This window comes from Kitasatospora fiedleri (genome assembly GCF_948472415.1).
In the GTDB taxonomy this organism is placed as follows: Bacteria; Actinomycetota; Actinomycetes; order Streptomycetales; family Streptomycetaceae; genus Kitasatospora; species Kitasatospora fiedleri.
Genome location: NZ_OX419519.1, coordinates 3,363,450 through 3,419,030 on the forward strand (window position 1 = coordinate 3,363,450; position 55,581 = coordinate 3,419,030).

The following is a 55,581-nucleotide window of genomic DNA, read 5'->3' on the forward strand; positions in this document are numbered from 1 at the left end:
GGGCACTTCGACGGGATGCTGACCGTGGTCGCCAAGCTGCTGCACATCACCGACCCGGACTTCGCGGTGTTCGGCGAGAAGGACGCCCAGCAGCTGGCGCTCGTCCGCCGGATGGTCGCCGACCTGGACTTCGACGTGGAGGTGGTCGGCGTCCCGACCGTCCGCGAGGAGGACGGCCTGGCGCTGTCCTCCCGCAACCGCTTCCTCTCTGCGGCCGAGCGCACGCAGGCGCTCGCCCTCTCCCGCGCCCTGTTCGCCGGCCGGGACGCCGGCGCGCAGGGCCCCAAGGCCGTCCGCGAGGCGGCCGCCGCCGTGCTGGAGGGCGCGGACGGCCTCTCCCCCGACTACCTCGCCCTGGTCGATCCGCTCTCCTTCACCGAGGCGCCGGACGACTTCCGGGGCGAGGCGGTGCTCGCCGTCGCGGCCCGGGTCGGCTCGACCCGGCTGATCGACAACGTGAGCGTCATCGTCCGCTAGCCCGGACGCCCGGGGCGGCCGGCCTCCCGAGGTCCCGGCCGCTCCGTCCACCACCGGTAGGCACCACCAGGCATGCACTCACAGGAGGCGTGACCCATGTTCCGCACCATGCTCAAGTCCAAGATCCACCGTGCCACCGTCACCCAGGCCGACCTGCACTACGTCGGTTCGGTGACGGTCGACGAGGACCTGCTCGACGCCGCGGACCTGCTCCCCGGCGAGCTGGTCCACATCGTCGACATCAACAACGGCGCCCGGCTGGAGACCTACACCATCGCCGGCCCGCGCGGCTCGGGCGTCATAGGCATCAACGGCGCCGCCGCGCGCCTGGTCCACCCCGGCGACCTGGTGATCCTGATCGCCTACGGGCAGATGGACACCGCCGAGGCCAAGGCGTACCTGCCGAAGGTGGTGTTCGTCGACGAGCGCAACCGGATCACCGGCCTCGGCGGCGACCCCGCGGACGCCCCCGAGGGCAGCGGACTGGTGCGCGGGGACGGCGCGTACGGTGGTGCGAACGGCGCGGCCGACGCCGCCGCGCGCTGAAGGAGCAGCTGAACCCATGTCGCACCGCCTGACCGCCCCCGCCCCCGGCTGGACCACGAGCACCGACGTGGTCGTGATCGGCTCCGGCGTGGCCGGGCTCACCGTCGCGCTCAACGCCCGCAAGGCCGGCCTGCGGGCCATGGTGGTCACCAAGGCGGTGCTGGACGAGGGCTCCACCCGCTGGGCCCAGGGCGGCATCGCCGCCGCCCTGGGCGAGGGCGACACCCCGGAGCAGCACCTCCAGGACACCCTGGTCGCGGGCGCCGGCCTGTGCGACGAGGAGGCGGTGCGCACCCTGGTCACCGAGGGCCCGGACGCGGTGCGCCGGCTCATCGAGGCGGGCGCCGAGTTCGACCTCGACGAGGACGGCGAGATCGTGCTGACCCGCGAGGGCGGCCACCACCGCCGCCGGATCGCGCACGCCGGCGGCGACGCCACCGGCGCCGAGATCGAGCGCGCCCTGGTCGCCGCGATCGAGGCCGACCCGGGCCTGGAGCTGATCGAGCACGCCCTGGTCCTGGACCTGCTCACCGACGCCGACGGGCACGCCTCCGGCGTCACCCTGCACGTGATGGGCGAGGGCCAGCGCGACGGCGTCGGCGCGATCCTGGCCCGGGCCGTGGTGCTGGCCACCGGCGGCATGGGCCAGGTCTTCTCGGCCACCACCAACCCGGCGGTCTCCACCGGCGACGGCGTCGCGCTCGCCCTGCGGGCCGGCGCCGAGGTCACCGACCTGGAGTTCGTCCAGTTCCACCCGACCGTGCTGTTCCTCGGCCCGGACGCCCAGGGCCAGCAGCCGCTGGTCTCCGAGGCGGTCCGCGGCGAGGGCGCGCACCTGGTCGACGCGGACGGGGTCCGCTTCATGGTCGGCCAGCACGAACTGGCCGAACTCGCCCCGCGCGACATCGTCGCCAAGGCGATCATCCGCCGGATGCACGAGCAGGGCGCCCGGCACATGTACCTGGACGGGCGGCACTTCGGCGCCGAGATGTGGGAGCACCGCTTCCCCACCATCCTGGCCGCCTGCCGGGCGCACGGCATCGACCCGGTCACCGAGCCGATCCCGGTCTCCCCGGCCGCCCACCACGCCTCCGGCGGCGTCCGCACCGACCTGCACGGCCGCACCACCGTCCCGGGCCTGTACGCCTGCGGCGAGGTCGCCTGCACCGGCGTGCACGGCGCCAACCGGCTGGCCTCCAACTCGCTGCTGGAGGGCCTGGTCTTCGCCGAGCGGATCGCCGCCGACCTGGCCGCGCTGAACGCCGCCGGCCGGCTCCCGGCCCGCACCGTCACCACCGACGCGGCGCACGCGGCCGAGCCCGTCCCGCTGCTGCCCGCCGGGGCCCGCGGCGAGCTCCAGCAGCTGATGTCCGCCGGCGCGGGCGTGATCCGCTCCGCGGACTCGCTGGCCGCCACCGCCAAGGGCCTGGCCGGCCTGGCCGACCCGGACCACCCCGGCTCCCCGTCCGTGGAGACCTGGGAGGCCACCAACCTGCACCAGGTCGCCACCGCCCTCACCGCCTCCGCCGCCCTGCGCCAGGAGACCCGCGGCTGCCACTGGCGCGAGGACTTCCCCGACCGCGACGACGCCCACTGGCACCGCCACGTCGTCCACCCGCTCGCCGGCTGACGTCCGCGAGCGCACCCCCGCCAGCCGATCCCCGTACCGCCGAAACCTGGAGCCCTGCCACCATGTCCCACTCCGAACTGCCCCTCCTGTCCACCGAGTCCGGCGGCTGCGGCGACGGCTGCGCGTGCGGCGAGGGCGAGGAGTACGAGACCGGTCTCGACCCGGCGCTCGCCGCCCTGCTGGAGGACGCCGGGCTGGACCCGGTCGAGGTGGAGGACGTGGCGATGACGGCCCTGTCCGAGGACCTGGCCGGCGGCGAGGACGTCACCTCGGTGGCGACCGTCCCGGCCGAGGCCGTCGCCACCGCGGACTTCACCGCCCGCCAGGCGGGCGTGGTGGCCGGTCTGCGGGTGGCGGAGGCCGTCGTCTCGCTGGTCTGCGAGGAGGAGTTCGAGGTCGAGCGGCACGTCGAGGACGGCGAGCGGGTCGCCCCCGGCCAGGTGCTGCTCTCGGTGCGCAGCCGCACCCGGGACCTGCTCACCGCCGAGCGCTCGGCGCTGAACCTGCTCTGCCACCTGTCCGGCATCGCCACCGCGACCCGGGCCTGGGCGGACGCGCTGGAGGGCACCGGCGCGGTGGTCCGCGACACCCGCAAGACCACCCCGGGCCTGCGCGCGCTGGAGAAGTTCGCGGTGCGGGCCGGCGGCGGCGCCAACCACCGGATGGCGCTCTCGGACGCCGCGCTGGTCAAGGACAACCACGTGGTCGCCGCGGGCGGCGTGGTGGAGGCGTTCACCGCCGTGCGCGAGGCGTTCCCGGAGCTGCCGATCGAGGTCGAGGTGGACACGGTCGAGCAGATCGCGCCCGTCCTGGAGGCCGGCGCCGACCTGATCCTGCTGGACAACTTCACCCCCGCGCAGCTGCGCGAGGCGGTCGCGCTGGTCGCGGGCCGGGCGAAGCTGGAGGCTTCCGGCGGCCTGACCCTGGCCACCGCGCGCGAGGTCGCCGAGACCGGGGTCGACTACCTGGCCGTCGGCGCCCTGACGCACTCCGCCCCGATCCTCGACATCGGCCTGGACCTCCGCAGCTCCTGACCCTTCGAACCCCGACCCTTCGAAGCAGAAAGCGCCCCCATGCTCCTCACCATCGACGTCGGCAACACCCAGACCACGCTCGGCCTGTTCGACGGCGAGGAGATCGTCGAGCACTGGCGGATCTCCACCGACCCGCGCCGCACCGCGGACGAACTCGCGGTGCTGATGCAGGGCCTGATGGGCGCCCACCCGATCGTCTCGGCGGACGACCGGGTGGCCGGCCTGGCGATCTGCTCCTCGGTGCCGGCCGTCCTGCACGAACTGCGCGAGGTGACCCGCCGCTACTACGGGGACGTCCCGGCGGTGATCGTCGAGCCGGGCGTGAAGACCGGCGTGCACGTGCTGATGGACAACCCGAAGGAGGTCGGCGCGGACCGGATCGTCAACGCGCTGGCCGCCAACCACCTGTACGGCGGCCCGTGCATCGTGGTCGACTTCGGCACCGCGACCACCTTCGACGCGATCAACGCGCGCGGCGACTACGTGGGCGGCGCGATCGCCCCGGGCATCGAGATCTCGGTGGACGCCCTGGGCGGCCGGACCGCGATGCTCCGCAAGATCGAGCTGGCCCGCCCGCGGAACGTGATCGGCAAGAACACCGTCGAGGGCATGCAGTCGGGCATCCTGTACGGCTTCGCCGGCCAGGTCGACGGCCTGGTCAACCGGATGGCCAAGGAACTCTCCAAGGACCCGAACGACGTCCAGGTGATCGCCACCGGCGGCCTGGCCCCGCTGGTGCTCGGCGAGGCCGACTCGATCGACGTGCACGAGCCCTGGCTGACCCTGATCGGCCTGCGCCTGATCTTCGAACGCAACCGCCCGGCCACCGCCGCCTGACGCCCCCGGCCACCGCCGCCCGACGCCCCCGGCCACCGCCGCCCGACACCCCGACCGCCCCGCCCGGGCCCCGGTCCGCCCCGGCGGGCGCCGGGGCCCGCCGCGTTCCCGGGGCGCGGTCGGCCCACGGGCCATCTCATAGGCCAATCGGGACAAACACGTCATCAATCGCCATAAGTCGGACGCACGACACGTACTGTCGACCCATGCCAACGCCACACGGATCGCGCGGCGGCATGGCCTTCAGCGCCGATGAAGTCCGGGTGCTGCGCCGTGTCCTCGCCCAAGCCCTCTACCCGGCCGCGCCCGACCGGCTCCCGCTGCCCGCCGCGGCCGGCGAACTGTGGACCGAGGACGTGCAGGACGCGCTACGGCTGACCGAGGCCATCGACGAGGCGGTCCAGGAGGGCGGGCGGCTGCGGGCCTTCATGCTCACCGACCTGGCCCGCTACCGGGCCGCCCTGCCCGGGAGCGTCGCGGGCTACCTGGACCGCCTGGAGGAGGCCGTCGCCGACGGCTACCTGCCCACCGCCGAGGACCTCTCGGCCCTGCGCTCGCTGTCCCGCCAGCCCTGCGGCCCGCCCGAACAGGCCCGCCGCTCCCGGCTCGCCGGCCGCTGCCACGCGCTCGCCGAGGCCGAGGTCCGCGAGCGGCTCTCGCTGGGCTCCGGCCAGCGGCACCTCGCGGCGGTGCCCAGCCCGGCGTCCGAACCCCAGCCCGCCACCCCAGTCGGAGGACGGTCCCCGATGAACGACCAGCAGCCCCCGCACCCGGCCGAGCGCCCCCGTCCCCGCCGGATGCCCACCCCGCCGAGCTGTTCGGCCGCCGCGCCCGGTCGGCCCCGCACCAGGAGCCGCCGGCCGACGAGGAGCGGCCGGAACTCGCCACCGGCACCGACGGCTGACCGGCCGCCGCAGCGCACCGCGAGCCCCCTCCGTCCGGAGGGGGCTCCGCCGTTCCGGGCGCCCCCGCCGACATCCCGTGACGGAGCGGGCCGTGAGCCTGGCTACCCTGGTGGGGTGAGTGATCAGAGCACCGTCCCCGCGACCGACGACCTTCCCGAGCAGATGCGCGTCCGGCGCGAGAAGCTGGACCGGCTCCGGGCGGCCGGCGTCGACCCGTACCCGGTCGGCTTCCCCCGCACCACCACCATCGCCGAGCTGCGCGACAAGCACCCCGACCTGGCCGCGGACACCGCCACCGGCGAGCGGGTCGGCGTCACCGGCCGGGTGGTCCTGGCCCGCACCGGCGGCAAGCTCTGCTTCGCCACCCTGCGGGACGGCTCCGGCGACCTCCAGGTGATGCTCTCCCTGGACCGGCTGGGCGCCGAGCGGCTGGCCGCCTGGAAGGGCGACATCGACCTCGGCGACCAGGTCGGCGTCGAGGGCGAGGTGATCACCTCCAAGCGCGGCGAGCTCAGCGTGATGGTCGACCGCTGGGAGCTGACCGCCAAGTGCCTGCGCCCGCTGCCGGACAAGCACAAGGGCCTGAACGACCCGGAGGCCCGGGTCCGCCAGCGCTACGTGGACCTGATCGTCAACCCCGAGGCGCGCGAGATGCTCCAGCTGCGCACCCGGGTGATCCGCTCGATCCGCCGCACCTACGAGGACCGCGGCTACCTCGAGGTCGAGACCCCGATGCTGCAGCCGATCCACGGCGGCGCCAACGCCCGCCCGTTCACGACGCACATCAACGCGTACGGCATCGACCTGTACCTGCGCATCGCCACCGAGCTGTACCTCAAGCGCCTGGTGGTCGGCGGCGCCGAGAAGGTCTTCGAGATCAACCGGAACTTCCGCAACGAGGGCGCGGACGCCACCCACAACCCGGAGTTCACCGCCCTGGAGTCGTACGAGGCGTACGGCGACTACGACACCCAGGCCGAGCTGATCCGGGCGGTCATCGTCAACGCCGCCCGGGACGCGCTGGGCACCACCGTGGTCAGGGGCCTGGGCCCGGACGGCGTCGAGCACGAGATCGACCTGGCCGAGCCCTGGGAGGAGGTCTCGGTCTACCCGGGCATCTCCGCCCACCTGGGCACCGAGGTCACCCCGGCCACCTCCGCCGAGGAGCTGCGGAAGCTGGCCGCCGAGCACGGCCTGGGCGAGTACCTGGACCCGGCCTGGGACCACGGCCAGATCGTGCTGGAGCTGATCGAGCGCCTGCTGGAGCACCACGCGATCCGGCCGACCTTCATCAAGGACTACCCGACCTCGGTCTCCCCGCTGACCCGGCAGCACCGCTCGGTCGAGGGCGTCGCGGAGAAGTGGGACCTGGTGATCTTCGGCACCGAGATCGGCACCGCCTACTCCGAGCTGGTCGACCCGGTCGAGCAGCGCGCCCGGCTCACCGCGCAGTCGCTGCTGGCGGCCGGCGGCGACGTCGAGGCGATGCAGCTGGACGAGGACTTCCTGCGCGCCCTGGAGTACGCGATGCCGCCCACCGGCGGCCTCGGCCTGGGCGTGGACCGCCTGATCATGCTGCTCACCGGCAAGAACATCCGCGAGACGGTGCTCTTCCCGCTGGTGAAGCCGGAGAAGGCGGCGAAGAACGAGCGGACCGCCGCCGAGAGCGCGTCCGAACCGACCGAGGAGTAACCGATGGAGTACGTCAGCGCGATCGTCCCGCCGCTGGTCATGGCGGTCGGTTTCGCCTTCCTGGTGCGGGCCATCATCCGCAGCCAGGGCGGCGCCCAGAAGGCCAAGGAGGACGCCGCCGCCGAGGCCATGGCGGCGCGTCCCGCCGCCGAATAGCGGTCCCCGGGCCGGTGCGCCGTTCCCCCCTCCGGGGAGCGGCGCGCCGGTCCGTTTGCCGTTTGCCGCCTTTTGTCCGCATCGGTCCTATCCTTGGCGGCACTATGGTGCGGCAACTCGGAGAACTCGAGAACGACATCATGACCCGGGTGTGGCAGTGGAACCGCCCGGTCACGGTTCGGGAGGTTCTGCAGGATCTGCGGTCGGAACGCGAAATCGCGTACACCACCGTGATGACGGTGCTCGACAAGCTCTATCGAAAGGGCTGGGTGCGCCGGGAGCGCGCCGGGCGCGCATACCGATATGAGCCGGTCTCCTCCCGGGAGGCGTACACCGCCGCGCTGATGAACGACGCCTGGGCGACGAGCGACAATCCGGCCGCCGCCCTGGTGCACTTCTTCGGGATGATGTCCCCGGAACAGCGCGAGTGGTTGCGCGACGCGCTGCGGGTGGCGGGTGCCGATACCGAGGAGACCGGGCCGCCCGCGGCACGATAACGTTCCCCGGCATGGAGGTCACCATCCGCCGTGCGCGGACCACCGACGTGCGCGCCGTCCGCCGGCTCATCGACGCCTACTCCCGGGACGGCATTCTGCTCGACAAGCCGACCGTCACGCTGTTCGAATCCGTCCAGGAGTTCTGGGTCGCCGAACGCGACCAGGACGGCCGGGTGGTGGCCTGCGGCGCGCTCCACGTGATGTGGGAGGACCTCGCCGAGGTGCGCACCCTCGCGGTGGACCCGGTCTGCAAGGGCCTCGGTATCGGGCACCTGCTGCTGGACAAGCTGCTGGAGACCGCGCGCTGGCTCGGCGTCCGTCGGATTTTCTGCCTGACGTTCGAGGTTCCGTTCTTCTCGAAACACGGCTTCGTGGAGATCGGCGAAAACGACGATCGTACGGCAGACCCGGCGGCCGTGGCCACAGAAGTCTATGAAGAACTCCTGCGCTCGTACGACGAAGGCGTCGCCGAGTTCCTCGACCTGGAGCGGGTGAAGCCGAACACGCTGGGCAACTCGCGGATGCTGCTGCACCTGTGAGTCGTGCCCTGCGGCACGACCGGCGACACAGGGGTTTGTGTTTTCCGGGAAAAGACGCTTTCCTTTCTCCAGGCAATGGATCGTTATCGCGGAAAGGGAAGCCCGTGGCACAGAGGGTTCAGGTCATTCTGGAAGACGATCTCGACGGTGGCTCCGCGGACGAGACGGTGACGTTCGCCCTGGACGGCGTGGCCTACGAGATCGACCTGAAGAGCGACAACGCGGAGAAGCTCCGCGACCTGCTCGCCCCGTACGTCGAGAAGGGCCGCAAGCAGAGCGGCCGGCTGACCGCCCCGCGGCGCGGTGGCAGCGGCGGCGGGCGCAGCGGCGGCGGCCGGTCCGCCGCGGCCGGCCAGGCCGACACCGCCAAGATCCGCACCTGGGCGAAGGAGAACGGCCTCCCGGTCAACGACCGCGGCCGCGTCCCGAGCAACGTGCGCGAGGCGTACGAGAAGGCCAACGCCTCCTGACGGCGGCTCCCGAGGGAGCCGCCCGAGCCCCGGCGGGGCTCTCAGCGGGCGGGCGGCAGGCCCAGCCGTTCCCGCGCGCAGGCGTCCGCGAGGGCGTCCAGCAGGTGCAGCAGGGCGGGCGAGCGCAGGTCCAGGGCGGGCCGCGGCGCTCCGGCCCGCAGCCAGTCGGCGGTCCGCGGTTCGGGCACCCGGGGGTCTCCCGGGTGCGCCGCCCGGGCCTCGATCGGCAGCCCCAGCTCCGGGCCCCAGCCCAGCCAGCGGAGCAGGTCGGGCACCGGCTCGGCGGCCCCCGGGGCGAGCAGGAAGACGGCCCGGCCGGACTGCCGCAGCACCGGCCCGGTGGGGCGGCCCAGCCGCTCCAGCCGGCCCAGCGCGGCCCGCGCGGGCCCCAGCGGCGCGGTCACCCGGTCCGAGCCGCGCCAGCCGACCGCCGCACGGGGTGCGGCCGGGGCGGGCGGGGCGGGCGGCGGCGGACGGGTCACGACCTGTGCAACGCTGGAGGGGCCGGGCGGTCACGCGACCGCCACCGGAACGGCGGTGAGCCGCCCTCGGCCGACCTGACGGCCCGTCATCGAGGTCCCCGGTCGGCAGACTTCTCGCCAGGCGAACACAGACCCCCGGGAAACCACGCGAAACCCGCCGGATTACCGGGTATGAATGCTGGTGGACGGGCTCCGCGGAGTCCGCCCGCGGCACACCGCGGGGCCGGTCCGCCGGTTCCGCCGGACCGTGTTCGCCGTTGGCGTAGCGGTATCCGGTGCATCGGGCCCGTCGCTGGGAACACCGTCTCCCAGCATCAGGTTGGGAAAGGTGTCGGCTGGTCGCGCAGCATGTTGCTCCCGCTCCGTGGGAGTTCCGTAGCCGCGCTGCTGAGCGGGACTAGCATGCGGAAGGACAGGGCGGGGACGGCCCCCGAACTGACCGACCGCTCTGAGGAGCGATTAACGATGTTCGAGAGGTTCACCGACCGCGCGCGGCGGGTTGTCGTCCTGGCACAGGAAGAAGCCCGGATGCTCAACCACAACTACATCGGCACCGAGCACATCCTCCTGGGCCTGATCCACGAGGGCGAGGGTGTCGCCGCAAAGGCGCTGGAGAGCCTCGGCATCTCGCTCGAGGCGGTCCGCCAGCAGGTGGAGGAGATCATCGGCCAGGGCCAGCAGGCCCCGTCCGGGCACATCCCCTTCACCCCCCGGGCGAAGAAGGTCCTGGAGCTGTCGCTCCGCGAGGCGCTTCAGCTCGGCCACAACTACATCGGCACCGAGCACATCCTGCTCGGCCTGATCCGCGAGGGCGAGGGCGTCGCCGCCCAGGTCCTGGTGAAGCTCGGCGCCGACCTGAACCGGGTGCGCCAGCAGGTCATCCAGCTGCTGTCCGGCTACCAGACCGGCAGCGGCAAGGAGTCGGCCACGGCCGGCGGTCCCGCCGAGGGCACCCCCTCCACCTCCCTGGTGCTCGACCAGTTCGGGCGCAACCTGACGCAGGCCGCCCGCGAGGCCAAGCTCGACCCGGTGATCGGGCGCGAGAAGGAGATCGAGCGGGTCATGCAGGTGCTGTCCCGCCGCACCAAGAACAACCCGGTGCTGATCGGCGAGCCCGGCGTCGGCAAGACCGCCGTCGTCGAGGGCCTGGCCCAGGCGATCGTCAAGGGCGAGGTCCCGGAGACGCTGAAGGACAAGCAGCTCTACACGCTGGACCTCGGCGCCCTGGTGGCCGGCTCGCGCTACCGCGGTGACTTCGAGGAGCGCCTGAAGAAGGTGCTCAAGGAGATCCGCACCCGCGGCGACATCATCCTGTTCATCGACGAGCTCCACACCCTGGTGGGTGCGGGCGCCGCCGAGGGCGCGATCGACGCCGCCTCCATCCTGAAGCCGATGCTGGCCCGCGGTGAGCTGCAGACCATCGGCGCCACCACGCTGGACGAGTACCGCAAGCACCTGGAGAAGGACGCCGCGCTGGAGCGCCGCTTCCAGCCGATCCAGGTCGCCGAGCCCTCGCTCCCGCACACCATCGAGATCCTCAAGGGCCTGCGCGACCGGTACGAGGCGCACCACCGGGTCTCGATCACCGACGCCGCCCTGGTCGCCGCCGCCACCCTGGCCGACCGGTACATCTCGGACCGCTTCCTGCCGGACAAGGCGATCGACCTGATCGACGAGGCCGGTTCCCGGATGCGCATCCGCCGGATGACCGCGCCGCCGGACCTGCGCGAGTTCGACGAGAAGATCGCCGACGTGCGCCGGGAGAAGGAGTCCGCGATCGACGCGCAGGACTTCGAGAAGGCCGCGTCGCTGCGCGACAACGAGAAGCAGCTGCTCCAGGCGAAGGCCAAGCGGGAGAAGGAGTGGAAGGCCGGCGACATGGACGTCGTGGCCGAGGTGGACGAGGAGCTCATCGCCGAGGTCCTGGCCACCGCCACCGGCATCCCGGTCTTCAAGCTGACCGAGGAGGAGTCCTCGCGCCTGCTGCGCATGGAGGACGAGCTGCACAAGCGGGTCATCGGCCAGGAGGACGCGATCAAGGCGCTCTCCCAGGCGATCCGCCGTACCCGGGCGGGTCTGAAGGACCCGAAGCGCCCCGGTGGCTCGTTCATCTTCGCCGGCCCGTCCGGCGTCGGTAAGACCGAGCTGTCCAAGACCCTGGCGGAGTTCCTGTTCGGGGACGAGGACGCGCTGATCGCGCTGGACATGTCCGAGTTCTCGGAGAAGCACACCGTCTCCCGGCTGTTCGGCTCCCCGCCCGGCTACGTGGGCTACGAGGAGGGCGGCCAGCTCACCGAGAAGGTGCGTCGCAAGCCGTTCTCGGTGGTCCTGTTCGACGAGGTCGAGAAGGCCCACCCGGACATCTTCAACTCGCTGCTGCAGATCCTGGAGGACGGTCGCCTGACCGACTCCCAGGGCCGGGTCGTGGACTTCAAGAACACGGTCATCATCATGACCACCAACCTCGGCACCCGGGACATCTCCAAGGGCTTCAACCTGGGCTTCGCCGCCACGGGTGACGTCCAGGCCGGCTACGAGCGGATGAAGGCGAAGGTCGGCGAGGAGCTCAAGCAGCACTTCCGCCCCGAGTTCCTGAACCGCGTCGACGACATCGTGGTCTTCCACCAGCTGTCCGAGGCGAACATCATCGAGATCGTCGACCTGATGATCGCCCGGGTCGACCAGCGGATGAAGGACCGCGACATGGGCATCGAGCTCAGCGTCGAGGCCAAGCAGCTGCTGGCCAAGCGCGGCTACGACCCGATCCTGGGCGCGCGTCCGCTGCGCCGCACGATCCAGCGGGAGATCGAGGACCACCTGTCCGAGAAGATCCTGTTCGGCGAGCTGCGGGCCGGCCACATCGTGGTGGTCGGTGTGGAGGGCGAGGGCAAGGAAGCCAAGTTCACCTTCCGCGGTGAGGAGAAGTCCCCGGTGGCGGACACTCCCGCGGCGGTCTCGGCGGCCGGTCCGGACCTGACCAAGTAATAGCCCCGCAAAGCGTTCGGCAAGCCGCCGCCCCCGACCCGATCAGGTCGGGGGCGGCGGCTTTTTGCCGTCCCGCTCTTCAGTTGAAAAACTGTTTAGGTTTCCGTGTGCTGTGAATGCGGCCGGGCGGCCCGCCGAACGGGTGGACCGCGGCGCGGTGCGGACACGACCGACCCTTGACCGGCGGGAACGGTCGGTAGGTTGACGGACCGTCAGCGAAACCGGGATGCGGGAGCATAGCGGCGTGGCCATGCCAGGGTCAAGGTCTTTCTTTTTTACCGGACCTTGGGTCAAATGTCGTCCACCTGTCTTGCATTGGTTCACCGGTTCGGCCAACCAGCCCGACCGGTAAGGGGAGGACGTCACCACGTTGAAGATAACCAAGAGGGCTGTCGCGGCTTCCGCCGCCATCGCGGTGACCGCCGCGCTGGGCGCCGGAATGCTCCCGGGGACCGCCACCGCCGCCCCCGCGACCAAGACGGTCACCGACCCGGCCGAGGCGCTCCAGAACGACAGCGTCCCGCGCGAACTGCAGAGCCCGCTGGCCGACAAGCAGCAGGCCGAGCAGACCGCCGCGGTGGAGCAGTTGGTCAACGGCACCGCGAAGGTCGAGCAGCACGGCAGCGGTTCCTCGATCAAGCTGGGCCGCGACAAGTACGTCGAGCTGTCCCGCGAGCGCACCGACAAGATCTTCACGATCCTGGTCGACTTCGGCACCCAGGTGGACACCACCACCACGACCGCGGACGGCAAGGTCAAGTACGGCGGCACCCCCGGCCCGGCGCACAACCAGATCGCCGCCCCGGACCGCAAGAACGACAACTCGACGGCCTGGCAGGCGGACTACAACCAGGCGCACTACCAGGACATCTACTTCGCGAAGAACAAGCCCTCGCTGAAGACGTACTACGAGCGCCAGTCCTCCGGCCGGTACTCGGTCGACGGCCTGGTCACCGACTGGGTGCGGGTGCCGTGGAACGAGGCCCGCTACGGCTCGGACTACTGCGGCCAGCACGTCTGCGCCAACGCGCAGGACCTGATCCGCGACGGCATCGACGCCTGGGTCGCCGACCAGAAGGCCAAGGGCCGCACCGACGCCCAGATCAAGGCCGACCTGGCGCAGTACGACCAGTGGGACCGCTACGACTACGACGGCGACGGCAACTTCAACGAGCCGGACGGCTACCTGGACCACTTCCAGATCGTCCACGCCGGTGAGGACCAGTCGGCCGGCGGCGGCGTCCAGGGCACCGACGCGCTGTGGGCGCACCGCTCCTACGCGTACGCCAACCAGGCCGGCAAGACCGGCCCGGACAACAACAAGCTCGGCGGCACCCAGATCGGCGCCACCGGCCTGTGGGTCGGCGACTACACCATGCAGCCGGAGAACGGCGGCCTGGGCGTGTTCGCCCACGAGTACGGCCACGACCTGGGCCTGCCGGACCTGTACGACACCTCCGGCCAGGGCATCGACAACTCGGTCGGCTTCTGGTCGCTGATGTCCTCCGGCTCCTGGCTGGGCGAGGGCAAGAACGAGATCGGCGACATGCCGAACGACCTCGACGTCTGGTCGAAGCTCAAGCTGGGCTGGCTGAACTACGACACCGCCAAGGCCGGCAAGGAGTCGCTCTCGCTGCTCGGCCCGGTCGAGTACAACAGCAAGCGCAAGCAGGGCCTGATCGTCAACCTGCCGGCGAAGACCGTCACCACCGAGGTCAACACCCCGTTCGAGGGCGCCAACGAGTGGTGGAGCGGCAGCGCCGACGACCTGAACGTCGCGCTGACCCGTGACCTGGACCTGACCGGGAAGACCTCGGCCACGCTGACCGCGAAGGCCTGGTTCGACCTGGAGACGGACTACGACTACGCGTACGCCGAGGTCTCCACCGACGGCGGCAAGAACTGGACCCCGCTGGCCGGCACCTTCAACGGCACCGCGCTGCCGGACAACGCCATCAACGGCTCCAGCAACGGCGCCTGGGGCGACCTGTCCTTCCCGCTGGACGCCTACGCCGGCAAGGCCGTCAAGGTCCGCTTCCACAACACCACCGACGGCGGCGTCCACTACAAGGGCCTGGCCCTGGACAACATCGCGGTGACCGCGGACGGCGCGACCCTGTTCACCGACGGCGCCGAGAACGGCGACAACGGCTGGACCGCCACCGGGTTCTCCCGGATCACCGGCAAGTTCGCCAAGGACTACGACCAGCACTACCTGGTCGAGAACCGCCAGTACGTCTCGTACGACACCACGCTGAAGACCGGCCCGTACAACTTCGGCTCGGCCGCCCGTCCGGACTGGGTGGAGCACTACGCCAACCAGAACGGCATCCTGATCTGGCTGTGGGACTCCTCGCAGTCGGACAACAACGTGGCCAACCACCCGGGCCAGGGCCTGATCCTCCCGATCGACGCCCACCCGGCCCCGCTGAAGTGGAGCGACGGCACGCTGCTGCGCCCGCGCTTCCAGGGCTACGACTCGACCTTCGGCTTCGAGCGCACCGACGGCCTGAACATCCACAAGGCCGACGTGCTCACCAAGATCCCGAGCTCGCGCGGGGTGACGGTCTTCAACGACCACACCACCAAGTACTGGTCGGCCGACAACCCGTACAGCAGCGTCCAGGTCCCGGACACCGGCACCCAGATCGAGGTGCTGTGGCAGTCCTACAACGACCTGGAGGCCCTGATCCACGTCAAGCCGGTCCGGAAGAAGTGACCCGGCGGCGGTAGCGACAGCGAGGGCCCCGGCGGTTTCCGAACCGCCGGGGCCCTTCGCGTGCCCGGGCGCACCCGGCGGGCCGGTCAGAGCAGGGCGAGGAAGCCCTCCAGCGCCTCGGTGACCTCCTTGGCGCTCCACTCGGCGGCGTCGGCGGCCACCGTCACCTCGGTCATCGACAGGCCGGGCTGCGGGCCCGGCTCGCGCCAGGCGCCGAACAGCGCGACGCCCTGCTCCTCGGCCTGCCGCAGGCCGGCCTCGTTCAGGCGGTCGGCGGGGTGCGGCAGCCAGAACTGGAACTGGTGGGTGTGCGGCGGCTCGGGGTGCACCCGGGCGCCCGGGGCGCCGGCGAGCGCGGCGGCGACCACCTTGGCGTGCGCCACGTACCCGGGCAGCCGGGGCAGCTCGCGCTCCAGGCCGGCCAGTGCGGAGAGCACCGCCGGCCACTGCTGCCAGAGGTTGCCGCCGTAGCGGTGCCGCCAGACCCGCAGCCGGCGCACGTACTCCTCCTCGCCGGCCACCAGGGCGCCGCTGTGGCCGCCGAGCGACTTGTAGCAGGAGACGTACACCGAGCCGGCCCGGGCGCAGACCTCCGGCAGGGTGCGGCCCAGGTGCGGGGCGGACTCCCAGAGCCGGGCCCCGTCCAGGTGGACCGGGCGGCCCTGGCGCTCGGCCAGTTCGTACAGCGCCTCCAGCTCGGCCCAGGCGGGCAGCAGGAAGCCGGCGTCGCGCAGCGGCAGCTCCAGCATCAGCACGTCGTACGGCTCGTCCAGGGCGGCCAGCTCGGCGGCGGCGGGGTGCCGGGGGGCGGTGGTCTGCGGGACGCTGCGCAGGCCGGAGAGCACCTGGTGGGCGCGGCGCTCGTGCACCTCGGGGTGGGCGAGCGGGTGCATGGCGACCACCGGGCCGTGGGTGTCGGCCCAGGTCTTGAGGGCGGCCTGCTGGGCCATCGTCCCGGTCGGGAAGTAGGCGGCGTCGGGCTTGCCGAGCAGGTCGGCGGTGCGCCGCTCCAGGGTGCGGACGACGCCGCTGCCGTACACGTCGACGGGCTCGTCCAGCGGGAGGGGGCCGTCGTCCAGGGCGGCCAGGGCGGCGAGCGCCTCGCGGACGGTCTGCGGGCGGCCGCCGGAGAGCAGGCGGTCGGCCTGGCGGCGGGCCCGGAAGCGGCGGTCCTGAACAGGGGTGTCGTTCATCAGCTGATCATCTCCGACGGGGGGTTCCCCGGCCGGGGCCGGGGGCGGGTGGATCGGATGGCGCAGCTGGTTCGAAAGCCGGTTCTACCCGGGCCGGTTCGGGCCCAAACCGGGCGCTCGCCGGTGGCGCTGCTCACAGCACATTTCCGACATACGACCCACGGTAGGAGGTTCGGGGCGCGGAAAGCCGTTCCGCCCGAGGCTCCGCGGGGGTATTCCCCGCCCCTCACGCACTACCGGCCGTCGTAGGTCACACTCTTGGGCCTGCGCATCCGGTTCGTTTACACCGGAGTCGTTCCACCAGTTCGGCGAGTCGCACCGGCTCGGCCCCGCACTGGCCCCGTCCGTGAGGTACCGACTCCGATGCGTTCTCTCCCCGCCACCGGCCGCCGGGTTCTCCAGGCGATCAGCACCGGCCACGTCCGTTCCGTGCTCTCCTCCGCGCCGCTGACCACCGCCCGACTGGCCCCCGCCAAGGCGATCGCCTCCGGCGCCGCGGTGGTCGCCGCCGGCGCCCTGCTGATCCCCACCGGGCAGGCCATCGCGCAGAGCGGGCACCCGGCCGACCACGCCGCCGCGGCCACCGCCGCCACCGGCACCGCCGCCACCACCACCACCGCCGTGCAGGACTTCCGCCTGCCGGTCCAGGCCGAGCAGCCGAGCGAGCAGGCCACGGCGGTCAAGGCCGCGGTCGTCGCCTCGCTGGGCGGCGGCTCCGGGGCGGACGCCCCGGCCCAGACCCAGACCCGGACCCAGGACGAGTCGGCCTCCCGCGGCGAGGAGCGCACCGAGCTGCTGGCCGCCGGGCAGAGCGACGAGCAGCAGGCCGCGGCCCAGGCCGCCGCCGCCCAGGCCACCGCCGAGCAGCAGGCCGCCGCCGAGCAGCAGGCGGCGCAGGCGGCGCAGGCGGCGGCCGAGCAGGCCGCCCAGCAGCAGGCCGCCGAGCAGCAGGCGGCCCAGGCCGCCGCCCAGCAGGCCGCCGCCGCCGCGAAGCCGGCCTGGTCCTCGCCGGCGCCGGGCGCGACGATCAGCAACCCGTACCACAAGACCAACGCGGCGTACGCGGCCGGCTACCACACCGGCACCGACTTCGCGGTCTCGGTCGGCACCCCGGTGCTGGCGGTCGGCGACGCCACCGTGGTGTCCTCCGGCTACGCGGGCGCCTACGGCAACCAGATCGTGCTGAAGCTCTCCGACGGCCGCTTCGCCCAGTACGCGCACCTGTCGCAGCTGGGCGTGAAGGCCGGGCAGCACGTGGGCGCGGGCGACCAGGTCGGCAAGTCCGGCAACACCGGCAACTCGCACGGCCCGCACCTGCACTTCGAGATCCGCACCGCCAACCAGTACGCGAAGGTGATCGACCCGGTCGGCTACCTGAAGCAGCACGGCGCGACCAACTTCTGATCCGCCGCCCGCCGCACCCCGCCGAGCCGTCCGCGCCTACCGCGCGGGCGGCTCGATGCGTGCCGCGACCTCCAGCGCGACCTCCAGGGCCGCGTCCATCGCCTCCTCGACCGAGGGGCCCGGCCGGTCGGGCTCGCACAGGTCCGCCTTGAGCAGGAACATCGCCGAGTGCATGGAGGTCAGCGCCACGGTGGCGCGCAGCCGGTCGCGGAAGGTCGGCTCCGGCCCGTGCAGCAGGCCGATCATCCGGATCATCCGGTCCTTGAACGCCAGCCCGGCCGCGGACTCGCGCAGCGCGGGCTGGTTCTCGTGGAAGAAGCGCAGCAGCGGGGCCCGCTCGCCCATCCCGGCCGCGAAGCGGCGCAGCAGCTCGTCGCGGAGTCCGGGCGACCAGGGCCTGCCCTCGCCGTAGGCGATGGCGTCGTCGAGCGGGGCGGACATCTTCTCCACGATGCCGCGGACGATGTCGTCCTTGGTCTTGAAGTGGTAGTAGAGGGCGGCCTTGGTGACGCCGAGGCGGTCGGCGATCTCCCGCAGCGAGGTCTTCTCGTAGCCGTGCTCGGCGAACAGCTCCAGGGCCACGTCGATGATCCGCGCTCTGGTGTCGCTGCGGGGGCTCTGGGTGGTGGTCATCGCTGGCGGCCTGCCTCTTAAGCGGGGAGCGGACGGGTGTCAAGGTCCGGTTCTCTCGGCATTCTCCCTGCCCAGAGGGTCTGATTCGAAACTGGCTTGACGACCGGCTAGGGAACAACCTACCGTGCCGGACGACGATTAACTAGCCGGTCGTCAAGTAAGTACCGCCGCGGCACCCCGCGGCTCCTGCGCCCCGGGAGAGACGCACCATGACAACCCAGCAGTCCGAGGCGGTTCCGGAGGAGCCGTCGGTCGAACTCGGGAAGCCCGACGAGTTCGAGCAGCGCCCGCACCGCGAAGTCCGCCTGGTGATGGTCGGCCTGGTGATCACCATGCTGCTCGCCATGCTCGACAACCTGATCGTCGGCACCGCGATGCCGACCATCGTCGGCGAACTGAACGGCGCCGAGCACATGTCCTGGGTGGTGACGGCCTACACCCTGGCCACCGCCGCCTCCACCCCGATCTGGGGCAAGGTCGGCGACCTGTACGGCCGCAAGGGCTCGTTCCTGGTCTCGATCGCCATCTTCCTGCTCGGCTCGGCGCTGTCCGGCCTGTCGCAGACCATGGACCAGCTGATCGCCTTCCGGGCCGTCCAGGGCCTGGGCGCCGGCGGTCTGATGGTCGGCGTGATGTCGATCATGGGCGCGCTGGTGCTGCCCCGCGACCGCGGCAAGTACCAGGGCATGTTCGCCGCCGTGATGGCGCTGGCCACCGTCGGCGGCCCGCTGATCGGCGGCTTCATCACCGACCACCTGAGCTGGCGCTGGACGTTCTACGTCAACCTGCCGCTGGGCGCGATCGCGCTGGCCTTCGTCGTCGTCGTGCTGAAGCTGCCCAAGGTCCGCTCCAACGCGAAGATCGACTACTTCGGCGCGGTCCTGCTCACCGTCGGCATCGTCTCGGCCGTGCTGATCACCACCTGGGGCGGCCACGAGTACGCCTGGGGCTCGAAGCAGATCCTCGGCCTGGGCGCGCTCGGCGTGGCCTCGCTGATCGGCTTCTGCTACGTCGAGCAGCGGGTCGCCGAGCCGATCCTGCCGCTCAAGCTGTTCCGCAACCGGAACTTCACCATGGTCTCGATCATCGGCTTCATCGTCGGTTTCTCGATGTTCGGCGCGGTGACCTTCCTGCCCACCTACCAGCAGATCGTCCAGGGCGCCTCGGCGACCAACTCCGGCCTGCTGCTGATGCCGATGATGTTCGGCATGCTGGTGATCTCGCTGGTGGTCGGCCAGGCCATCACCCGGACCGGCAAGTACCGGATCTACCCGATCATCGGCACCGCGGTGATGGCCGGCGGCTCGCTGCTGCTCTCCACCCTCTCGGTGGACACCACCAGCTTCGCCTCCTCCTGCTACATGGTGGTGCTCGGCGCCGGCATGGGCTTCCTGATGCAGGTCACCATGCTGGTCGCGCAGAACAGCGTGGAGATGAAGGACATGGGCGTCGCCTCGTCCTCCGCCACCCTGTTCCGCACCATCGGCGGCTCGTTCGGCGTCGCGCTGTTCGGCACCCTGTACATCAACCAGGTCAACGACTCCGTCAAGGCCCTCCCCCCGGAGACCCTGGCCAAGATGGCGCAGAGCGGCGGCGGCGAGGGCATGTCGGCGATGAACCCGGCCACCCTGAAGCAGCTGCCGGCGAACGTGCTCAACGCCTACCAGCACGGCATCTCCAACGGCATGCACACCGTCTTCCTGTGGGGCACGGTGATCAGCCTGGTCGCCGTCGTCGCCGCGCTGTTCGTGCGCGAGGTCAAGCTCCGCGGCGGCGCGGACGCCGCCGAGGCCAAGGCCGAGGCCGCCCTGGAGGGCGCGCTCTGACGCCCCCCGCGGCCTGAACGCGCGGCGGCCCGGGACCGAGTCGGTCCCGGGCCGCCGCGCGTCGCTGCGCCGCTACTGCGGCAGCCGGTAGGTGCCCGGCCCGACCGGCTCGACCAGGCCGTCGGCGACCAGCCCGTCCAGCGCCCGGGCCCGCTGCACCGCGTCCGGCCACACCACGTCCAACTGGCCCTGCCCGACCAGCCCGTGGGCGTCCCGCAGCACCGCCAGCAGCTTGCCGCGCACCTGCCGGTCGGTGCCCTCGTAGGTCTGCCCGCGGCGCGCCGGGCCCTGGTACGGCGGGCAGCCGGCCCGCTGCCAGGCGCACTCGGTCAGCAGCGGGCAGCCGCCGCACGCGGGGCTGCGGGCGGTGCACACCAGGGCGCCCAGCTCCATCACCGCGACCGCCCAGGTCGCGGCCCGCTCGTCGGTCGCGGGCAGCAGCTCGTGCGCGGTGCGGCGCTCGGCGGCCGTGGTGGCGTTCGCCGGGTACTCGACGCCGGTCACCGCCCGGGCGAACACCCGGCGCACGTTGGTGTCCAGCACCGCGTGCCGCTGCCGGAACGCGAACGAGGCGACCGCCGCCGCCGTGTACTCCCCCACCCCGGGCAGCGCCAGCAGCGCCGCGTGGTCGTCCGGCACCACGCCGCCGTGCCGCTCGGTGATCGCGACGGCCGCGCCGTGCAGCCGCAGCGCGCGGCGCGGGTAGCCGAGCCGGCCCCACATCCGCACCGCCTCGCCGGGCGCGTCGGCGGCCAGCGCGGCGGGCGTGGGCCAGCGCTCCAGCCAGGCCGCGTAGGCGGGCAGCACCCGCTTCACGGGCGTCTGCTGGAGCATGAACTCGCTGACCATCACGGCCCAGGGCGAGGCGTCGGGGGCCCGCCAGGGCAGGTCGCGGGCGTGGGCCTCGTACCAGCCGATGACGGTCGAGTGCAGCGCCTGGAGGGCGCCCGGGGCAAGAGTCGAAGCAGTGGCAACCATGGCCCCACGATCCTGCCACGACCCGGGCCGCAGGCTTAAAGCCCCAGGTCGTCGAGCTCCTTCAGCAGGTCCGCGCGCGGGCTGACCGGCCCGGCCGGGCCGATCGCGGACGGGCCGGACGCACCGGACGCGGCGGATTTCCGGCCCGGGGCGGCACCCGGGGCGGGCAGCGACGGGGCGGCGGGGCCGCCGGGGAGCGCGGCCGCCTGCTTCGGGCGGCGGTCCCGGAAGATCCACGCCCCCGCTAGGCCGCCGACCAGCCCGCCCAGGTGGCCCAGCCAGGACACCCCCGGGGTGCCGGGGACCGCCGTGGTCAGCAGGTAGGCGAAGGAGGCGCCCATCACCAGGCCGATCAGCGAGTCGATCAGGTTCCGGTCGAACAGGCCGCGCAGCACCACGTAGCCGAAGTAGCCGAAGATCACGCCGCTCGCGCCGACGGTCACCGCGTCCCCCCGCTCGAACAGCCACACCGCCATGCCGCTGGTCACCACCAGCAGCACCGTCAGCCCGAGGAACTTGCGCACCCCGCGGTACGCGGCGAGGAACCCGAACACGAACAGCGGGCCCGAATTGCCCTCCAGGTGCTGCCAGTTCAGGTGCAGGAACGGCGCGGTCAGCAGGTACCCGAGGCTGTCCACGTCCCGCGAGCGGATGCCGTGCAGCAGGGCCATCCGCCCGTCCAGCAGCCAGTTCACCAACTGCACCGCCCAGACCAGGCAGAGGAAGCCGAACATGGTGAAGAACGCCCTGCGCGCCTCGGCGATCATCTGTGCCGGGTCGAGGGGCGTGCCGCTGGGGGCGCGGTCGTGCGGGGAGGCCATGAGGGCGACTATAGGGCGACACGACGACGTGTCGAGTCCCTCTTCCGGACCAAATGGCGGATGATGTGAAAGAAGTGGTCCCGGTGCGGTGTTGATGCGTCAACAGGTGCACAAGGTCTCGTAGAGTTTGCGCGTGCCCTCTCTGCGCCAGCCCGTCGGCCCCCTGCCCGCCTCGATCTACTGGCGGCGCCGCGCCGTGTTCCTCGTCGCCCTCGCCGTCGTCCTCCTGGTGGTCGGCTGGCTCGTGTTCGGCGGCGGCGACGGCAAGCAGAAGAAGGACTCCGGGAAGGGGCCGCTGCCCGCGCCCGCCCAGTCGATCACCCCCGGCGCCTCCCCGACCGGCCCCGCGATCACCACCCGCCCCGGCGGCACCGGCGGCGGGGGCAACGGCGGTGGCAGCGGCGGCGGTTCCGGCACCGGCGGGACGGGCTCCGGCGCGGGCGGCGAGATCAGCGTCACCGGCGGCGGCTCCTCCGGCGGCAGCGGCGCCTCCGGCGGCTCCGGCGGGACGGGCTCCGGCGGTGGGACGGGCACCGGCGTCGGCAACTCCCGCCCGGGCGGCGGGGCCTCGCCCGCCGTCAACACCACCGAGGTGATGGCGCTACCGGTCTGCACCACCGCGCAGCTGACCCTCGAACTCGCCCCGGGGCAGAACGCGTACCCGGCGAAGGACAAGCCGAAGCTGGCCCTGACCGTCCGCAACTCCTCCGGGGCGGGCTGCCGGATCAACCTCTCGCACGAGTACTCCTTCCTGACCGTCACCTCCAGCACCAACGAGCGGGTCTGGTCCTCCGCGGACTGCATCACCGAACGCACCGACGCCTGGGCCCAGATCGCCGGCAACAGCGGCGTCACCGAGACCTTCACCTGGGACCGCTCGCGCTCCAAGCCGCAGTGCGCCACCCCCGACCCCACCCCGGCCCAGCCCGGCAACTACCTGGTCCAGGCCGACCTCACCGGCCCGGCGGGCGGCCCGCTCTCCGCCCGCACCTCGCTGCGCCTGGAGGGCTGAGCCCCGGCGCGGCCGCGCGGGCGGGACGGTCAGACGTACCGCTCCAGGATGGAGGACTCGGCCAGCCGGGACAGCCCCTCGCGCACCGAGCGGGCCCGGGTCTCGCCGACGCCCTCCACGGTCTGCAGGTCGTCGATGGACGCGGCGAGCAGCTTCTGGAGGCCGCCGAAGTGGTCGACCAGCCGCTCGATGACGGTGTTGGGCAGCCGCGGCACCTTGGCCAGCAGCCGGTAGCCGCGCGGGGAGACCGCCGAGTCCAGCGACTCGGGGGTGCCGGTGTAGCCGAGCGCCTTGGCCACCGTCTGGAGGTCCAGCAGCTCGGCGTGGGTGAGCGCCTCCAGGTCGGACAGCACCTCGGTGACGGTGCGGCCCTTCTTGGCGGCCCGGTCCGGGAAGTAGTCGCGCACCACCAGCTCGCGCTCGGGCTCGACGCCCGCGATCAGCTCGTCCAGTTGGAGCGAGAGCAGCCGGCCGTCGGTGCCGAGCTCCAGCACGTACCCGGCGATCTCCCCGGCGATCAGCCGGACCATCTCCAGGCGCTGCACCACCGCCGAGACGTCCCGGACGGTGACCAGGTCCTCGATCTCCAGGGCGGACAGCGTGCCGGCCACCTCGTCCAGCCGGAGCTTGTAGCGCTCCAGGGTGGCCAGCGCCTGGTTGGCGCGGGAGAGCACGGTGGTGGAGTCCTCCAGCACCCGGCGGGCGCCGTTGACGTAGATGGCGATCAGCCGCATCGAGTGCGAGACCGCGACCACCGGGTAGCCGGTCTGCCGGTTGACCCGCTCGGCGGTGCGGTGGCGGGTGCCGGTCTCGTCGGTGGGGATGGTGGCGTCCGGCATCAGGTGGACGCCCGCGCGCAGGATCTTGGTGAGGTCCTTGTCGAGGATCACCGCGCCGTCCAGCTTGCACAGCTCGCGCAGCCGGGTGGCGGTGAACTCGACGTCCAGCACGAAACCGCCGGTGCACAGCGCGTCCACGCTCTTGTCGAAACCGAGCACGATCAGGCCGCCGGTGTTGGCCCGGAGCACCCGCTCCAGGCCGTCCCGGAGCGCCGTGCCCGGCGCGATCGCACTGAGGGAGGCCCGCAGCAGGGCCTCCTCGCGGGAGGACTTGTCCGCCCGGTCGATGGCTGCCACGTGACTCCTTGGGCCGACCCGGACCGTGTGCCACGGCGGCCGACGGTCTGTCTGTTGTTGCTGCGAATGATGCCGATGAGCAGGTGAAGTCTAACTGCGTACGGCCGCGGCGGGGCGTGGGTCAGCCCAGTTCGTCCGAGTCGACCGGCTCCCAGCCCGCCATCAGCTCCTCCGGGAAGGCCGGGACGGGGGCCTGGGCGCGGGCCCGGGCGAGCGCCTGGGCGCCCTGCTGCGCGGGCGGCGCCGCGTCCTGCCGGGGCTTCGAACGGGGGCGGCGGCCGGGGATCGCCCGCAGCGCCTCGCCGATGTCGGAGACCTCCACCACCTTCATGCCCGCCGGGACCTTTCCCGGGTCCGGCGGCACCAGGGCGTGCGTGAAGCCGAGCCGGTGCGCCTCGGCGAGCCGGCGCTGCACGCCCGTCACCCGCCGCACCTCGCCCGCCAGGCCGACCTCGCCGATCGCCACCAGGTTGTTGGGCAGCGGCGTGTCGGTCGAGGAGGAGGCCACCGCGAGGGCGATCGCCAGGTCCGCCGAGGGCTCGGTGAGCTTCACGCCGCCGACGGTGGCGGTGTAGATGTCCTGCTTGCCGAGCTTCACCCCGCCGTGCCGCTCGACCACCGCCAGGATCATCGCGATCCGCGGCGACTCCAGGCCCGAGGTGGTGCGCCGGGGCGAGGGGATCTGCGAGTCCACCATCAGCGCCTGCACCTCGGCCACCAGCGGGCGCTTGCCCTCCAGCGTGACGGTCAGGCAGGTGCCCGCGACGGGCTTGTCGCGGCGGGTCAGGAACAGGCCGGACGGGTCGGCCAGGCCGACGATGCCCTCGTCGTGCAGCTCGAAGCAGCCGACCTCGTCGGTCGCCCCGTAGCGGTTCTTCACGCCGCGGATCAGCCGCAGCCGGGCGTGCCGGTCGCCCTCGAAGGAGAGCACCACGTCCACCAGGTGCTCCAGCAGGCGCGGGCCGGCGATCTGGCCGTCCTTGGTGACGTGGCCGACCAGCAGGGTGGCCATGCCGCGCTCCTTGGACACCCGGATCAGCGCGCCCGCCACCTCGCGGACCTGCGCCGGGCCGCCGGGGGCGCCGTCCAGCTCGGCGGAGGCGATGGTCTGCACCGAGTCGAGGACCAGCAGGCCGGGGTTGACCGCGTCGATGTGGCCGAGCACCGCGCCCAGGTCCTGCTCGGCGGCCAGGTAGAGGTGCTCGGAGAGCGCGTTGATCCGGTCGGCGCGCAGCCGGACCTGCCCGGCGGACTCCTCGCCGGTGACGTACAGCGTGCGGTGCCGCTCGCCGGCCGCCTTCGCCGCCACGTCCAGCAGCAGCGTGGACTTGCCGACGCCGGGCTCGCCCGCGAGCAGCACCACCGCGCCCGGCACCAGGCCGCCGCCGAGCACCCGGTCCAGCTCCGGGACGCCGGTGGAGCGGGCGGTGGCGACCTGCCCGTCGACCTGCCCGATCGGCTTGGCGGGCGCGGAGACCGGCCCGGCCGCCGTCGTCCGGATCGGTACCGCGCCGTACTCCTCCACCGTCCCCCACGCGTTGCACTCGGGGCAGCGGCCGACCCACTTGAGCAGCTGGGCGCCGCACTCGGTGCAGCGGTACGAGGAGCGCGGCTTGGCGGTGGTCTTGGTACGGGCAGCCATGCGGGCCACCGTAGCGCCTCGCACCGACAGCGGCCGGACGTCACCCGGACGGCGTCAACCGGGCGAACAAGGGAGCGGTCCTGTTACCCGAAAGAAGGACAAGCGGCCGAAACCCCCCGGGCGACGGGTTTCGGCTGCCTACCGTCGATCCCGTGACCACCGGCCAGCCCCACCCCGTCGACCCGTCCCCCGCCCTGCGGGCGTACGGCGCGTGCGTCGACGGGCTGTTCACCTACTGCCTGTCCGTGCTCTGCGCGCACGACGCCGCCTCGGCCGCCGTCCTGGAGGTCCGCGACCTGGCCCGCCGCCACGGCGACCGGATCGAGGACCCGGCCCTGCTGCGCGCCTGGCTGTACGCGCTGGCCCGGCACCGCTGCCTGGCCCGGCTGGAGGGCGGCGGGCCGGACGGCGCCCCGGCGGGCGGCCCGCCCGGGCCCGGCGCGGGCCGCGAGCGGCGCGAACTCGCCTCGCTGGCCTGGCCGGAGGCGGCCGGCACCGACCCGGAGCAGCGCGAGGCGCTGGAGCTGGCGGTCCGGCACCGGCTGGACGGCGCGGAGGTCGCGGCGGTGCTCGGCCTGAGCACCGGGGCCGCGGCGGCGCTGCTGGACGCGGCGGGTGCCGAAGTCGGCCGCACCAGGACGGCGCTGCTGGTGCTCGGGGTCGGGTCCTGCCCGGAGCTGGCGCAGCTCGGCGGGGTCGGCGCGGAGTCCTGGCGGGGCTGGGTGCTGGGCCCGGCGCTGCGCCGCGAACTGGTGGCGCACCTGGTGGAGTGCCCGACCTGCCGGGGCACCGCGGAGCGGGTCGCCGGGCAGCTCGGGCACGGCCTGGCCGGGCTGCCCGGCCTGCCGCTGCTGGCCGCGCCGGGCGCGCTGCGCCCGGTGTCCGCGCCGACGGCCGGCGGGGCGACGTTCCTGTCCGGCGCGGCGGCGGGGCGGCGGGCCGCGCAGGGCCCGGCGGAGCCGCGGTTCGACCAGCGCGGCTTCCCCCGGCACCGGATGCCGTCGGTGCCGCGCGGCGCGGCGGTGCGCCAGCGGGTGGTCACCACGGGCGTGCTGGCGGCGGTGCTGGCCGCGCCGGTGGTGGCGCTGTGGAGCGCGCACCGGGACGGCGGGGAGGACCACGCCTCGGCGGTGTCCTCGGTGCGGGTGGACGCCACCGCCGGGCCCGGGCACCGGGTGCCGGTGCCGGAGCCGACCGCGGTCGCCGCGGCGGCGCTGCCGCCGGCCGTCTCGGTGGGGTCGCTGGAGCTGGCGGGGGCGATCGCAGAAACGTCCCTGCCGACCCTGCAGGGACCGGCCGTCGCGGTGCCCTCGGCCGGGTCCGCCCCGCTCTCCAGCCCCGCGCTGACCGCCGCGCCCGCCCCGGCGGCGTCCGCCGCCCGGCTGGCCGTGGCGGCCGGCGAGTACGGCAACCGCACGGTGCTGACCCTGACCAACACCGGCGACGCCCCGCTGTCCTGGCACGCCGTGCTGGACGTGGACTGGCTGCGGCTGAGCCGGGACGCCGGCACCCTGGCCCCCGGCCAGCGGATCACCGTGACCGTCACGGTCGACGAGTCGCGCGCCCCGCAGACCCGCTGGACCGCACACCTGGCGCTGCCGCCCTCCACCGCCGTGGTCACCCTGGAGGGCGGCACCGACCACCGCGGCCTGCCCTCCCCCGGCGGCCCCTCGCCGTCCGCGGGCGGCTCCGACTCCCCCGCCCCGCCGAGCCCGTCGCCGTCCGGCTCCTCCTCCGCGCCCGGCTCGCCGTCCGCCTCGGCGTCGGCGTCCCCGTCGCCGTCCGCTCCCCCGTCGTCCCCGTCGTCCCCGGCCTCGCCGTCTGCGCCGTCGTCGCCGTCGCCGTCGTCCGGGAGCCCGTCCGACCCGGGTTCCGGCTCCCCCGCCGCCTCGCCGTCCGGGTCGCCCGCGCCCTGACCGGGTGCCGCCTCCTCCGGCGCGTCGGAGGAGGCGGGCCGGGCGTCCGCGTCCCGCGGGTCAGCGCAGCCGGATGGCCGGCAGCCGGTAGCTGCCGTCGAGCACCGCGTCCTGCGGCTGGTACATCCGCACCATCGGCCGGAAGCCGCCCTCGGGCGCGGGCAGCCAGTTCGCGAGCTCGTCCTGGTCGGTGGGGGGTTCGTGCTGGAGGTGGAGGGTCAGCGAGCCGTCCTCGCCGTACACCAGGCCGGGCGTGCGGTCGCCGATCGAGTACCGGTCGATCGGGTTGGGGACCAGCCGGTACTCCGGGGTGCCGTACATCGTCACCGACCAGAACGCGCCCACCGGCGGGGGCTGCTCGAAGCGCAGGGTGTACGCGTGCGCGCCGGTCAGCGGGACGCCGTCGGCGTCGTTGTGGGTGGTGGCGTACACCGCCTCGTAGGCGTGGTTGCCCCACAGGCCGGCCCGGGCGGCGACCGCGCGGGTCAGGTACGCGGCCCGGCGGTCGGCGATCCTCCACTGCGGCTCGTCGCGGGTGCCGGGGCCGAGGTGGTCCAGGTTGTAGTCGAACAGGTGCAGGTTGGCGGACCACTCGCCGGTCGGGTCGCCGGCCCCGGCGGTCGCCGCCTCCACCCGCTCGCGGCCGGCGGCCAGGCCCTTGGCGAGCGCCGCCGTCCACTCGGCCGGGCCGTCCAGGTAGGGCGAGCGGCCCCGGTCGAGCAGCCCGATCGGGGCGAAGCGCTGCTGGAAGGCGACGTCGGCGGCGGCGGGCGGGAAGGCCGCCATCCAGCGCCGCAGCCGCTCCAGGAAGAGCAGCTCGGCCGGGACGTCCGCGTCCGGCTCCGGCAGCCCGGCCGGGGTGCCGGAGCCGTCCTCCAGCGGGGTGAGGGTGAGCTGCCGCTGGAGGTCCCGGACCCGGTCGAGGTCGTCCGGCCCGGCGCAGGAGTTGCGGCCGGCGATCACCGCGACCGTGGTCGGCGCGACGATCACCGGCACGTCCGGCGGCGGCTCGCCCTGCCAGCCGGGCGGAGCGATCAGCCAGGTCTGCTCGGCGGTGCCGGACGAACGGCGGCCCACGTAGGCGAAGTTGTTCGTCCAGGCGTCGACGAACTGGAGCACGTCGTACGCGCCGCCGGTGTCCGGGACGTGCAGCAGCAGCGGACCGGCGGAGAGGTCCAGCGGCGCGTTCGAGTACAGCGTGTCGTTGTTCACCGACACGAAGTCCGTGGTGGCGTCGGCGAGTCGGGTGGAGTGGCCGAAGGTGTTCCAGGGGGTCGGGCCGACCGAGCCGAATCCCCGGCGGACGAGGGTGTCCACGGCGGTCAGGTCGGCCACCAGCGGGGAGCCGTACACGAAGGCCTCGGCGGCCAGCATCTCGGGCGTGGCGTCAGCCATGCGAACGTCCTTGTCTGCTCGGTGACTTCGTCGGAGGGCCGGAGCGGGGCTCGCCGGGTTCCCCCTCTCGCCCGCCCTCCTCCCCCCAGAAAGGGAACATTCCGACATACCGGTACACCGGGATGCTATGCGCTCCCCTCCGGTCCGGCACGCCGGGAAGCCGACGGCCCGTCAGCCGGTCCGCGGTCTGCCCCCGGCAGAACCGCTCCGCTCCCGGTGAACGCGGCGCATGGACCGGGCCCGGCCCGGAGACCCTCGGAGGCATGGACATCCTTCTGCTCGGCGGCTCCGCGTTCCTCGGCCGCGCCTACGCCGCGGCGGCGCTCGCCCGCGGCCACCGCGTCACCACCTTCAACCGCGGCGTCAGCCGGGCCGACCCGCCCGGCGTCGAGGCCGTCCACGGCGACCGCACCGACCTCGCCGACCTGCACCGCCTGGTCGGCGGCCGCCGGTGGGACGCCGTCGTCGACACCTCCGGCCAGCAGCCGCACGACGTGGCCACCGCCGCCCGGCTGCTCAGCGGCCGGGCCGGGCACTACGGCTTCGTCTCCTCGGTCCACGCCTTCGCCGACTGGCCCGCCCGTCCCGTCGACGCCGACTCCGCCACCCTCGACTGCCCCGGCGACCTCCCGCCCGACCAGCCCTTCGCCAACGCGCTCAAGGCCGGCTGCGAGCGCGCCCTGCGGGACACCTTCGACGGACCGGCCGCGATCCTCAACTGCGGCCTGCTGATCGGCCCGCACGAGCCCATCGGCCGGCTGCCCTGGTGGCTCGACCGGATCGCCCGCGGCGGCCCCGTCCTGGCCCCCGGCGCCCCCGACCGCCCGATCAGCCTGATCGACGCCCGCGACTTCGCCGCCTTCGGCCTCGACCTGGCCGAGCGGCGGGCGGCCGGCCGCTACCTCACCACCGCGCCGATCGGCTCGGCCACCACCGGCGAACTCCTCGCCGCGTGCCGCACCGCGACCGGCTCAGACGCCGAGTTCGCCTGGACCCCGGACGACGAGTTGCTCGCCGCCGGGGTCTCCCCGTGGACCGAGCTCCCGCTCTGGGCCCCCGCCACCGAGGGCTGGCACGGCACCTGGCGGGCCGACCCCGCCACCGCCCTCGCCGCGGGCCTGCGGGTGCGCCCGCTGCTCGACACCGTCACCGACACCTGGGCCTGGCTGGAGTCCGGCGGTCGCGCGGAGGTCTCCTACCGGCAGCTGGACACCCCGCTGGGGATCGACCCGGCGAAGGAGCGGGAACTGCTGGGGCGCGCCTGAGCGTCGCCCGCCTCACCACGGCACCGGCGCGCCGTGCCGGTCCAGGAAGCGCAGCCCGGGCGTCCCGGCCTGCGCCTCCAGGACGTCGACCACCGCGGGGACGCTCCGCCGGGGGTCGAGCGGCGCGTCGGGGCCGCCCAGCCGGGTGCGGTTGTGGCCGGGGTCGATCAGCAGCTTGGTGTGGCCGTCGTCGGCGTGCCGGGTCGCGTAGCTGCGCATCAGCTGGTTCAGCGCCGCCTTGCTGGCCTTGTACAGCTCGTAGCCGCCCTCGGTGTTGAGCGAGACGCTGCCCTGCTCGGAGGACATCACGGCGACCGTGCCGCCCGGGACGACCAGCCCGCGCAGGGCGGCCAGGACCCGCAGCGGGGCCAGCGCGTTGACGGTCATCACCTCGGTGAACACCTCGGTGGGGACCTCGTCGATCGGCCGGTCCCCCCGGTCGATCGCCGCGTTGACGAAGAGCAGGTCGAGCGGGCGGCCCGCCAGGCGCCCGCGCAGGGCGGCGAGGGCGGCGGCGTCGGTGACCTCCAGGGTCTCCACCGCGAGCCGGCCGCCGGCGGCCCGGACGGCGGCCGGGAGCCCGCCGCGGTCCGCGCGGGCGGTGGCCACCACCTGCCAGCCGCGGCGGGCGAGTTCCTCGGCCAGGACCAGTCCGAGGCCGCGGGAGGCACCGACCACGAGGGCGCGGCGGGGCGGCGGGGCCGGGTGGGTCATCGGGTCTCCTCGGGGAGCGGCGCGGGGGCCCGCGCGGTCGCTCCCTAGTCTAGACGCAACGTCGCGTCTAGACACAACGCCGCGTCCGGGCAGGGCGGGTTCCGGCCGCTAGGCCCTGTCCGGTCGATCTTGCCGGATCAGCGCGCGGCGTCGGGCGCCCGGCTGGGAGTGCCGGCGGAACGCCCTCGTACTGGGTGTACTCGGGTGTTTCGCCGGTGCTTCCAGCCGGGATGCCCGGCGTCGCGCGCCCGGCAAGATCGACCGGACAGGGCCTAGGGTGGCGGGCATGTCCGCCACCAGCACCCCGCCGACCCCGCCGACCCCGGAGCCCCCGGCCCCCCGGGCGCGCTCCGGCAACCGGCGCGACGAGGCCGCCCGGCTGGCCGTGCTGCACGCCGCCGACGACCTGCTCGCCGAACAGGGCTTCGCCGCGCTGACCGTGGAGGCGATCGCCCGGCGGGCCGGGGTCGCCAAGCAGACCATCTACCGCTGGTGGCCCTCCAAGGTGGAGATCCTGCTCGACACCCTGATCGAGGACAGCGCCAAGACGCTCCCCGTCCCCGCCGACCGGCCCACCGCCGCGGCCGTCCGCGGCTACCTGCACGACTTCGCCCGGTTCCTCGACCGGGACCCGGCCGGCAAGGTGCTGCTCACCCTGCTCGCCCAGGCGCAGCACGACCCCGGCACCGCGGCGTCCCTGCACCGGCGCCACCTCGCACCGCGCCGCGAGCAGGAGCGCGCCTGGCTGGCCGCCGCGGTGGACGCCGGGGAACTCGCCCCGGCGCTCGGCCTCGACGCGGCCCTGGACGCGCTGACCGGCCCGCTGGTGTACGCCGCGATGACGGGGGCGCCCGCCCGCCCCGAACTGGTCGACACCCTGGTCGACCGGCTGCTCGCGCCGCGCGGGTGAACGCGCCGCGCGGGTGAACGCGCCGCCGCCCGGGTGGTGGCGGGTGCGCTCAGTACGCCCGGCGGGTGACGAGTTCGGCGAGGGCGAGCAGGTCGTCGGCGCGGGAGGGGTCGGGGACGGCGGTGGCGAGGTGGGCGATGGCGGCGGCCATCCGCTCGCAGCTCTCCGCCTGGGCCCAGGCCCGGCCGCCGGCCCGGTCGACCGCGTCGGCGGCGGCGGCGAGTTCGGCGGGGCTGAGCGGGCGGCCGGTGGCGTAGAGCGCGGCGAGTTCCGCGCCGGCGGGGGTGCCGGAGGAGAGGGCGTGCACCACCGGGAGGGACTTCTTGCGGGCGGCGAGGTCGGCGCCGACCGGCTTGCCGGTGACCGCGGGGTCGCCCCAGATGCCGATCAGGTCGTCGATCAGCTGGAAGGCCAGCCCGATCTCGCGACCGAAGGCGTCCATCGCGTCGGCGGTCCCGGCGTCCGCGCCCGCGTACAGCGCGCCGAGCGCGCAGGCGCAGCCGAGCAGGGCGCCGGTCTTGCCCTCGGCCATGCCGAGGCACTCGGCGAGGGTGACGTCGGCGCGCTGCTCGAAGGAGCAGTCGGCCTGCTGGCCGGCGCAGAGTTCGACCACGCAGTTGGCGAGGCGGCGGACCGACGCGGCGGCGGCCGGGTGCGGGTCCTCGGCGAGCACCCGCAGGGCCAGCGAGTGCATGGCGTCGCCGGCCAGGATGGCGCCGGTGGTGCCGAACACCCGCCAGGCGGTGGGGCGGTGGCGGCGGGTGTGGTCGCGGTCGAGAACGTCGTCGTGCAGCAGGGTGAAGTTGTGCACCAGCTCGACGGCGGTGGCGGCGCGGACCGCGTCCTGCGGGCGGCCGCCGACCGCGGTGGTCGCGGCGAGGACCAGCGCCGGGCGGATCGCCTTGCCGGTGCCGGCCGCGCCGGGGCTGCCGTCGGCCTCCAACCAGCCCAGGTGGTAGCCGGAGATCCGCCGCATGGACTCGGGCAGGGTGTCGACGGCGGCGCGCAGCGCGGGGCCGACGGTGCCGCGGGCCCGGTCGAGCAGGGCCAGCGCCTCGGCGGTGTCCCGGCCCCCGTCGGTGGCGGCGGCCCCGTGCTGGTCGCGTTCGGGCACGGTGATGGCCATGGTGAAGTCCTCCCCCTCGGCCGGCCCCGGCTGCGGGGCGGCAGGAATGCGCGCTGACGGGCGGTCAGGCGGTGGAAGGGGCGGGCCCAGGACGGTGGGCCCGCCCGGGTGGTCAGCGCCGGTGGTCGACGTCCACGTTCTCCAGGACGCCGATCGCGTCGGGGACGAGGATCGCGGCCGAGTAGTAGGCGCTGACCAGGTAGGAGACGACCGCCTTCTCGTCGATGCCCATGAAGCGGACGTTCAGGCCCGGCTCGACCTGGTCCGGGAGGGTGCCGGGGCGCAGGCCGACCACGCCCTGGTTGTCCTCGCCGACGCGCATCGCCAGGATCGAGGTGGTGCCGTCGACCACCGGGATCTTGGTGCAGGTGAGGATCGGGACGCCGCGCCAGCTGGGCACCGTCCGGCCCTCGAACCGGATCGCCTCGGGGTACAGGCCGCGGCTGTTGCACTCCCGGCCGAAGGCGGCGATCGCCTTGGGGTGGGCGAGGTAGAACTTGGTGCTGCGCCGGCGGCAGAGCAGTTCGTCCAGGTCGTCGGGGGTGGGCGGGCCGGAGTGGGTCTGGATGCGCTGGCCGTACTCGGCGTTGGCCAGCAGGCCGAACTCCGGGTTGTTGACCAGCTCGTGCTCCTGCCGCTCGCGCAGCGCCTCGACGGTCAGCCGGAGCTGGTGCTCGGTCTGGTCCATCGGCTGGTTGTAGAGGTCGGCGACCCGGCTGTGCACCCGCAGCACCGTCTGGGCGACGCTCAACTCGTACTCGCGCGGGGCGGGTTCGTAGTCGACGAAGGCGGTGGGCAGCTCGAACTCGCCCTCGTGCCCGGCCGACATGCCGATCGCGGCCTCGCCCTTGTGGGTCTGCGGGAGCTGCGCGTCGGCGAGGAAGGCGAGGATCTGGTCGCGCAGCGCCGGGGAGCGGTCGGCGAGTTCCTGGAAGGCGGGCCAGGGGAGCACCATCGCGGTGCCGGCGGTGGTGGCCCGGACGCTGTAGGGCCAGCGGCGGTCGGCGACGGTGAGCGCCTCGTCGCCGAGGTGGTCGCCGTCGGCGAAGGTGCCCAGCACGGTGGGGTCGCCGTACTTGCCGGTGCCGAGCTTGTCGACCTTGCCGTGCGCGATCAGGTAGACCTGGTCGATCTCGCCGCCCTGCTCGACCAGCACCTCGCCCGCGGCGAAGTCGCGCTGGACGAAGCGGCCGGCCAGCTCGGTGAGCAGCGCGTCGTCCGCGAAGCCGCGCAGCACCGGGACCTCGCGCAGGGTGGGCGGGACGACCGAGACCCGGCGGCCGTCCTGCACGAAGCCCACCCGGCCGCGGCCGACCGCGTACGACAGCCGCCGGTTGACCCGGTAGGTGCCGCCGGAGACCTCGACCCAGGGCAGGGCGCGCAGCAGCCAGCGGTTGCTGATCTCCTGCATCTGCGGGGCCGACTTGGTGGTCGACGCGAGGTTCTTGGCCGCCGCCACCGAGAGGCTGCTCCGCTGCTCCGCCCGGGGAATTTCGGTGGTGGTTTCGGTCGTCATTTCCGCGGGGCCCCTAGATCGTGTCGACGGCACGTTGCGGCAACCATGCTGACGGCCGTTCAGGTGAGGCGGCAATCACTCGTGGGGGTGATTCGGGTACGCGGGCACGGCGGGCGCGACCAGCGCGCCGGGCCGGTCGGCGGGCGGTCCGGGCCCGCTCCGGGGGCCTTTTCCGGGCGCTCCCGCGGGCCCTCGTTCCGGGCGTCCGCGCTGCTCACCGGCCCCCTGTTCGAATCCGCCCGGAACAGCGCTAAGGTGGCCCCCTCACCGCGTGGTGACCGCCGCCGCAGCGCAGGCGAACCGGTCGGTGACCTCCCATCGGCACGCCCTTCTCCAGGGAGACCCCTCGTGACCGCGCCCGTCCGCGTCTGGCTGAACCGCACCTACGCCGAGAACGTCTTCTTCATCGACCTGCTGCGGGCCGCGCCGCGACCGGTGCACGTCCTGGCCACCCACGTCGACCCCGACTCCCCGGTGCTCGCCGCCGCCGATCTCGGCGCCCTGGAACCCGACGGGCTGAGCGCCGAAGGGTACGTGGAATTCGCGCTGGAATTCTGCGCCCGGCACGACGTGGACGTGTTCCTGCCGCGGCTGCACCAGTTGGCGATATCGCTGCGCCGCCGCGACTTCGAGGCGCTGGGCACCGCGCTGGTCTGCCCGCCCGCCCCGGCGATCTCGCTGTTCACCAGCAAGGCCGACGGCTACCGGGCGCTGGACGCGGCCGGGCTGCCCACCCCGCTGTGGCGGCAGGCCGACACCGCCGCCGACCTGCTCGCCGCCGTCGAGGAGATCGAGGCGACCGGGATGACGGCCTGCCTGAAGCCGGCCAGCGGCGCGGGCGGCGAGGGCTTCCGGGTCCTGACCCGCGAGCCGTTCCACCTCGGGCGGCTCTCCGGGTACGTGGACACCCGGGTCCAACTCGACCAGGTGCTGGGCGCGTTGGAGCGGTCCGCGGCCCCGGCCGAGCTGCTGGTGATGCCGTACCTGGACGGCCCCGAGGTGTCCGTCGACTGCCTGGCCGAGCAGGGCGGCCGGGTGCTGGCCGCGGTCGGCCGCACCAAGCAGGGCCGCCGCCGCGGCTTCACCGTCGACCCGGCCTACCTGGGCCCGGCCCGCCGCCTGGTCGAGGAGTTCGGCGTCGGCCACCTGTCGAACGTGCAGTTCCGGCACGAGCGGGGCACCGGCCGCCCGGTGGTCCTGGACGTCAACACCCGCCCGTCCGGCGGCCTGCACCAGCTGCGCCTGTGCGGGCTCAACCTGCCCGCCGCGGCCGTCGAACTCGCCCTGGGCAACCGGCCGTCGCTGCCCGCGGCGGAGGAGCTGACGCTCGGCGACTACACCCTGGTCTCCACCATCCAGGCGGTGCTGCCCCGGCAGGCGGCGGCGCCCGCGCTGGAGCGGATCGGCGGTGTCGGCGGTATCGGTGGGGGTGTCGGCGTCGGCGGCATCGGGGGCGGCGTCAGCGGCGTCGGCGGTCTCGGCGCGCGGCTGCTGCCCGCGGCGGGTTAGGCCCTGTCCGGTCGATCTTGTCGGATCGGCGCGCGGCGTCGGGCGCCCGGCTGGGAGTGCCGGCGGAACGCCCTCGTACTGGGTGTACTCGGGTGTTTCGCCGGTGCTTCCGAGGGGCACCTCCCAGCCCCCCTTGGGGCTGGGGGAGGGATGCCCGGCGTCGCGCGCCCGGCAAGATCGGCCGGACAGGGCCTAAAGCTCCGGCCCGGACCAGTCCAGGGTCGGCGGGAGCACGCCCTCCAGGGTGAGCAGCCAGCGCTTGGTCTCCACGCCGTGCCACGCCCCGCCGAAGCCGCCGAGCCCGTCGGCGGCCACCACCCGGTGGCAGGGCACCAGCAGCGGCAGCGGGTTGGCCCCCATCATCTGCCCGACCGTCCGGGCCGGGACGCCCGGCTCGGTCGGCTCGGTGAACACCCCGCTGCGGGTGGCGAGTTCGCCGTAGGTGACGGTCCGCCCCCAGCCGACGTCGGTCCACAGGCGGCGCAGCACGGTCAGGTGCGGGCCGGAGGCCAGCCGCCAGTCGATCGGCAGCTCCAGTTCGCGCCGCGCGCCGGCGAAGTACTCGCCGACCCGGGCCCGTACCGTCGCGGCCTTCCGCCCGTCGGCGCACTCCGGCACCGGACTGTCGCAGACGTAGCTGGCGGCGGCCACTCCCCGGTCGGTCACCGCGAACCGCATCGGCCCGCTCGGCAGCGGGGTCGGGACGGTCACCCAGGAGAGTTCCATCCCGCCACTGTAGGGCGCGCCGGGGCCCGGCCGGGCCGTGCTCAGAGGTGGTCGCGGAGGTGGCCCGCGAGGGTGCGGGACCAGGTGGCCAGGGCGGCGCGGTCGGGGGCCTCGCCGCCGCCGAGGGCGGCGAGCTGTTCGGTGGAGAGGCGTCCGCTCGCGGCCAGCGCGGAGAGGCCGGCGAGCAGGGACGAGAGCCGTGCGGCGTCGTCGTGGCCGAGCATCACGAGGGTGTCGGTGTGGCCGATGGTCATGGAGCCGGGCATCGCGTCCTCCTCGGTCGTTCCTTCCGTCCACCGTACGGCCGTGGGGAGGGTGCTCGCCCGTTCGGGCCACTCCGATGGCCGAGGGGCCGGTCGGCGGCGGACGGTCGGAGGACGCGTGCCCGCCGGACGGGAGCAGCCGGACGGGAGCAGCCGGACGAGAGCAGGGAGTGCAGATGCCAGCACAGGCCGCCGGTTCCGCCGCCCCGCCGCCCGGTCTGCGCGAGCTGCTCCGCAGCCCCGGGTACGGGCGGCTGCTGCTGGTGTCGGCGCTGGTCGGGGTGCCGGTCTCGCTGGCGGCGTTCGGGTTCGTCGGCCTGGAGCACGCCTTGCAGCACTGGGTGTGGGAGTCGCTGCCGCGGAAGCTGGGCCACGCGCGCGCGCCCTGGTGGTGGCCGCTGCCCGCGCTGGCGCTGGCCGGTCTGCTGCTGGCGCCGATCGTGACCCGGATGCCGGGGCGCGGCGGGCACACGCCGGTGCTGGGGCTGGGCGGGCCGCCGACGCTGCCGGTGGAGGTGCCGTCGGTGGTGCTGGCGGCGCTGGCGGCGCTGCCGCTGGGCGCGGTGCTCGGCCCGGAGGCGCCGCTGATGGCGCTGGGCAGCGGGCTGGCGCTGCTGACGGTGAGCGCGGCGAAGCGGGCGGCCAGTCCGCTGCTCGGGCCGATGCTGGGGGCGGCCGGGTCGACGGCGGCGATCGCGACGATCTTCGGGAGTCCGCTGGTCGCGGCGGTGATGATGATCGAGGCGGCGGGCCTGGGCGGGGCGCAGCTGACGATGCTGCTGCTGCCGTGCCTGCTGGCGTCGGGGGTGGGGGCGCTGGTGTTCACCGGGTTCGGGCACTGGACGGGGCTGTCGATCGGCGCGCTGAGCCTGCCGTCGGTGCCGAGGGCGGGGCTGCCGGACGCGGGGGACTTCCTGTGGGGGGTGCCGCTGGCGGTGGTGATCGCGGTGGTGCTGGTCGCGGGGCAGACCCTGGGGCACCGCTCCGCCGCGTTCACGGCGCACCGGACGGCGGTCCGCACGGTGCTGTGCGCGGTGCTGGTGGGCGGGTGCGTCGCCGGGTACGCGCTGGTGACGGGGCGGTCGCCGGAGGAGGCGGCGCTGTCCGGGCAGGCGACGCTGGGGCAGCTGGCCGCGGACCCGCACGGCTGGCCGGTGGGGGCGCTGCTGGCGCTGGTGCTGTTCAAGGGGCTGGGCTGGGGCGTGGCGCTGGGGTCGCTGCGCGGCGGCCCGATCTTCCCGGCGGTGCTGCTGGGCGCGGCGCTCGGGGTGGCGGCGGGCGGCCTGCCGGGCCTGGGCACCGAGGCGGGGCTGGCGGCCGGGCTGGCGGCGGGCAGCGCGGCGGTGACCCGGCTGCCGGTGACCAGCACGGTGCTGGCGGCGGCCCTGCTGGGCGACCAGGCGACGGACTCGATGCCGCTGCTGATCGTCGCGGCGGTGGTGGCGTTCCTGACCGCGACGTTCGTCCACCGGGTGGCCGCGCCGGGGCCGGACGCGGGGCGGGGCGCGGGGCCGGACGCGGGCGCGGGGGCCGGGCCGGAGCCGGGCGCGGGGGCCGGGCCGGAGCCGGGCCGCCCGGCGCCCGCCGGGCCGGTTCAGTAGGAGATGCAGGCGCTGCGCAGTTCGGTGTAGAAGTCCCAGACCTGCGGCGAGCACTCGGCCGGGCCGTACTGGGACTCCTTGGCGCCGATGTGCGGCATGTGCGGGTAGGCGCCGACGCCCGGGCGGTTGACGTGGAGCATGCCGACGTCGATCCGGTCGAGGGCGTCGAGGGCCAGGGAGGTGTCGCGGGTGAAGACGGCGGCGGCCATGCCGTAGCGGACCCCGTTGACGATCCGCAGGCCGTCCTCGGGGCCGTCGCAGGTGATCACCGAGAGGACCGGGCCGAAGATCTCCTCCTGGGCGACGTGGCTGTCCGGGCGGACCAGGTCCAGCACGGTCGGGGCCATGAAGTAGCCGTCCGGCAGGCCCTCGGTGAGCCGGCCGCCGCCGGTGACCACGGTGGCGCCGTCCGCGGTGGCGCGCCGGACGCCCTCCAGGCAGGCGTGCAGGCGTTCGGCGCTGACCACCGGCCCGAGCCGGGCGTCCGGGTCCGTGCCGGGGCCCACCCGCAGGGCCTCGGCGCGGGCGGCGAGGCGGCGGACCAGTGCGTCGTGGACGGCGCGGTCGACGACCACCCGGCTGGTCGCGGAGCAGCGCTGCCCGGCCTGGCCGAAGGCGCCGGCCACGATCGCGTCGGCGGCCCGGTCGAGGTCGGCGTCGGCGAGCACCAGGGCGGCGTTCTTGCCGCCCATCTCCAGCTGGGTGCGCAGGAAGCGCGGGGCACCCGCGACGTGGATGGCCCGGCCGACCTCGACCGAGCCGGTGAAGGAGACGCCGGCCACGTCGGGGTGGTCGACCAGGGCCTCGCCGACCTCGCGCCCGCCGTGCACGAGGTTCAGCACGCCGTGCCCGGCCCCGGCCTCGACGAAGCAGTCCACCAGCAGGGTCGCGGTGAGCGGCGTCAGCGGGGAGGGCTTGAGGACGGCGGTGCAGCCGGACAGCAGGGCGGGGGCGACCTTCCAGGCCGGGATGGCCAGCGGGAAGTTCCACGGGGTGATCAGGGCGACCACCCCGATCGGGTCGCGCCTGGTCAGCGCCAGGGTCCGCGGGTCGTCCGCGGGCAGGGTGGCGCCGCCCAGGCGGCGGCCCTCGCCGGCCGTGAACTCCAGCAGCGCGACGGTGCGGTCCACCTCGCCCAGCGCCTCGTGCGGGAGCTTGCCCTGCTCGCGGGTGATCGCCGCGGCGAACTCGGCGCGCCGCTCGGCCACCAGCCGGGCCGCCCGCAGCACCACCTCGCCCCGCCGGACCGGTCCGAGCGAGCGCCAGGCCGCGAGCGCCGCCCGGGCGGCGGCGACCGCCGCGAGCGCGTCGGCCGCGGCGGAGTCGGCGCTGCGGCTGACGGTCTCGGCGAGGTCGCCGGGGTTGCGGTTGTCCCGGCTGCGGCCCGAGGCGGCGCCGCACCACCGGCCGGCGACGTGGTTGCGGGCTTCGGCGAGGCGGGGGCCGGCGGTCAGGCGGGGCTCCATCGTGATCCCTTCGTGGGCGGGGCGAGGCGGGGCGGGCGGCTCGGTCAGCCGAGGGCGGCGTACTGGGCGGTCAGCGCGTCGTGCCGCTCCTGGCGGGCGAGCAGCGCGTCCACGTTCTGCAGGGCGAAGACGTCCTTGAGGGTGGCGATGGACCCCTCCACGGCGTGGGTCGAGCCGGCCGCGCCGATCTGGCCGAGCACGTCGCGCATGGCGCTGATCGCCGCGCGCAGCCCCTGGTTGGCGTAGATCACGCCGCCGAACCGGCGCTCGGTCAGCTCGGCCGCGGTGACCTGCGGGTAGGTGGTCGGGACGACGATGACCGGGAGCGCGCCGGTGTAGGCCGCGCGGAAGGCGAAGACCTCCTCGGGGGTGGAGAGCTTGGAGTGGATCAGCAGCGCGTCCGCGCCGGCCGCCTCGTACACCGTGGCGCGGCGCAGCGCCTCGTCCAGGCCGGCGCCCGCGATGAACGCCTCGATCCGGGCGACCACCACGAAGTCCTCGCCGGTGCGGGCCTCCTTGGCGGCGGTGATCTTCGCGGCGAAGTCGCCGATCGGGGCGAGGTCCTGGTGGCCCTCGACGAAGCTGTTGAGCTTGGGGAACTGCTTGTCCTCGATGCAGACGCCGGCCAGGCCGCGAGCCTGGTACGAGCGGACCATGTGGGCGACGTTGCCGACGCCGCCGAAGCCGGAGTCGCAGTCGGCCAGCACCGGGACGTCCACCGCGTCGGCGATCTGGGCGGCGGCCTCCAGGCACTCGGACATGGACAGCACGTTGGCGTCCGGCAGGGCGCGGCTGGCGGAGATCTCCAGGCCGCTGGCCCAGATCGCCTCGAAGCCGGCGTCCTGGCCGAGCTTGGCGCTCAGTGCGCTGTGCGCACCCACCAGGCGGATGACCTCGGAACCGTTCAGGCCGTCGCGCAGGGTACGGCTCTTGGACATGGGGGGCTCCTTCAGGGGGCGGGACGAAGTGGGGGAACGGTGGGGCGGGGTCAGGACGCGGGCTGCAGCGCGTCCGGACGGTTGAGGGCGCGGTGGACCCGCGCGACGATCTCCTGCGGGGTGTGCGTCACCCGGCGCCCGGGGCCGTCGGCGCGGGGGCCGGTCAGGGCGTGCAGCAGGACCGGGCCGGCCGGGAGCCGGGCCGCGCGCAGTTCGGCGGCGGTGGCGACCCGGACGGCGGCCCGGTAGCCGGCCGCCAGCGCCAGCGCGCCGAAGTCGGTGCGCCGGACGGTGAGTTGGCCGCCGGTGCTCTCGTGCATGCCGTTGTCGACCACCACGTGCAGCAGCTCGGTGCCGGACGCGGCGACCAGCGGGAGCACGCCGAGGTTCATCAGCAGCGAGCCGTCGCCGTCCAGGGCGATGACGGTGCGGCCGGGGCGGGCCAGCGCGATGCCGAGGGCGACCGGGGCGGCCATGCCCATCGAGCCGACCAGGTAGAAGTTCTCCGGCCGGTCGGCCGCGTTGAACAGCTCCCGGCTGGTGAACCCGCAGGTGGAGACCACGACGGCGTCCGGGTGGCGGTCGAGCAGCTCGCCGATCACCTCGGTGAGGCTCAGCGCGGGCCCGGGGGTGAGCAGGTGGTCGGTCATCAGATCCCTTCCCGGACGACGAGCACGCCGCAGCGCTGCTCCCGCTTCATCTGGTCGATCACCCGGGCCACCGACCCGGCCGGGTCGGCCGGGTCGAGGAGGGTGTGGGGGAACGTGAACAGGTCGAGCAGCGCGAGGAGTTCGGCGCCGATCACGTCGTGCTCGACCGCGTCGTTGCCGTCGTGGCCGCGCCAGCTGACCACGAGCAGCACCGGCACGTCGTAGATCAGGTTGAACGAGGTGAGCACGTTCAGGCAGTAGCCGAGCCCGGAGTTCTGCATCAGGACCACGGCCTGCTCGCCGGCGACCACCGCGCCCGAGGCGACGCCGACGGCGCTGTCCTCGCGGGGGGCGGGCAGGTAGCGCAGGGCGGCCAGCCGCGGGTCGTCGCCGGGCTCCTCCAGCAGCCGGAACGCGCCGTTCAGCAGGCTGCAGGGGACGCCGGTGGCCAGCGTGTAGCCGTGGTCGACCAGGCTGTGCAGCAGGTCGCGGGCGGTGGTGCCGCCCACGCTGGACGTGTGCATGTTGACCTTCCGTCGGTCGGTTCGGGGGTGGGGGCGGCCGGGCTCAGCCGAGCGGGGCGTACTCGGCCCGATGGGCGGCCAGCACCCGTTCGGCGAGCTCGGCGCAGTGCGCCGGGTCCTCGCCGGCCAGCAGGAACGTCAGGACGCCGTACGGGCGGTCCGGGTGCAGTTCGGCGCCGGGGGCGAAGCGGGTCTTGCAGAACACCAGCTCCGGGAAGGCCGCCAGCAGTTCCTCGCGCGGGGTCTGCCGGACCAGGGTGACCGCCTCGGCGGGCGGCGGCACCGAGCGGTACAGCGCGTGGCGGACGGCCCGGTAGTCGCCCTCGGCCGGGCGGCCGAGCGCCAGCCGGACGACGTCGGCCGCGATGTCGGTGTCGGCGCAGGCCCGCAGCAGGTGGCCGATCGGGCCGCCGAGCCGGGCGTTCAGCTCGATGCAGGCGGGCCCGTCCGGGGTGAGCTTGAGCTCCAGGTGGGTGGCGCCCCAGCGGATGCCCATCGCCGCGATGACCCGCCCGGCGTGCTCCAGCACCTGGCGGCGGCGCTCCTCGGGCAGCGAGGTGGGCATCAGGTGGCCGGTCTCCACGAACGCGTCGAGCGGGAGCTTGTCGGTGATCGCGACGTGCCGGACCCGGCCGTCCTCGACCAGCGACTCGACGCTGACGTAGTCGCCGAACCCGGGCCGCCCGTACCAGTCGTCGCCGACCAGCAGCTGCTCCAGGACGAACCGCGGCTCCGGGTCGAACAGCGGGGAGGTGCGGTAGGCGTCCAGGGCGGCGCGCAGCCGCTCCCGCAGCTCGGCCTCGTCGTGGACCTTGGCGACCAGGAAGCTGGCCGCGCCGTGCACCGGCTTGAGCACCGCGGGGAAGCCCACCTCGGCGGCGGCCTCCGCGAGGTCGGCCTCGCAGGTGACCTCCCGGAAGCGGATCTTCTCGACGCCCGCCTCCCGCAGCCGGCGGCGCTGCGCCAGCTTGGACTGCGCGGTGCGGACCGCCTCCGGCGGGTTGCCGGGCAGGCCCAGGCGCCGCTGGGCCTCGGCCTGGGCCACGATCAGCGGCTCGCCGAAGGTGGCGACGCCGTGCACCGGGCGGCGGGCGTGCAGCTCCGCCAGCAGGTCGGGGACGGCCAGGTGGTCGGCGACGGTCAGCCACTCGCCGGTGCAGCCGGCGCTCCAGGCCGTGCGCAGCGCCTGCGCCGCGGCGGCGGACGGGCCGCCCTGGTACCAGACCACGCTGATCTCGGAGGTCACCCGCCGGGCGGAGGCCAGCGCGGCGTCCGGGGAGATGCCGCCGGCGCCCAGCAGCAGCACCAGGTGCGGGTCGGGGGCGCTCACCGGGTGCCGGCCGGGACGGCGCGGGCGGGCAGCGCGGGCAGCAGCAGGCCGGTGACCAGGCGGTCCAGGTCCCGCTCGTCGTGCGGGTCGACCAGCTCGACGCCCATGCCCCTGCCGACCCGTTCCCGGGCGGCCATCACGTTGCGGTGCGGGACGCCGTGCACCGGCGGGATGGTGATGCCGTTGCGGGTCAGCCAGGTGTCCGCGCCGAGCGAGGCCATGGTGTCGGAGGGCACCAGGACCAGCGCCCGGGCCGCGGCGACCAGGCCGGGGTCGCGCAGGATGTCCGGGATGCCGGCGCCCCACAGGTCGCCGCCGAGTTCGGCGACGACGATCTCGGCGCCCTGCCCGGTCAGCCGGGCCGCCAGGTGCCGGGCCGCGCCGACCACGGTGTCCGCGGTGTGGCCGTAGGTGGTGGCCAGGCCCGCGTCCACGAAGTCGGCGGCGCAGTGGGCGCCCGCGTCGGCGAGGGTCAGCAGGTCGCGGAGCCGGCCGGTGCCGGCCAGCTTGGTGACGCCCACCCGCACCCCGTACCGGGCGGCCAGGTGGTGCACCAGCGCCGCGGCGAAGGTGGTCTTGCCGACCTCGGCGGCGGTGCCGCCGACGAACACCACCGGGGTGGCCGGGGCCTCGGTCGCGGCCTGCCGGCGCAGGCTCAGCACCCGTCCGTCCGGGCCGGCGGCGAGGCCGGTCAGCTCCAGCGCGGTGGCCGTGCCCAGCGAGGACGGGGAGGAGGCCGCGATGCCGACCACCCCGCCCACCGCCAGCAGGTCGGCGGGGGTGCCGGCCTTGACGGCCAGGCCGTCCTCGGGCAGGCCGCCGTAGATCGACGTGGTGGAGTGGCGGTCGCCCAGCACGCCGACGACCTCGTCGCCGACCCGGATGCGGACGTCCCGGCCGTGGACGTTCTCGACCCGCGGGTAGGCGCCGACCCGGACCACCCGGGCGATCACCAGGTCACCGGCGCGGCCGGTGCCCTCGACGGCCGTCAGCCGCTCCGGCAGCTCCTGCGCACCACGGGTGCAGCTCGTGATTACCGTGCTCATGTCTCTTTCCAGGATGGTGAGTTGGCGGGAAGTGGACCGAACCTGGTTCGGATCACTGGATGTTGACGCTCCAGATGGTGCGCGGATTGACCTCGGTCCGGCCGTCGGCGGCGGTCCGCGCCGCCACCACGTGCTGCCGGCCGTGCCCGTGGCGGTCGTTGTCGATGATCACGACGTCGCCCGCGCGCATCAGGTAGACCTGCTGGAGGGCCGGGTCGTTGGCGGCGGCGTGGAAGCGCTCGACCGCCTCGAACCAGCGCTCGCCGCCCTCGATCTCCCCGGCGGCCTTGCGCAGCCGCCCGAGGTCCTGCGGCAGCCGGGCCGCGCAGTCGTCCGCCACCGGGGTGTACCGGGGGGTGCCGGGCAGGTAGAGGAAGGGCAGCTCGGAGGGGGCCTCGTCGAGGTGCGAGGCGGGGAAGCTCATCGCGAGGCCGGTGAGCTGCCGCAGGTCCTCGGCCCAGTGCTCGGGGTGGCGCTCGCGCAGCGCGGCCAGCACGTCGCCCCAGCGCACCAGCAGGGACTCCCCGTTGCGGCCGGGCTCGAAGCCCTGCCAGCCCGGGTCGGCCATCAGCATGGCCAGGTACAGCGGGCGGCGCCGGGCGAAGGAGCGGCCCGAGTGCATGGGCAGCGAGCCGGCCTTCTCCTGGACCCGCTCGACCCCCTCGGCCTGCGGCGCCCGGCAGCGGACCACGTTGATCGCCTCGTGCAGCGCGTACGCGGCCTTGGTCGAGCCGGCCGCGTAGTTGGGGCACAGCTCGCCGAGCCGGGACAGCAGGGCGATGTAGCGGTCCACCTCGATCGGGAAGTTGCGGAGGTAGGCGAGCCGGTGCGCGGCGACCGAGGCGAGGGCGGCGGCCTCGATCTCCTCGGCGGAGCGGCCGGAACAGTCGATGGCGAATTCTTCGAACACGGGTGCTGGCTCCTGGGACGGGGGGTCAGGTGCGGCGGACCAGGTGGTGCGCGCCGAGCAGGGCGAGCAGGGCGTCGACCGTGGGCGCGGGGCCGGGCCCGGCGGCCGGGGCGAGGAAGGCGGTGCCGGACAGCCGGTGGCGCTCGCGCACCTCGGCCAGCCCGGACGGCTCGGGGCCGGCGCCGGCCACCACCGCCAGGACCCCGTTGCGGGCGAGGATCTCGGCCACCATCCCGGTGCGCCGGACGGCCCCGGCCGGGTCCTCCCCCGGCAGCGGCGGGAACACCGGGAGGAACTCGGCCCGGCGGTGGTGCCCGGTGCGCAGCAGCGCGGCGAGCTCCGCCCCGGCGTCGTGCTCCCGGGCGTCCGCCAGCCAGAGGGTCGCGCCCGGCAGGCAGGTGCAGACGGGGGCCGGCCTCATGCCGCACCCGCCCGGACCGCGACGGGCTCCCCGGCCACCGGCCGGTCCGTCGCCAACTGCCCCCGGGAGACCGCCCGTTCGAGCCAGCCGCCGGCCATCAGCGAGGTGACGACCGCGGTCAGCACCAGGGTGGTGAACAGCGTCGCGTTGATGATGTCCGCGTCGTACGCCAGCGTGGCCAGGACGATGCCCGGGCCGCCCCGGGCGTTCATCGCCACCGCCAGGTTGGCCGAGCGCACCGGCGGACAGCCCGACCAGCGGGCCCCCGCGTACACGCTGCCCGCCTTCACCACGCAGGCGAAGGCGATGAACAGCACGGTGAGCAGCGGGTCGAAGGAGTGCACCAGGTCGAGCTTCAGGCCCACCACGGCGAAGTACACCGGGATGAAGAAGTTCGCGGCGAAGGCGTGCACCGCCCGCGCGGGCTCCTCCCCCGCGCCCCGCACCGCCCCGCCCCAGCCGGCCACCAGGCCGACCAGGAAGGCACCGTACATCGGGGTGATCCCGGCGAACAGGCAGCCCGCGGACGCCGCCAGCACCGCCGACAGCTGGACGGCCACCCCGCCCGCCCGGCGACCCGCGGTGGCCGTCCGGCGGCGCACCGCCACCCCGACCGCCGCCATCAGCGCGAACAGCACCACCGGCGCCAGTGCGTGGTAGGCCAGCGCGGCCGGGCCGTCGCCGACCCCGAGCAGCGCCGCCGCCCCGAAGCTGTCGTGCCGCCCGTCGTTCACCATGCCGAGCGCCACCGAGATCACCACGTTGAGCGCGATGTCCTCCAGGACCGCCACCGAGAGCACCACCCGGGCGAAGTCGGTGCCGAGGATGCCCAGGTCGAGCATGATCCGGGAGATCACCGGAATGCTGGTGATCGCCACCGCGCAGGCCAGCACCAGGGTCAGCGCCGCCCGGTCCCCCGCCGGGCCGACCACCCGCCCCAGGTCGAGGAACGGCGCGAGCCCCAGCCCGAAGGCGAACGGCACCACCATCCCGACCACGGCCACCAGGCCCACCGTCCGGCCGTCGCGCCGGGAGAACACCGCCCGCATCTGCGCCCCGGCCAGGAACATCAGCAGCAGCGTGCCGAGCTGGTAGACCAGCGCCAGCCCGGACGCCGCCGGACCGGTCCGCGGGAACAGCCAGCCCTGGGCGTGCGGGGCCAGCAGGCCGAACAGCGAGGGCCCGAACAACAGACCCCCGACGATCTCACCGATCACCGGGGGTTGGCGGAAGCGGGCGAACACCCTGCCCAGCAGGTGCGCCGACATCAGCAGCAGCACCAGTCCGGCCAGCAGCCGGAACAGATCGACGTCAGGCATGGCGGGTCCATTCCTCCGCGGTCGAACCGGCCATGCCGGCGGTGAGGGTGGTGCCGTCGGTCGGGTCGATCAGGATGAACGAGCCGGTGCGGCGGTTGGTGGTGTAGTCGTCCAGGGCCAGGGGTTCGGCGGTGCGCAGGAGTACGTGGCCGATGTCGTTGACGTGCAGTCCGTCGGTGGCGGGGCGCTGGTGGAGGGTGTCGATGTCGATGCGGTAGCCGATGTCCTTGACGAGGGCACGCACGGTGCGGGTGGTGTGTTTGAGGAGCACTTTGGCGCCGACGTGCAGGGGGCGTTCGTTGAGGTGGCAGACGGTGGCCTCGACGTCCTTGGTGGGGGCGGGGGGCCGGCCGGCCGCGATCAGGTCGCCGCGGGAGATGTCGATGTCGTCCGCGAGGCGGACCGTCACCGACTGCGGGGCCCAGGCGATCTCGGTGGGGGTGCCGAGCGCGTCGATCGCCGCGACGGTGGTGGTGTGGCCCGAGGGCAGCACCGTCACCGCGTCACCGACGCGCAGGACGCCGGAGGCCAGCTGGCCGGCATAGCCGCGGTAGTCGTGGAACTCCTCGCTCTGCGGCCGGATCACGTACTGGACCGGGAAGCGGGCCGGCTCGGCGGCCGGGTCGATGCCGACGGGCACGGTCTCCAGGTGCTCCAGCAGGGTGGGGCCGCCGTACCAGTCCATCGCGGCCGAGGGCTCGACCACGTTGTCGCCGGCCAGCGCCGAGATCGGGATGGCGACGACGTCCTTGACGCCGAGCGAGGCGGCGTAGGCGGTGAACTGTTCGGCGATGGTCGCGAAGACGGGTTCGGCGTAGTCGACGAGGTCCATCTTGTTGACGGCCAGCACCACGTGCGGGACGCGCAGCAGGGCGGCGACCGCGGCGTGGCGGCGGGTCTGCTCGACCACGCCGTTGCGGGCGTCGACGAGGACGACGGCGAGTTCGGCGGTGGAGGCGCCGGTGACCATGTTGCGGGTGTACTGCACGTGGCCGGGGGTGTCGGCGAGGATGAAGCGGCGTCGGGTGGTGGCGAAGTAGCGGTAGGCGACGTCGATGGTGATGCCCTGTTCGCGTTCGGCGCGCAGGCCGTCGGTGAGCAGCGCCAGGTCGGGGGCCTCCTGGCCGCGGCGGCGCGAGGCGTGCTCGACGGCCTCCAGTTGGTCGGCGAGCACGGATTTGGAGTCGTGCAGCAGCCGGCCCACCAGGGTGGACTTGCCGTCGTCCACGGACCCGGCGGTGGCGAAGCGCAGCAGCGAGGCGGTGGTCTGTGTCGTCATGGTTAGAAGTACCCCTCGCGCTTGCGGTCCTCCATGGCGGCCTCGGACATCTTGTCGTCGGCGCGCGTCGCCCCTCGTTCGGTGAGGCGGGAGGCGGCGATCTCGGTGATCACGGCCTCGATGGTGGTGGCGTCGGAGTCGACGGCGCCGGTGCAGGACATGTCGCCCACGGTGCGGTAGCGCACCAGGCGGGTCTCGACCGTCTCGCTCTCCTTCGGGCCGCCCCACTCGCCCGCGGTCAGCCACATGCCGTCGCGCCGGAACACCTCGCGCCGGTGGGCGTAGTAGATCTCCGGGAGCTCGATGCCCTCGCGCTCGATGTACTGCCACACGTCGAGTTCGGTCCAGTTGGAGAGCGGGAAGACCCGGACGTGCTCGCCCACGGCGTGGCGGCCGTTGTAGAGGGACCACAGTTCGGGGCGCTGGCGGCGCGGGTCCCAGGCGCCGAACTCGTCGCGCAGGGAGAAGACGCGTTCCTTGGCGCGGGCCTTCTCCTCGTCGCGGCGCCCGCCGCCGAAGACGGCGTCGAACTTGCCCCGCTCGATGGCGTCGAGGAGGGGGACGGTCTGGAGGGGGTTGCGGGTGCCGTCGGGGCGTTCGCGCAGCAGGCCGCGGTCGATGTAGTCCTGCACGGAGGCGACGTGCAGCCGCAGGTGGTGCCGGGCGACGGTGCGGTCGCGGTAGTCCAGGACTTCGGGGAAGTTGTGGCCGGTGTCGACGTGCAGGAGAGCGAAGGGCACCGGCGCGGGGGCGAAGGCCTTCAGTGCGAGGTGGAGCATCACGATGGAGTCCTTGCCGCCGGAGAACAGGATCACCGGCCGCTCGAACTCGCCCGCCACCTCGCGGAAGATGTGCACCGACTCCGCTTCGAGGGCGTCCAGGTGGGCGGTGCGCAGGACGGGGGCGGGGGTCGCGGTCGTCATACCAGTCCCTTCCGGATGAGGAGTCGGTGCAGTTCGGTGACGGTGTCGGCCGTGGTGCGGCCTTCGGTGCGCAGCCGCAGGTCCGGGTTCTCCGGCACCTCGTACGGGTCGTCCACTCCGGTCAGTCCGGAGAGCTCGCCGGCGGCCTGCTTGGCGTAGAGGCCCTTGACGTCCCGCGCGGAGCAGACGTCGACGGGCGTGGCCACGTGCACTTCCAGGAACGGTGTGCCGTTCGCCGCGTGTCGTGCGCGCACGGCGTCGCGGGAGTCGGCGAACGGGGCGATCACCGGGGCGAGCACCTTGACGCCGTTGGCGGCGAGCTTCTGGGCGACGAAACCGATCCGGGTGACGTTGGTGTGCCGGTCCTCGCGGCTGAACCCGAGGCCCTGGGAGAGGAACTCGCGGATCTCGTCACCGTCCAGCACCTCGACCCGGTGCCCCTCGGCCCGCAGCCGCTCGGCCAGCGCGCACGCGAGGGTGGTCTTGCCCGCACTGGGCAGGCCGGTCAGCCACACGGTGGCGCCGCGCTGGACGGGTGCCGGCGCGGTCACGGGCGGTCCTCGGCGGGGGTCTCGGCGGCGGTCTCGACGGCGATCGCCGCCAGCAGGACCGGGGCGTCCTCGGTGCGGCAGACCAGCAGGTCGGGCAGGTAGGGGTCGGCCTGGTTGTAGCGCATCGGGGAGCCGTCCAGGCGGGAGACGTGGTACCCGGCAGCCAGCGCGACGGCGGCCGGGGCGGCGGAGTCCCACTCGTACTGGCCGCCGGCGTGGACGTAGGCACGGGCCTCGCCGAGCAGGACGGCGGCGCTCTTGGCACCGGCCGAGCCCATGCCGACCAGGTCGGAGCCGACCCGGGCGGCGACCCGGGCGAGGAAGGCCGGGGGCCGGGTGCGGCTGCCGAGCAGGTCGCGGGCGGTGGGGTCGGCCGCCGGGTGCGGGCGGGCGGTGGAGAGGGTGGTGCCGCGGGCGGGCAGGGCGACCGCTCCGGCGGCCAGCCGGCCGTCGACCCAGAGCGCGACGTGCACCGCCCAGTCGGCGCGGCCGGCCTCGGCGTACTCGCGGGTGCCGTCCAGCGGGTCGACGATCCACACCCGGTGGGCGTCGAGCCGGGCCGGGTCGGCGACGCCCTCCTCGGAGAGGACGGCGTCCTGCGGGCGGTGCCGGGCGAGTTCGGCGGTCAGGAAGGCGTGCGAGCGGGCGTCGCCGAGGTCCTTGAGGCTGCCGGGGTCGGCCAGGGCGGTCTCGGTGCGCAGGCCCAGCAGCAGTTCGCCGGCCTGTTCGGCGAGCCGGTGGGCGAGTTCGTGGTCCTCGGGGCCGGCGGCCGTCCCGTCGTACGCCTCGGCGGCGGGGTGGTGGACGTGCACGGTGGTGCGGGCGAACAGCCGCCGTATCCAGGTCTCCGCCGCGTCGGGGTCGGGGTGGGCGACCGTGCCGGACAGCGGGAGGTTCTCGGGGCGGTAGGAGGGGGCGCTGGGGCAGCGGGTGCCGGGGGGCGCCAGGCGGTGGCCGGTCAGCACCGGGTCGTCCAGCAGGCCGTCGGCGACCCGCACGGTGACGGGGGCGGAGCCGTGGACGTGGCCGGGGTAGAGGAAGAAGCCGTGGTGGAGGTCGGCGCGGGCCGGGCCGATGAAGCGTTCGGCGAGGGCGTCGTCGACGTCCGAGGCCATGTCGAGGGTGTGCAGGTAGGCGCCGGTGCGCAGTTCGGTGGCGCGGACGATGTAGCCGCCGCCGCAGCGGGCCGCGGCCTCCAGGAAGACCGGGCCGTCGGCGGTCTCGATCGCCTCCAGGTGGAAGGTGAGCGTCTCGCCGCCCAGGGCGCGGACGCAGCGCACCGCCCAGTCGGCGAGGGCGGGGTCGTCGCGCTGGACGGTGCCGACCGGTTCGCCGCGCTCGAAGCCGAGCGGCGTGCCGATGTAGCGGGAGGGCTGGACGATCACGGGTTCGCCCCGGAAGAGGAAGCCGTCGACGTGCCAGATCGGGCCGTCGACATACTCCTCCAGTTCGAGGCGGGCGGCGGCCCGCGGGTCGTCCTGGGCGCGGAGGTGGGCGGCGGCGTCGGCGTAGGAGTCGAAGACCCGGACGCCCTGGCTGCCGGAGCCGTCCCGGGGCTTGAGCACGGTGCGGCCCGGCCAGGGGGCGGTGTCGGGGAGGGCGTCGGCGGGCAGGTGGCGGGGCACCCGCAGGCCGGCCGCGGCGACGGCACTCTTCATCGCCAGCTTGTCGCGGAAGTTCCGTGCGGTGTCCGGGAGTTGGCCCGGAATGTCGAACTCGGCGCGCAGCTCGGCCGCCGGGGTGATCAGCTTCTCGTGCCGGGCCAGGACGCGTTGGTGCGGGGTGGCGGCGAGCAGCGGGCGAAGCTGTTCGGCGACGTCCCGGGCCGGGTCCCAGGGGAACTTCTCGCAGCGAATCCGGTCCGGGATGTTGTCGAGGTACTCGGGCGCGCCCGCGTAGGTGACGTCGTGCGCCTCGTGGTCGATGGCCCGCTCGTAGCCGAGCCGGTCAAACAGGTTCTGGTGAAGGACCAGGATTCGCACCGGGGTTCTCCTTGAGTGTGAGGTGGATGACGGCCCAGGCCGCCAGGGCGCACAGGCCCATGGCCGCGAACAGCAGCGACCGGTCGGCCCAGGCCAGCACCAGGCCGCCCGCCGCCGGGCCGACGCCGAGGCCGAGGTTGCGCAGGGTGGACGCCCCGAAGTAGGTGCCGCGCAGGCCGGGCGGCGCCAGCTCGTCGACCACCACGCTGACCGTCGGCACCACCAGCACCTCGGCCATGCTGACCAGGACCACCAGGGCGACCAGGCCGGCCTTGCTGAACTCGACGAAGCAGAAGGCCAGGCAGACCGCGGCGAACAGCCCGTTGCCCAGCTGGATGGTCCGCCGGGGGCTGAGCCGCTTGGCGATCGCGGTGGCGGGCGGCTGGAGGGCGATCACCGCGACCGCGTTCACCGTCAGCAGCACCGAGAAGAACCGCACGCCGTCGGCGAAGCCCCGGCTGACCACCGCGGACAGGTTCGACTCGATCTGGCAGTAGGCCAGCGCGAACAGCACCATCGACAGGGTCAGCCCGCGGAACGTCCGGTCCGCACCGAGCACCCGGAGCGCGCCGCCCAGGCTGCGGCGCTCGGACGGCGCGGTGGCCGCCCCGAGCTCGGTGCCCCGGGTCAGCCACCAGAAGGCCAGCGAGAAGGCCAGGTAGCAGCTGCCGGAGACGACGAACGCGGCCCGGGCGGAGGCGATCCCGAGGAAGGCGCCGACCGGCGGGCCGATCGCCACCGCGCAGTTGGTCAGCACGTAGCGGTGCCGGAACACCGTCGGCCGGCGCTCGGCGGGCAGGCTGTCGGCCATCATCACCTGGGTGACCGGCCAGAAGAACGCCGACATCATCCCGTAGCCGGTGTTCAGCAGCGCGAACAGCACCGGGAAGGCCACCGTCGCGCGCAGGAAGGTCGCGGTCAGGAAGAACAGCAGGAAGACCGCGGAGCTGCCGAACAGCCCCACCAGCAGCACCCGCCGCTTGCCGACCCGGTCGGCGAGCACGCCGCTGACGAAGCCCGCGCCGAGCGAGCCGATCTGGCTGAGCCCGACGATCGCGCCGATCACGTAGGGCGGGGCGTCGACGGTCCGGCTCAGGTAGATCGTCATGAACGGGATGCACAGGAAGGAGACCAGCTTCAGGACGAACGTGCTGGCCATCGTGACCGAGACCAGCGGGGTCCGGTACACGGCGAAGTCTCCGCCGCCGCTTCTCACAGGAACGTTCATGGCTTTCCTCGTCGCGGAACCGGAGAACGCCGGGGCGGGCCGGTCGGTGACCGGCCCGCCCCGGCGTTCCAGGAGGGCTTGCGTGTGCTGTTGTCGCGGCTACCGGGCCGTCAGGAGGCGGGGTTCCGGTAGAACGGGGCGTCGTCCGGCCCGGTGTACTCGGGCTGGAACCAGGTCGCCGGGCGGAGCGCGCCGGGCACCTGGTCGGCGACGCCCAGGACGGAGGCGAACAGCGCCATCCGCATCGGGATGCCCGCGTCGGTCTGCCGGAAGATCGCCAGCCGGTGGTCCCGGTTCAGGTCGGTGGCCAGGTCGTTGGAGCCGGGGCGGCTGTCGCGGGGCAGCGGGTGCATGATCACCGCGTCCTCCCGGCAGGCCCGGGCGACCAGCGCCCTGTCGATCCGGAACTCGTCGCTGTACGGCAGCGGCTGGTCGGCGAAGCGCTCGGTCTGCAGGCGGGTCGCGTAGACCAGGTCGGCGTCCTTGAGGCCGCTCTCCGGACGGTCGCTCAGCTCGATCCGGTGGCCGCGGCCCTCGGCCAGCTCCAGCAGTTCGGCGGGCATCCCGAGCGGGCCGGGGGCGACGCAGACGATGGTCAGGTCCCGGTACAGCGAGACCAGCTTGATCAGCGAGTGCACCGTGCGGCCGTGCCGCAGGTCGCCGACCAGGGCGATCCGGCGGCCGTCCATGGAGCGGCCGGTGCGGGAGAACTCCCGGTGCAGGGTGTACATGTCCAGCAGGGCCTGGGTCGGGTGCTCGCCCGCCCCGTTGCCGCCGTTGACCACCGGGACGTTGGTGGCCGCCGCGAACTCGTGGACGGCGCTCTCCTCGGGGTGGCGCATCACGATCAGGTCGCTGTAGCCGCTGACCACCCGGCTGGTGTCGGCCAGCGACTCGCCCTTGGAGATCGACATGATCTCCGCGCCGGTGCTGGAGATCACCGAGCCGCCCAGCCGGGAGAACGCGGACTCGCAGCTGAGCCTGGTCCGGGTGCTGGCCTCGAAGAACAGGCTCGCCATCACCGCGCCCTCCAGCACCCGCACCACCTCGCGGCCCCGGGCCACCGGGGCCAGCAGGTCCGCCAGGGCGAAGAGGCGCTCCAGTTCGTCCCGGTCGAAGAGGTCGCTGGAGAGGACGTGCCTGCCGATGAGAGACATGACGGAAACCGACTTCCTGGTGGTGATCTGCTGCGCCGACAGTGTAGAGCCGGCGGTGTCCGGACACCGGACGACCGCCCGGGCGCCGGGCGGCGCGGGCGGTCGTCCGGGCGCGGTCAGCCCGCGTGCAGGGCGACCAGCTGGACGGACGAGACGTTGCGCTGCTCGACCTCCTTGAGCGAGGCCACCGCGGTGTCCAGCGACCGGGCCGCCGCGTCGGTGCCGGCCCCGCCCATCAGCGCGTCCAGCTCGCCCTGGAGCTCGGCGCAGACCGCGTCCAGGTCGGCCTGCTCCTCGGTGCGGGGGGTGTCGTCGGGAGTGCTCATGTGCTCGCTTCCTTCGGGACGGGAGGGCTCCGGGCGGAGTCCTCAGTGAACGGTGACGCTCCACAGCTCGCGGTTGTTCGACCGGACCTCGCCGTCGGCCTCGTACTCGCCGACGATCCGGAGCCGGCCGTGCGCGAAGCGGTGGTTGTCGAGCAGCAGCAGGTCACCGCGCTCCAGCGGGAAGCAGGCGAAGAACGCCTCGTCCGCGCTCGCCTCCATCAGGTACGCCAGCGACTCGCGGTACTCCTCGAACTCCGGGACCCGCCCGCCCATCGCCTCGACCTTGGCGAGCAGGTCCTGCTTGAGCCGCACGCCCACGTCGTACGGGCCGCGGGCGTCCGGCAGCGGGTAGAGCAGCGGCAGGTCGCTGAGCTCCTCGCGGACGTTGTTCGCCTCGAAGGTGAGCGGGGTGCCCGCGAGCCGGGCGAAGTGCCGCTCGAAGACCTCGCCGTCCCGTTCGGCGAGCCGGGTGAACAGCTCGTTCCAGCACAGCACCACGGACTCGCCGCGCTCCCCGGCCGGGGCCTCCCGCCAGCCCGGCTCGACCATCAGCATCGCGAAGTGCGAGGGCCGCGGCGAGCGCCAGGACCGGGCCGAGTGCGGCCGCAGGCCGCCCGCCACGTAGTGCACCGACTGGGCGCCGGTGACCTTCTTCTTGTACTTGACCCGGTTGATCTGCGGGTGCGGGTCGGTCTTCTCCAGCGCGCTCAGCGACGAGTAGTTCATCAGTGGCTCGCCGAAGCGGCCGAGGAACTCCAGGTAGCGGTCCGGGTCCGTCGGGAAGCCGCGGACCAGGCAGATCCGGTTCTTCTCCATCGTCTCGCGGGCCTCGGCCGCGACCTGCTCGACGGACTTCCCGGCGCCCTCGACGCGCTCGTCCTGGATCTGCCGGGCCAGCGGGCTCTGCGGGTGCATCGTCCTTGCCTTCCTTGACGTGGGTGGTGGGGTCGCGCGGGCCCGGGGCCCGCGGCGGGAC

50 protein-coding genes (1 of these 50 cut by a window edge) are annotated in these 55,581 nt (G+C 74.1%); 20 read left to right on the forward strand and 30 right to left on the reverse strand.

The window, feature by feature from the left end:
* The 10 genes from panC to QMQ26_RS15570 form a co-directional block, all read left to right on the forward strand.
* On the forward strand, positions 1–477 hold the 3' portion of the coding sequence (gene panC, locus QMQ26_RS15525; RefSeq protein ID WP_282206045.1) for a pantoate--beta-alanine ligase. Its footprint begins 429 nt before the window's first position; the window shows 477 of its 906 coding nt (coding positions 430–906); the start codon falls outside the window, past its left edge; it ends in the stop codon at positions 475–477.
* Positions 478–573: 96 nt separating this feature from the next.
* Positions 574–1,023, forward strand: coding sequence for an aspartate 1-decarboxylase (gene panD, locus QMQ26_RS15530; protein WP_100837693.1), 450 nt, complete (start codon positions 574–576; stop codon positions 1,021–1,023).
* A 16-nt stretch (positions 1,024–1,039) separates the two neighbouring features.
* Positions 1,040–2,653 carry an L-aspartate oxidase gene (locus QMQ26_RS15535; protein WP_282206046.1) on the forward strand — a complete coding sequence of 538 codons (1,614 nt, stop codon included), beginning with the start codon at positions 1,040–1,042 and terminating at the stop codon, positions 2,651–2,653.
* A 62-nt stretch (positions 2,654–2,715) separates the two neighbouring features.
* Positions 2,716–3,687 (forward strand): carboxylating nicotinate-nucleotide diphosphorylase, encoded by a 972-nt coding sequence (gene nadC, locus QMQ26_RS15540; RefSeq protein ID WP_100837691.1) that lies wholly within the window; start codon positions 2,716–2,718, stop codon positions 3,685–3,687.
* A 39-nt stretch (positions 3,688–3,726) separates the two neighbouring features.
* Positions 3,727–4,524, forward strand: a complete 798-nt coding sequence (locus QMQ26_RS15545; protein ID WP_100837690.1) for a type III pantothenate kinase — start codon at positions 3,727–3,729, stop codon at positions 4,522–4,524.
* Between the two features lie 206 nt (positions 4,525–4,730).
* Positions 4,731–7,121 carry a bifunctional lysylphosphatidylglycerol synthetase/lysine--tRNA ligase LysX gene (lysX, locus tag QMQ26_RS15550; RefSeq protein ID WP_282206047.1) on the forward strand — a complete coding sequence of 797 codons (2,391 nt, stop codon included), beginning with the start codon at positions 4,731–4,733 and terminating at the stop codon, positions 7,119–7,121.
* Between the two features lie 3 nt (positions 7,122–7,124).
* Positions 7,125–7,277: a hypothetical protein gene (locus tag QMQ26_RS15555; protein ID WP_199847019.1), complete on the forward strand. Its 153-nt coding sequence runs from the start codon at positions 7,125–7,127 to the stop codon at positions 7,275–7,277.
* A gap of 104 nt (positions 7,278–7,381) precedes the next feature.
* The gene (locus tag QMQ26_RS15560) at positions 7,382–7,774 is read left to right on the forward strand and encodes a BlaI/MecI/CopY family transcriptional regulator (RefSeq protein WP_100837687.1); all 393 of its coding nucleotides are present in this window, start codon (positions 7,382–7,384) and stop codon (positions 7,772–7,774) included.
* Between the two features lie 11 nt (positions 7,775–7,785).
* Complete coding sequence (locus tag QMQ26_RS15565) at positions 7,786–8,313, forward strand: amino-acid N-acetyltransferase (protein ID WP_100837686.1); 528 nt, start codon at positions 7,786–7,788, stop codon at positions 8,311–8,313.
* A 104-nt stretch (positions 8,314–8,417) separates the two neighbouring features.
* Complete coding sequence (locus QMQ26_RS15570; RefSeq protein WP_100837685.1) at positions 8,418–8,783, forward strand: histone-like nucleoid-structuring protein Lsr2; 366 nt, start codon at positions 8,418–8,420, stop codon at positions 8,781–8,783.
* A gap of 41 nt (positions 8,784–8,824) precedes the next feature.
* Here QMQ26_RS15570 and QMQ26_RS15575 read toward each other — a convergent pair whose 3' ends face one another.
* Positions 8,825–9,265: a hypothetical protein gene (locus QMQ26_RS15575; RefSeq protein WP_282206048.1), complete on the reverse strand. Its 441-nt coding sequence runs from the start codon at positions 9,263–9,265 to the stop codon at positions 8,825–8,827.
* A 465-nt stretch (positions 9,266–9,730) separates the two neighbouring features.
* On the opposite strand from QMQ26_RS15575, the gene QMQ26_RS15580 reads away from it, so the two are divergent.
* Together QMQ26_RS15580 and QMQ26_RS15585 are read left to right on the forward strand one after the other, a co-directional pair.
* Entirely contained in the window at positions 9,731–12,250 is a 2,520-nt protein-coding gene (locus QMQ26_RS15580) for an ATP-dependent Clp protease ATP-binding subunit (protein ID WP_100837683.1), read from the forward strand.
* 370 nt (positions 12,251–12,620) lie between these two features.
* Complete coding sequence (locus tag QMQ26_RS15585; RefSeq protein ID WP_449768973.1) at positions 12,621–14,969, forward strand: immune inhibitor A domain-containing protein; 2,349 nt, start codon at positions 12,621–12,623, stop codon at positions 14,967–14,969.
* A gap of 86 nt (positions 14,970–15,055) precedes the next feature.
* Here the strand turns inward: QMQ26_RS15585 and QMQ26_RS15590 are convergent, their stop codons facing one another.
* On the reverse strand, positions 15,056–16,162 hold the full coding sequence (locus tag QMQ26_RS15590) for a threonine aldolase family protein (protein ID WP_100837681.1): 1,107 nt from the start codon (positions 16,160–16,162) through the stop codon (positions 15,056–15,058).
* A 363-nt stretch (positions 16,163–16,525) separates the two neighbouring features.
* Here QMQ26_RS15590 and QMQ26_RS15595 point away from each other — a divergent pair, with 363 nt between their 5' ends.
* Positions 16,526–17,566, forward strand: a complete 1,041-nt coding sequence (locus tag QMQ26_RS15595) for a M23 family metallopeptidase (RefSeq protein ID WP_282206049.1) — start codon at positions 16,526–16,528, stop codon at positions 17,564–17,566.
* A 36-nt stretch (positions 17,567–17,602) separates the two neighbouring features.
* On the opposite strand, the gene QMQ26_RS15600 is transcribed toward QMQ26_RS15595, so the two are convergent.
* Entirely contained in the window at positions 17,603–18,199 is a 597-nt protein-coding gene (locus QMQ26_RS15600) for a TetR/AcrR family transcriptional regulator (protein ID WP_100837680.1), read from the reverse strand.
* A 209-nt stretch (positions 18,200–18,408) separates the two neighbouring features.
* On the opposite strand from QMQ26_RS15600, the gene QMQ26_RS15605 reads away from it, so the two are divergent.
* The gene (locus QMQ26_RS15605) at positions 18,409–20,025 is read left to right on the forward strand and encodes an MDR family MFS transporter (protein WP_282206050.1); all 1,617 of its coding nucleotides are present in this window, start codon (positions 18,409–18,411) and stop codon (positions 20,023–20,025) included.
* A 72-nt stretch (positions 20,026–20,097) separates the two neighbouring features.
* On the opposite strand, the gene QMQ26_RS15610 is transcribed toward QMQ26_RS15605, so the two are convergent.
* Together QMQ26_RS15610 and QMQ26_RS15615 are read right to left on the reverse strand one after the other, a co-directional pair.
* Positions 20,098–21,003, reverse strand: a complete 906-nt coding sequence (locus tag QMQ26_RS15610) for an HhH-GPD family protein (RefSeq protein ID WP_282206051.1) — start codon at positions 21,001–21,003, stop codon at positions 20,098–20,100.
* Positions 21,004–21,038: 35 nt separating this feature from the next.
* Positions 21,039–21,824 (reverse strand): rhomboid family intramembrane serine protease, encoded by a 786-nt coding sequence (locus tag QMQ26_RS15615; protein WP_282206052.1) that lies wholly within the window; start codon positions 21,822–21,824, stop codon positions 21,039–21,041.
* A gap of 133 nt (positions 21,825–21,957) precedes the next feature.
* Here QMQ26_RS15615 and QMQ26_RS15620 point away from each other — a divergent pair, with 133 nt between their 5' ends.
* The gene (locus QMQ26_RS15620) at positions 21,958–22,836 is read left to right on the forward strand and encodes a hypothetical protein (protein ID WP_282206053.1); all 879 of its coding nucleotides are present in this window, start codon (positions 21,958–21,960) and stop codon (positions 22,834–22,836) included.
* A 29-nt stretch (positions 22,837–22,865) separates the two neighbouring features.
* Here QMQ26_RS15620 and disA read toward each other — a convergent pair whose 3' ends face one another.
* Positions 22,866–23,972 (reverse strand): DNA integrity scanning diadenylate cyclase DisA, encoded by a 1,107-nt coding sequence (gene disA, locus QMQ26_RS15625; protein WP_318552244.1) that lies wholly within the window; start codon positions 23,970–23,972, stop codon positions 22,866–22,868.
* Between the two features lie 121 nt (positions 23,973–24,093).
* A complete protein-coding gene (gene radA / locus QMQ26_RS15630) occupies positions 24,094–25,614 on the reverse strand; it encodes a DNA repair protein RadA (RefSeq protein WP_100837675.1) in 1,521 nt (506 codons plus the stop codon).
* 152 nt (positions 25,615–25,766) lie between these two features.
* Here radA and QMQ26_RS15635 point away from each other — a divergent pair, with 152 nt between their 5' ends.
* Positions 25,767–27,530, forward strand: coding sequence for a BACON domain-containing protein (locus tag QMQ26_RS15635; RefSeq protein WP_282206054.1), 1,764 nt, complete (start codon positions 25,767–25,769; stop codon positions 27,528–27,530).
* 60 nt (positions 27,531–27,590) lie between these two features.
* Here the strand turns inward: QMQ26_RS15635 and QMQ26_RS15640 are convergent, their stop codons facing one another.
* Positions 27,591–28,925, reverse strand: coding sequence for a DUF1254 domain-containing protein (locus QMQ26_RS15640; RefSeq protein ID WP_282206055.1), 1,335 nt, complete (start codon positions 28,923–28,925; stop codon positions 27,591–27,593).
* 263 nt (positions 28,926–29,188) lie between these two features.
* On the opposite strand from QMQ26_RS15640, the gene QMQ26_RS15645 reads away from it, so the two are divergent.
* Positions 29,189–30,190 (forward strand): NAD-dependent epimerase/dehydratase family protein, encoded by a 1,002-nt coding sequence (locus QMQ26_RS15645; protein ID WP_282206056.1) that lies wholly within the window; start codon positions 29,189–29,191, stop codon positions 30,188–30,190.
* Positions 30,191–30,202: 12 nt separating this feature from the next.
* Here the strand turns inward: QMQ26_RS15645 and QMQ26_RS15650 are convergent, their stop codons facing one another.
* Positions 30,203–30,904, reverse strand: coding sequence for an SDR family NAD(P)-dependent oxidoreductase (locus QMQ26_RS15650; RefSeq protein WP_100837672.1), 702 nt, complete (start codon positions 30,902–30,904; stop codon positions 30,203–30,205).
* Positions 30,905–31,190: 286 nt separating this feature from the next.
* Between QMQ26_RS15650 and QMQ26_RS15655 the strand changes: the two genes are divergently transcribed.
* Complete coding sequence (locus QMQ26_RS15655; RefSeq protein ID WP_282206057.1) at positions 31,191–31,814, forward strand: TetR/AcrR family transcriptional regulator; 624 nt, start codon at positions 31,191–31,193, stop codon at positions 31,812–31,814.
* Positions 31,815–31,863: 49 nt separating this feature from the next.
* On the opposite strand, the gene QMQ26_RS15660 is transcribed toward QMQ26_RS15655, so the two are convergent.
* Positions 31,864–32,940 carry a family 2 encapsulin nanocompartment cargo protein polyprenyl transferase gene (locus QMQ26_RS15660; RefSeq protein WP_282206058.1) on the reverse strand — a complete coding sequence of 359 codons (1,077 nt, stop codon included), beginning with the start codon at positions 32,938–32,940 and terminating at the stop codon, positions 31,864–31,866.
* A 112-nt stretch (positions 32,941–33,052) separates the two neighbouring features.
* A complete protein-coding gene (locus tag QMQ26_RS15665; protein ID WP_282206059.1) occupies positions 33,053–34,456 on the reverse strand; it encodes a family 2B encapsulin nanocompartment shell protein in 1,404 nt (467 codons plus the stop codon).
* A gap of 348 nt (positions 34,457–34,804) precedes the next feature.
* Between QMQ26_RS15665 and QMQ26_RS15670 the strand changes: the two genes are divergently transcribed.
* Entirely contained in the window at positions 34,805–35,965 is a 1,161-nt protein-coding gene (locus tag QMQ26_RS15670) for an ATP-grasp domain-containing protein (protein ID WP_282206060.1), read from the forward strand.
* Positions 35,966–36,157: 192 nt separating this feature from the next.
* On the opposite strand, the gene QMQ26_RS15675 is transcribed toward QMQ26_RS15670, so the two are convergent.
* Both QMQ26_RS15675 and QMQ26_RS15680 read right to left on the reverse strand, forming a co-directional pair.
* Positions 36,158–36,691, reverse strand: a complete 534-nt coding sequence (locus QMQ26_RS15675) for a methylated-DNA--[protein]-cysteine S-methyltransferase (RefSeq protein WP_282206061.1) — start codon at positions 36,689–36,691, stop codon at positions 36,158–36,160.
* A 41-nt stretch (positions 36,692–36,732) separates the two neighbouring features.
* A complete protein-coding gene (locus QMQ26_RS15680; RefSeq protein ID WP_100837668.1) occupies positions 36,733–36,957 on the reverse strand; it encodes a hypothetical protein in 225 nt (74 codons plus the stop codon).
* Between the two features lie 173 nt (positions 36,958–37,130).
* Between QMQ26_RS15680 and QMQ26_RS15685 the strand changes: the two genes are divergently transcribed.
* Positions 37,131–38,555: a chloride channel protein gene (locus QMQ26_RS15685; RefSeq protein ID WP_282206062.1), complete on the forward strand. Its 1,425-nt coding sequence runs from the start codon at positions 37,131–37,133 to the stop codon at positions 38,553–38,555.
* On the opposite strand, the gene QMQ26_RS15690 is transcribed toward QMQ26_RS15685, so the two are convergent.
* From QMQ26_RS15690 to QMQ26_RS15770, 17 genes are all read right to left on the reverse strand, one after another.
* Positions 38,549–40,021, reverse strand: coding sequence for an aldehyde dehydrogenase family protein (locus QMQ26_RS15690; protein WP_282206063.1), 1,473 nt, complete (start codon positions 40,019–40,021; stop codon positions 38,549–38,551). The two genes, QMQ26_RS15685 and QMQ26_RS15690, sit on opposite strands and share 7 nt — an antisense overlap.
* A gap of 44 nt (positions 40,022–40,065) precedes the next feature.
* A complete protein-coding gene (locus QMQ26_RS15695) occupies positions 40,066–40,959 on the reverse strand; it encodes an isocitrate lyase/phosphoenolpyruvate mutase family protein (RefSeq protein ID WP_100837665.1) in 894 nt (297 codons plus the stop codon).
* A gap of 50 nt (positions 40,960–41,009) precedes the next feature.
* Entirely contained in the window at positions 41,010–41,609 is a 600-nt protein-coding gene (locus QMQ26_RS15700) for a thiamine pyrophosphate-dependent enzyme (RefSeq protein WP_282206064.1), read from the reverse strand.
* Positions 41,609–42,133 (reverse strand): thiamine pyrophosphate-binding protein, encoded by a 525-nt coding sequence (locus tag QMQ26_RS15705; protein WP_282206065.1) that lies wholly within the window; start codon positions 42,131–42,133, stop codon positions 41,609–41,611. Before QMQ26_RS15705 ends, QMQ26_RS15700 begins: the two co-directional genes overlap by 1 nt.
* A 43-nt stretch (positions 42,134–42,176) precedes the next feature.
* Entirely contained in the window at positions 42,177–43,463 is a 1,287-nt protein-coding gene (locus QMQ26_RS15710) for an ATP-grasp domain-containing protein (RefSeq protein ID WP_282206066.1), read from the reverse strand.
* On the reverse strand, positions 43,460–44,509 hold the full coding sequence (locus QMQ26_RS15715; RefSeq protein WP_282206067.1) for a hypothetical protein: 1,050 nt from the start codon (positions 44,507–44,509) through the stop codon (positions 43,460–43,462). Before QMQ26_RS15715 ends, QMQ26_RS15710 begins: the two co-directional genes overlap by 4 nt.
* Positions 44,510–44,561: 52 nt before the next feature.
* Positions 44,562–45,419, reverse strand: coding sequence for a TauD/TfdA family dioxygenase (locus QMQ26_RS15720; protein ID WP_282206068.1), 858 nt, complete (start codon positions 45,417–45,419; stop codon positions 44,562–44,564).
* Between the two features lie 25 nt (positions 45,420–45,444).
* Positions 45,445–45,840 (reverse strand): P-loop NTPase family protein, encoded by a 396-nt coding sequence (locus QMQ26_RS15725; RefSeq protein WP_100837660.1) that lies wholly within the window; start codon positions 45,838–45,840, stop codon positions 45,445–45,447.
* Complete coding sequence (locus tag QMQ26_RS15730) at positions 45,837–47,159, reverse strand: cation:proton antiporter (protein ID WP_282206069.1); 1,323 nt, start codon at positions 47,157–47,159, stop codon at positions 45,837–45,839. Before QMQ26_RS15730 ends, QMQ26_RS15725 begins: the two co-directional genes overlap by 4 nt.
* Positions 47,152–48,438: a sulfate adenylyltransferase subunit 1 gene (locus QMQ26_RS15735; protein ID WP_282206070.1), complete on the reverse strand. Its 1,287-nt coding sequence runs from the start codon at positions 48,436–48,438 to the stop codon at positions 47,152–47,154. The genes QMQ26_RS15730 and QMQ26_RS15735 overlap by 8 nt, the downstream gene beginning before the upstream one ends.
* Positions 48,439–48,440: 2 nt before the next feature.
* Positions 48,441–49,361 carry a sulfate adenylyltransferase subunit CysD gene (cysD, locus tag QMQ26_RS15740; protein ID WP_282206071.1) on the reverse strand — a complete coding sequence of 307 codons (921 nt, stop codon included), beginning with the start codon at positions 49,359–49,361 and terminating at the stop codon, positions 48,441–48,443.
* Entirely contained in the window at positions 49,358–49,912 is a 555-nt protein-coding gene (gene cysC / locus QMQ26_RS15745; protein WP_282206072.1) for an adenylyl-sulfate kinase, read from the reverse strand. The genes cysD and cysC overlap by 4 nt, the downstream gene beginning before the upstream one ends.
* Positions 49,909–51,894 (reverse strand): inositol monophosphatase family protein, encoded by a 1,986-nt coding sequence (locus QMQ26_RS15750; protein WP_282206073.1) that lies wholly within the window; start codon positions 51,892–51,894, stop codon positions 49,909–49,911. Before QMQ26_RS15750 ends, cysC begins: the two co-directional genes overlap by 4 nt.
* Positions 51,860–53,122: an MFS transporter gene (locus tag QMQ26_RS15755; protein ID WP_100837655.1), complete on the reverse strand. Its 1,263-nt coding sequence runs from the start codon at positions 53,120–53,122 to the stop codon at positions 51,860–51,862. Before QMQ26_RS15755 ends, QMQ26_RS15750 begins: the two co-directional genes overlap by 35 nt.
* A 110-nt stretch (positions 53,123–53,232) precedes the next feature.
* Positions 53,233–54,279: an aspartate carbamoyltransferase gene (gene pyrB / locus QMQ26_RS15760; protein WP_100837654.1), complete on the reverse strand. Its 1,047-nt coding sequence runs from the start codon at positions 54,277–54,279 to the stop codon at positions 53,233–53,235.
* A gap of 116 nt (positions 54,280–54,395) precedes the next feature.
* Complete coding sequence (locus QMQ26_RS15765; protein WP_282206074.1) at positions 54,396–54,605, reverse strand: hypothetical protein; 210 nt, start codon at positions 54,603–54,605, stop codon at positions 54,396–54,398.
* 42 nt (positions 54,606–54,647) lie between these two features.
* On the reverse strand, positions 54,648–55,520 hold the full coding sequence (locus tag QMQ26_RS15770) for a TauD/TfdA family dioxygenase (RefSeq protein WP_282206075.1): 873 nt from the start codon (positions 55,518–55,520) through the stop codon (positions 54,648–54,650).
* Between the last annotated feature and the right edge of the window lie 61 nt (positions 55,521–55,581).

Excerpts from the sequence above, each read along its gene's own strand:
- QMQ26_RS15715 (WP_282206067.1), bottom strand. The coding sequence starts at position 44,509 with ATGAGCACGGTAATCACGAGCTGCACCCGTGGTGCGCAGGAGCTGCCG.
- QMQ26_RS15590 (WP_100837681.1), bottom strand. The coding sequence starts at position 16,162 with ATGAACGACACCCCTGTTCAGGACCGCCGCTTCCGGGCCCGCCGCCAG.
- QMQ26_RS15545 (WP_100837690.1), top strand. The coding sequence starts at position 3,727 with ATGCTCCTCACCATCGACGTCGGCAACACCCAGACCACGCTCGGCCTG.
- QMQ26_RS15560 (WP_100837687.1), top strand. The coding sequence starts at position 7,382 with ATGGTGCGGCAACTCGGAGAACTCGAGAACGACATCATGACCCGGGTG.
- nadC (WP_100837691.1), top strand. The coding sequence starts at position 2,716 with ATGTCCCACTCCGAACTGCCCCTCCTGTCCACCGAGTCCGGCGGCTGC.
- QMQ26_RS15665 (WP_282206059.1), bottom strand. The coding sequence starts at position 34,456 with ATGACGACCGAAACCACCACCGAAATTCCCCGGGCGGAGCAGCGGAGC.
- QMQ26_RS15700 (WP_282206064.1), bottom strand. The coding sequence starts at position 41,609 with ATGACCGACCACCTGCTCACCCCCGGGCCCGCGCTGAGCCTCACCGAG.
- QMQ26_RS15725 (WP_100837660.1), bottom strand. The coding sequence starts at position 45,840 with ATGAGGCCGGCCCCCGTCTGCACCTGCCTGCCGGGCGCGACCCTCTGG.
- cysD (WP_282206071.1), bottom strand. The coding sequence starts at position 49,361 with ATGACGACCGCGACCCCCGCCCCCGTCCTGCGCACCGCCCACCTGGAC.
- QMQ26_RS15695 (WP_100837665.1), bottom strand. The coding sequence starts at position 40,959 with ATGTCCAAGAGCCGTACCCTGCGCGACGGCCTGAACGGTTCCGAGGTC.
- QMQ26_RS15660 (WP_282206058.1), bottom strand. The coding sequence starts at position 32,940 with ATGGCCATCACCGTGCCCGAACGCGACCAGCACGGGGCCGCCGCCACC.
- radA (WP_100837675.1), bottom strand. The coding sequence starts at position 25,614 with ATGGCTGCCCGTACCAAGACCACCGCCAAGCCGCGCTCCTCGTACCGC.
- QMQ26_RS15685 (WP_282206062.1), top strand. The coding sequence starts at position 37,131 with ATGCCAGCACAGGCCGCCGGTTCCGCCGCCCCGCCGCCCGGTCTGCGC.
- QMQ26_RS15650 (WP_100837672.1), bottom strand. The coding sequence starts at position 30,904 with ATGACCCACCCGGCCCCGCCGCCCCGCCGCGCCCTCGTGGTCGGTGCC.
- QMQ26_RS15675 (WP_282206061.1), bottom strand. The coding sequence starts at position 36,691 with ATGGAACTCTCCTGGGTGACCGTCCCGACCCCGCTGCCGAGCGGGCCG.
- QMQ26_RS15755 (WP_100837655.1), bottom strand. The coding sequence starts at position 53,122 with ATGAACGTTCCTGTGAGAAGCGGCGGCGGAGACTTCGCCGTGTACCGG.
- QMQ26_RS15705 (WP_282206065.1), bottom strand. The coding sequence starts at position 42,133 with ATGCACACGTCCAGCGTGGGCGGCACCACCGCCCGCGACCTGCTGCAC.
- QMQ26_RS15765 (WP_282206074.1), bottom strand. The coding sequence starts at position 54,605 with ATGAGCACTCCCGACGACACCCCCCGCACCGAGGAGCAGGCCGACCTG.
- QMQ26_RS15615 (WP_282206052.1), bottom strand. The coding sequence starts at position 21,824 with ATGGCCTCCCCGCACGACCGCGCCCCCAGCGGCACGCCCCTCGACCCG.
- QMQ26_RS15690 (WP_282206063.1), bottom strand. The coding sequence starts at position 40,021 with ATGGAGCCCCGCCTGACCGCCGGCCCCCGCCTCGCCGAAGCCCGCAAC.
- QMQ26_RS15655 (WP_282206057.1), top strand. The coding sequence starts at position 31,191 with ATGTCCGCCACCAGCACCCCGCCGACCCCGCCGACCCCGGAGCCCCCG.
- QMQ26_RS15565 (WP_100837686.1), top strand. The coding sequence starts at position 7,786 with ATGGAGGTCACCATCCGCCGTGCGCGGACCACCGACGTGCGCGCCGTC.
- QMQ26_RS15600 (WP_100837680.1), bottom strand. The coding sequence starts at position 18,199 with ATGACCACCACCCAGAGCCCCCGCAGCGACACCAGAGCGCGGATCATC.
- QMQ26_RS15535 (WP_282206046.1), top strand. The coding sequence starts at position 1,040 with ATGTCGCACCGCCTGACCGCCCCCGCCCCCGGCTGGACCACGAGCACC.
- QMQ26_RS15770 (WP_282206075.1), bottom strand. The coding sequence starts at position 55,520 with ATGCACCCGCAGAGCCCGCTGGCCCGGCAGATCCAGGACGAGCGCGTC.
- QMQ26_RS15645 (WP_282206056.1), top strand. The coding sequence starts at position 29,189 with ATGGACATCCTTCTGCTCGGCGGCTCCGCGTTCCTCGGCCGCGCCTAC.
- pyrB (WP_100837654.1), bottom strand. The coding sequence starts at position 54,279 with ATGTCTCTCATCGGCAGGCACGTCCTCTCCAGCGACCTCTTCGACCGG.
- QMQ26_RS15680 (WP_100837668.1), bottom strand. The coding sequence starts at position 36,957 with ATGCCCGGCTCCATGACCATCGGCCACACCGACACCCTCGTGATGCTC.
- QMQ26_RS15730 (WP_282206069.1), bottom strand. The coding sequence starts at position 47,159 with ATGCCTGACGTCGATCTGTTCCGGCTGCTGGCCGGACTGGTGCTGCTG.
- QMQ26_RS15640 (WP_282206055.1), bottom strand. The coding sequence starts at position 28,925 with ATGGCTGACGCCACGCCCGAGATGCTGGCCGCCGAGGCCTTCGTGTAC.
- lysX (WP_282206047.1), top strand. The coding sequence starts at position 4,731 with ATGCCAACGCCACACGGATCGCGCGGCGGCATGGCCTTCAGCGCCGAT.
- QMQ26_RS15610 (WP_282206051.1), bottom strand. The coding sequence starts at position 21,003 with ATGGTTGCCACTGCTTCGACTCTTGCCCCGGGCGCCCTCCAGGCGCTG.
- QMQ26_RS15555 (WP_199847019.1), top strand. The coding sequence starts at position 7,125 with ATGGAGTACGTCAGCGCGATCGTCCCGCCGCTGGTCATGGCGGTCGGT.
- QMQ26_RS15735 (WP_282206070.1), bottom strand. The coding sequence starts at position 48,438 with ATGACGACACAGACCACCGCCTCGCTGCTGCGCTTCGCCACCGCCGGG.
- panD (WP_100837693.1), top strand. The coding sequence starts at position 574 with ATGTTCCGCACCATGCTCAAGTCCAAGATCCACCGTGCCACCGTCACC.
- QMQ26_RS15595 (WP_282206049.1), top strand. The coding sequence starts at position 16,526 with ATGCGTTCTCTCCCCGCCACCGGCCGCCGGGTTCTCCAGGCGATCAGC.
- QMQ26_RS15605 (WP_282206050.1), top strand. The coding sequence starts at position 18,409 with ATGACAACCCAGCAGTCCGAGGCGGTTCCGGAGGAGCCGTCGGTCGAA.
- QMQ26_RS15580 (WP_100837683.1), top strand. The coding sequence starts at position 9,731 with ATGTTCGAGAGGTTCACCGACCGCGCGCGGCGGGTTGTCGTCCTGGCA.